Annotated in this window: 52 protein-coding genes (2 of these 52 cut by a window edge); 25 read left to right on the top strand and 27 right to left on the bottom strand. The window is 69.5% G+C overall.

Annotated elements, in window-relative coordinates; all coding sequences use genetic code 11:
• The 3 genes from ASG80_RS19295 to ASG80_RS19290 form a co-directional block, all read left to right on the top strand.
• Positions 1 to 629, top strand: partial view of a hemerythrin domain-containing protein gene (locus ASG80_RS19295; RefSeq protein WP_056733901.1) — the 3' portion only. Its footprint begins 109 nt before the window's first position; the window shows 629 of its 738 coding nt (coding positions 110–738); its start codon lies off the left edge, out of view; it ends in the stop codon at positions 627 to 629.
• 61 nt (positions 630 to 690) lie between these two features.
• Complete coding sequence (locus tag ASG80_RS23750; RefSeq protein ID WP_156401963.1) at positions 691 to 867, top strand: hypothetical protein; 177 nt, start codon at positions 691 to 693, stop codon at positions 865 to 867.
• Positions 868 to 903: 36 nt separating this feature from the next.
• Entirely contained in the window at positions 904 to 1356 is a 453-nt protein-coding gene (locus ASG80_RS19290) for an isoprenylcysteine carboxylmethyltransferase family protein (RefSeq protein WP_056733751.1), read from the top strand.
• Here the strand turns inward: ASG80_RS19290 and ASG80_RS19285 are convergent.
• The gene (locus ASG80_RS19285; RefSeq protein WP_200952630.1) at positions 1353 to 1799 is read right to left on the bottom strand and encodes a nitroreductase family deazaflavin-dependent oxidoreductase; all 447 of its coding nucleotides are present in this window, start codon (positions 1797 to 1799) and stop codon (positions 1353 to 1355) included. The genes ASG80_RS19290 and ASG80_RS19285 overlap by 4 nt on opposite strands.
• Positions 1796 to 3211 (bottom strand): hypothetical protein, encoded by a 1416-nt coding sequence (locus ASG80_RS19280; RefSeq protein ID WP_056733749.1) that lies wholly within the window; start codon positions 3209 to 3211, stop codon positions 1796 to 1798. Before ASG80_RS19280 ends, ASG80_RS19285 begins: the two co-directional genes overlap by 4 nt.
• A gap of 134 nt (positions 3212 to 3345) precedes the next feature.
• Here ASG80_RS19280 and ASG80_RS19275 point away from each other — a divergent pair, with 134 nt between their 5' ends.
• Positions 3346 to 3819 carry a GyrI-like domain-containing protein gene (locus ASG80_RS19275; RefSeq protein WP_056733747.1) on the top strand — a complete coding sequence of 158 codons (474 nt, stop codon included), beginning with the start codon at positions 3346 to 3348 and terminating at the stop codon, positions 3817 to 3819.
• Between the two features lie 62 nt (positions 3820 to 3881).
• On the opposite strand, the gene ASG80_RS19270 is transcribed toward ASG80_RS19275, so the two are convergent.
• Complete coding sequence (locus ASG80_RS19270; RefSeq protein ID WP_056733745.1) at positions 3882 to 4376, bottom strand: SRPBCC domain-containing protein; 495 nt, start codon at positions 4374 to 4376, stop codon at positions 3882 to 3884.
• 103 nt (positions 4377 to 4479) lie between these two features.
• Here ASG80_RS19270 and ASG80_RS19265 point away from each other — a divergent pair, with 103 nt between their 5' ends.
• Complete coding sequence (locus tag ASG80_RS19265) at positions 4480 to 4953, top strand: helix-turn-helix domain-containing protein (protein WP_082590704.1); 474 nt, start codon at positions 4480 to 4482, stop codon at positions 4951 to 4953.
• A gap of 33 nt (positions 4954 to 4986) precedes the next feature.
• Here ASG80_RS19265 and ASG80_RS19260 read toward each other — a convergent pair whose 3' ends face one another.
• The 3 genes from ASG80_RS19260 to ASG80_RS19250 all read right to left on the bottom strand — a co-directional run bounded on the left by ASG80_RS19260 (position 4987) and on the right by ASG80_RS19250 (position 9647).
• A complete protein-coding gene (locus ASG80_RS19260) occupies positions 4987 to 5424 on the bottom strand; it encodes a nitroreductase/quinone reductase family protein (protein ID WP_056733899.1) in 438 nt (145 codons plus the stop codon).
• A 163-nt stretch (positions 5425 to 5587) separates the two neighbouring features.
• Positions 5588 to 6421, bottom strand: a complete 834-nt coding sequence (locus ASG80_RS19255; protein WP_082590703.1) for an MOSC domain-containing protein — start codon at positions 6419 to 6421, stop codon at positions 5588 to 5590.
• Positions 6422 to 6719: 298 nt separating this feature from the next.
• On the bottom strand, positions 6720 to 9647 hold the full coding sequence (locus ASG80_RS19250; RefSeq protein ID WP_156401962.1) for a hypothetical protein: 2928 nt from the start codon (positions 9645 to 9647) through the stop codon (positions 6720 to 6722).
• A gap of 347 nt (positions 9648 to 9994) precedes the next feature.
• On the opposite strand from ASG80_RS19250, the gene ASG80_RS19245 reads away from it, so the two are divergent.
• From ASG80_RS19245 to ASG80_RS19225, 5 genes are all read left to right on the top strand, one after another.
• Positions 9995 to 11320 (top strand): ABC transporter substrate-binding protein, encoded by a 1326-nt coding sequence (locus ASG80_RS19245; protein WP_056733741.1) that lies wholly within the window; start codon positions 9995 to 9997, stop codon positions 11318 to 11320.
• Positions 11321 to 11522: 202 nt separating this feature from the next.
• Positions 11523 to 12377, top strand: a complete 855-nt coding sequence (locus ASG80_RS19240; RefSeq protein ID WP_056733897.1) for a carbohydrate ABC transporter permease — start codon at positions 11523 to 11525, stop codon at positions 12375 to 12377.
• Complete coding sequence (locus tag ASG80_RS19235) at positions 12374 to 13210, top strand: carbohydrate ABC transporter permease (RefSeq protein ID WP_056733739.1); 837 nt, start codon at positions 12374 to 12376, stop codon at positions 13208 to 13210. Before ASG80_RS19240 ends, ASG80_RS19235 begins: the two co-directional genes overlap by 4 nt.
• A gap of 60 nt (positions 13211 to 13270) precedes the next feature.
• Positions 13271 to 14392, top strand: a complete 1122-nt coding sequence (locus tag ASG80_RS19230; protein WP_056733737.1) for a glycoside hydrolase family 172 protein — start codon at positions 13271 to 13273, stop codon at positions 14390 to 14392.
• Positions 14393 to 14466: 74 nt separating this feature from the next.
• Positions 14467 to 15522 carry a LacI family DNA-binding transcriptional regulator gene (locus ASG80_RS19225; RefSeq protein WP_056733734.1) on the top strand — a complete coding sequence of 352 codons (1056 nt, stop codon included), beginning with the start codon at positions 14467 to 14469 and terminating at the stop codon, positions 15520 to 15522.
• A 51-nt stretch (positions 15523 to 15573) separates the two neighbouring features.
• On the opposite strand, the gene ASG80_RS19220 is transcribed toward ASG80_RS19225, so the two are convergent.
• The 4 genes from ASG80_RS19220 to ASG80_RS19205 form a co-directional block, all read right to left on the bottom strand.
• Positions 15574 to 16488 (bottom strand): carbohydrate ABC transporter permease, encoded by a 915-nt coding sequence (locus ASG80_RS19220; protein WP_056733731.1) that lies wholly within the window; start codon positions 16486 to 16488, stop codon positions 15574 to 15576.
• Positions 16485 to 17357 (bottom strand): carbohydrate ABC transporter permease, encoded by an 873-nt coding sequence (locus ASG80_RS19215; protein WP_056733729.1) that lies wholly within the window; start codon positions 17355 to 17357, stop codon positions 16485 to 16487. Before ASG80_RS19215 ends, ASG80_RS19220 begins: the two co-directional genes overlap by 4 nt.
• Positions 17358 to 17447: 90 nt before the next feature.
• Complete coding sequence (locus ASG80_RS19210; protein WP_200952629.1) at positions 17448 to 18764, bottom strand: ABC transporter substrate-binding protein; 1317 nt, start codon at positions 18762 to 18764, stop codon at positions 17448 to 17450.
• A 174-nt stretch (positions 18765 to 18938) separates the two neighbouring features.
• A complete protein-coding gene (locus tag ASG80_RS19205) occupies positions 18939 to 19970 on the bottom strand; it encodes a LacI family DNA-binding transcriptional regulator (RefSeq protein ID WP_056733896.1) in 1032 nt (343 codons plus the stop codon).
• Between the two features lie 219 nt (positions 19971 to 20189).
• Here ASG80_RS19205 and ASG80_RS19200 point away from each other — a divergent pair, with 219 nt between their 5' ends.
• Genes ASG80_RS19200 through ASG80_RS19185 form a run of 4 tightly spaced genes read left to right on the top strand, consistent with a single transcriptional unit; the run spans position 20190 to position 26988 of the window.
• On the top strand, positions 20190 to 21548 hold the full coding sequence (locus ASG80_RS19200; RefSeq protein ID WP_056733725.1) for a glycoside hydrolase family 172 protein: 1359 nt from the start codon (positions 20190 to 20192) through the stop codon (positions 21546 to 21548).
• Positions 21545 to 22789: a glycoside hydrolase family 32 protein gene (locus ASG80_RS19195; protein WP_200952628.1), complete on the top strand. Its 1245-nt coding sequence runs from the start codon at positions 21545 to 21547 to the stop codon at positions 22787 to 22789. The genes ASG80_RS19200 and ASG80_RS19195 overlap by 4 nt, the downstream gene beginning before the upstream one ends.
• Positions 22773 to 23786 (top strand): carbohydrate kinase, encoded by a 1014-nt coding sequence (locus ASG80_RS19190; protein ID WP_056733722.1) that lies wholly within the window; start codon positions 22773 to 22775, stop codon positions 23784 to 23786. Before ASG80_RS19195 ends, ASG80_RS19190 begins: the two co-directional genes overlap by 17 nt.
• 31 nt (positions 23787 to 23817) lie before the next feature.
• Positions 23818 to 26988 (top strand): DEAD/DEAH box helicase, encoded by a 3171-nt coding sequence (locus ASG80_RS19185; protein ID WP_056733720.1) that lies wholly within the window; start codon positions 23818 to 23820, stop codon positions 26986 to 26988.
• A 375-nt stretch (positions 26989 to 27363) separates the two neighbouring features.
• On the opposite strand, the gene ASG80_RS19180 is transcribed toward ASG80_RS19185, so the two are convergent.
• From ASG80_RS19180 to ASG80_RS19135, 10 genes are all read right to left on the bottom strand, one after another.
• A complete protein-coding gene (locus ASG80_RS19180) occupies positions 27364 to 28320 on the bottom strand; it encodes an NAD-dependent epimerase/dehydratase family protein (protein ID WP_056733718.1) in 957 nt (318 codons plus the stop codon).
• 71 nt (positions 28321 to 28391) lie between these two features.
• Positions 28392 to 29729: a nitrate/nitrite transporter gene (locus tag ASG80_RS19175; protein WP_056733715.1), complete on the bottom strand. Its 1338-nt coding sequence runs from the start codon at positions 29727 to 29729 to the stop codon at positions 28392 to 28394.
• Between the two features lie 73 nt (positions 29730 to 29802).
• On the bottom strand, positions 29803 to 31098 hold the full coding sequence (locus ASG80_RS19170; RefSeq protein ID WP_056733713.1) for a four-carbon acid sugar kinase family protein: 1296 nt from the start codon (positions 31096 to 31098) through the stop codon (positions 29803 to 29805).
• Between the two features lie 41 nt (positions 31099 to 31139).
• Positions 31140 to 32441, bottom strand: coding sequence for an MFS transporter (locus ASG80_RS19165; RefSeq protein WP_056733711.1), 1302 nt, complete (start codon positions 32439 to 32441; stop codon positions 31140 to 31142).
• Between the two features lie 78 nt (positions 32442 to 32519).
• Entirely contained in the window at positions 32520 to 33413 is an 894-nt protein-coding gene (locus ASG80_RS19160; RefSeq protein ID WP_056733709.1) for an NAD(P)-dependent oxidoreductase, read from the bottom strand.
• A gap of 165 nt (positions 33414 to 33578) precedes the next feature.
• Positions 33579 to 34286, bottom strand: a complete 708-nt coding sequence (locus tag ASG80_RS19155) for a FadR/GntR family transcriptional regulator (protein ID WP_056733707.1) — start codon at positions 34284 to 34286, stop codon at positions 33579 to 33581.
• 135 nt (positions 34287 to 34421) lie between these two features.
• Positions 34422 to 34688: a hypothetical protein gene (locus ASG80_RS19150; RefSeq protein WP_056733704.1), complete on the bottom strand. Its 267-nt coding sequence runs from the start codon at positions 34686 to 34688 to the stop codon at positions 34422 to 34424.
• Between the two features lie 685 nt (positions 34689 to 35373).
• Positions 35374 to 37434 carry an ABC transporter ATP-binding protein gene (locus tag ASG80_RS19145; RefSeq protein WP_156401976.1) on the bottom strand — a complete coding sequence of 687 codons (2061 nt, stop codon included), beginning with the start codon at positions 37432 to 37434 and terminating at the stop codon, positions 35374 to 35376.
• 68 nt (positions 37435 to 37502) lie between these two features.
• A complete protein-coding gene (locus ASG80_RS19140) occupies positions 37503 to 39236 on the bottom strand; it encodes an ABC transporter ATP-binding protein (protein WP_056733700.1) in 1734 nt (577 codons plus the stop codon).
• Positions 39237 to 39450: 214 nt separating this feature from the next.
• Positions 39451 to 40137 carry a DUF998 domain-containing protein gene (locus tag ASG80_RS19135; protein ID WP_056733699.1) on the bottom strand — a complete coding sequence of 229 codons (687 nt, stop codon included), beginning with the start codon at positions 40135 to 40137 and terminating at the stop codon, positions 39451 to 39453.
• Positions 40138 to 40257: 120 nt separating this feature from the next.
• On the opposite strand from ASG80_RS19135, the gene ASG80_RS19130 reads away from it, so the two are divergent.
• Positions 40258 to 40911, top strand: a complete 654-nt coding sequence (locus ASG80_RS19130) for a TetR/AcrR family transcriptional regulator (protein ID WP_156401961.1) — start codon at positions 40258 to 40260, stop codon at positions 40909 to 40911.
• A 58-nt stretch (positions 40912 to 40969) separates the two neighbouring features.
• Here the strand turns inward: ASG80_RS19130 and ASG80_RS19125 are convergent, their stop codons facing one another.
• Positions 40970 to 42490 (bottom strand): S8 family serine peptidase, encoded by a 1521-nt coding sequence (locus ASG80_RS19125; RefSeq protein ID WP_056733695.1) that lies wholly within the window; start codon positions 42488 to 42490, stop codon positions 40970 to 40972.
• A gap of 306 nt (positions 42491 to 42796) precedes the next feature.
• On the opposite strand from ASG80_RS19125, the gene ASG80_RS19120 reads away from it, so the two are divergent.
• Entirely contained in the window at positions 42797 to 43279 is a 483-nt protein-coding gene (locus ASG80_RS19120) for a hypothetical protein (protein WP_156401960.1), read from the top strand.
• 33 nt (positions 43280 to 43312) lie between these two features.
• Here ASG80_RS19120 and ASG80_RS19115 read toward each other — a convergent pair whose 3' ends face one another.
• Both ASG80_RS19115 and ASG80_RS19110 read right to left on the bottom strand, forming a co-directional pair.
• Positions 43313 to 43903, bottom strand: coding sequence for a nuclear transport factor 2 family protein (locus ASG80_RS19115; protein ID WP_056733691.1), 591 nt, complete (start codon positions 43901 to 43903; stop codon positions 43313 to 43315).
• Positions 43900 to 44421: a helix-turn-helix domain-containing protein gene (locus tag ASG80_RS19110; protein ID WP_056733689.1), complete on the bottom strand. Its 522-nt coding sequence runs from the start codon at positions 44419 to 44421 to the stop codon at positions 43900 to 43902. Before ASG80_RS19110 ends, ASG80_RS19115 begins: the two co-directional genes overlap by 4 nt.
• An 81-nt stretch (positions 44422 to 44502) precedes the next feature.
• On the opposite strand from ASG80_RS19110, the gene ASG80_RS19105 reads away from it, so the two are divergent.
• Positions 44503 to 46260, top strand: coding sequence for an acyl-CoA dehydrogenase family protein (locus tag ASG80_RS19105; RefSeq protein ID WP_056733687.1), 1758 nt, complete (start codon positions 44503 to 44505; stop codon positions 46258 to 46260).
• 97 nt (positions 46261 to 46357) lie between these two features.
• Here ASG80_RS19105 and ASG80_RS19100 read toward each other — a convergent pair whose 3' ends face one another.
• The 3 genes from ASG80_RS19100 to glsA form a co-directional block, all read right to left on the bottom strand.
• Positions 46358 to 46936 (bottom strand): dihydrofolate reductase family protein, encoded by a 579-nt coding sequence (locus tag ASG80_RS19100; RefSeq protein WP_056733685.1) that lies wholly within the window; start codon positions 46934 to 46936, stop codon positions 46358 to 46360.
• 271 nt (positions 46937 to 47207) lie between these two features.
• Positions 47208 to 47663, bottom strand: coding sequence for an NUDIX domain-containing protein (locus ASG80_RS19095; RefSeq protein WP_056733683.1), 456 nt, complete (start codon positions 47661 to 47663; stop codon positions 47208 to 47210).
• Positions 47664 to 47723: 60 nt separating this feature from the next.
• Positions 47724 to 48986: a glutaminase A gene (gene glsA, locus ASG80_RS19090; protein WP_056733681.1), complete on the bottom strand. Its 1263-nt coding sequence runs from the start codon at positions 48984 to 48986 to the stop codon at positions 47724 to 47726.
• Positions 48987 to 49112: 126 nt separating this feature from the next.
• Here glsA and ASG80_RS19085 point away from each other — a divergent pair, with 126 nt between their 5' ends.
• The 6 genes from ASG80_RS19085 to ASG80_RS19060 all read left to right on the top strand — a co-directional run bounded on the left by ASG80_RS19085 (position 49113) and on the right by ASG80_RS19060 (position 54744).
• A complete protein-coding gene (locus tag ASG80_RS19085) occupies positions 49113 to 49343 on the top strand; it encodes a hypothetical protein (RefSeq protein WP_156401959.1) in 231 nt (76 codons plus the stop codon).
• Between the two features lie 61 nt (positions 49344 to 49404).
• Positions 49405 to 49989, top strand: coding sequence for a hypothetical protein (locus ASG80_RS19080; protein WP_156401958.1), 585 nt, complete (start codon positions 49405 to 49407; stop codon positions 49987 to 49989).
• Between the two features lie 197 nt (positions 49990 to 50186).
• A complete protein-coding gene (locus ASG80_RS19075) occupies positions 50187 to 50792 on the top strand; it encodes a hypothetical protein (protein WP_156401957.1) in 606 nt (201 codons plus the stop codon).
• 39 nt (positions 50793 to 50831) lie between these two features.
• Positions 50832 to 50981 carry a hypothetical protein gene (locus ASG80_RS19070; protein ID WP_200952627.1) on the top strand — a complete coding sequence of 50 codons (150 nt, stop codon included), beginning with the start codon at positions 50832 to 50834 and terminating at the stop codon, positions 50979 to 50981.
• A gap of 30 nt (positions 50982 to 51011) precedes the next feature.
• On the top strand, positions 51012 to 51449 hold the full coding sequence (locus ASG80_RS19065) for a YbhB/YbcL family Raf kinase inhibitor-like protein (RefSeq protein WP_056733671.1): 438 nt from the start codon (positions 51012 to 51014) through the stop codon (positions 51447 to 51449).
• 172 nt (positions 51450 to 51621) lie between these two features.
• Positions 51622 to 54744: a M14 family metallopeptidase gene (locus tag ASG80_RS19060; RefSeq protein WP_156401956.1), complete on the top strand. Its 3123-nt coding sequence runs from the start codon at positions 51622 to 51624 to the stop codon at positions 54742 to 54744.
• Between the two features lie 59 nt (positions 54745 to 54803).
• On the opposite strand, the gene ASG80_RS19055 is transcribed toward ASG80_RS19060, so the two are convergent.
• Positions 54804 to 55943: a YbdK family carboxylate-amine ligase gene (locus ASG80_RS19055; RefSeq protein WP_162256656.1), complete on the bottom strand. Its 1140-nt coding sequence runs from the start codon at positions 55941 to 55943 to the stop codon at positions 54804 to 54806.
• A 168-nt stretch (positions 55944 to 56111) separates the two neighbouring features.
• Between ASG80_RS19055 and ASG80_RS19050 the strand changes: the two genes are divergently transcribed.
• Together ASG80_RS19050 and ASG80_RS19045 are read left to right on the top strand one after the other, a co-directional pair.
• Positions 56112 to 56486: a YciI family protein gene (locus ASG80_RS19050; RefSeq protein ID WP_056733665.1), complete on the top strand. Its 375-nt coding sequence runs from the start codon at positions 56112 to 56114 to the stop codon at positions 56484 to 56486.
• A gap of 10 nt (positions 56487 to 56496) precedes the next feature.
• A protein-coding gene (locus tag ASG80_RS19045; protein ID WP_056733663.1) for an RNA polymerase sigma factor crosses the window boundary here: on the top strand, positions 56497 to 57341 show its 5' portion. It continues 394 nt past the right edge of the window; the window shows 845 of its 1239 coding nt (coding positions 1–845); it begins with the start codon at positions 56497 to 56499; the stop codon falls past the right edge of the window.

Raw genomic sequence — 57341 nt, 5'->3', positions numbered from 1 at the left:
TGGCCGAGATCCACCGGCTGTTCAAGGCCGGGTTCGGCGAGGGCCGCGCGCTCATCGACGGGGTCGCCGAGGGCGACGTCGCGCACGCCGAGGTCGTCGGCGACCACCTCGACATGCTCTCGGTCGGGCTGCACGCCCACCACGAGGGCGAGGACACCATGCTCTGGGGCCCGCTCGAGCAGCGCGCGCCGTCGTGCGCCGCACATGTCGAGCGCATGAAGGCGCAGCATGCCGAGCTGCTCGTGCATCTCACGGCGCTCGATGCGGCACTGCCCGCCTGGCGGGGGAGCGGCAGGGCAGCGGATGCCGCGGGCGTCACGGCTGCGCTCGACGGCATCAACGCCGCGCTCGCCGCGCACCTGCCTGACGAGGAGACGAACATCGTGCCGGTCATGGAGACGGTGATCACCCAGAAGGAGGTCGACGCGCTCTCCGAGCACGGACGCAGGGCCACGCCGAAGGGAAAGATGTTCGTCCAGCTCGGCGCGATCCTCGCCGCACAGCCCGACGGTGGGCAGGAGTGGGAGCGCAAGCGCCTGCCGCCTCCGGTGCGGCTCATCTGGCGCTGGGTCGGCAAGCGGAAGTACGAGGCGAATCGGAAGGCCCTCGTCGGGAGCCGGCAGGCATAGCCTCGCCGGTGCCGTCGCACTCGCCGAGCATCACCTTGCCGAGCTCGGCATCGTCGAGTGGATGCCCACGGGCGGAGCGGCACGGCTCGCCCGCCTCCGGGTCGAGACGGCGCTGAAGCTCCCCGACTGCTGCGTGCTCGACGCCGCGATGAGCAACGGCGCGGCGATGGCGACCTTCGACGAGCGACTGGCGAGTGCAGGCGCGTCGCTCGGCGTGACGTTGATCGAACTCGCCTGATTCGGGGGAGGATGGTCCCAGGGAGGCGAGCGGGCGATGAGGGATCGCGCGAACTGGCTGGTGTGGGCGCAGTTCCTGCTGCTCGCGCTCATGCTGCTGCCCGGGGAACCGCTCTGGAGCGAGACCTGGATCACGGTGATCGCGATCCTGCTCGCGGTCGACGGCGCTGTGCTCGCCACCGCCGGCGCCGTGGCGCTCGGGCGGGACCTCGTGGTGTGGGTTGCACCGAAGGACGGCGCGGCGCTCCGCACGAGCGGCGTCTTCCGCCTCACGCGCAACCCGACCTACCTGGGCCTCATCGTCACCACGGCCGGGTGGGTGCTGTGGCGGGCGCGCCTCGAGCTCATCGTCGTGTGGGTGCTGTTCGTGATCGTGCTCGTCGTCAAGGCGCACATCGAGCAGCACCGACTCCTCGACGCGTTCGGCGACGAGTACCGAGAGTACGCCGAGCAGACTCCGCTGCTGCTGTTCGGCCGCGGCATCCGCTAGACCGGCGCTGCGGCCGGCCCGGCGGCGCGGCCCGGCGCCGGCCCCGGCGCGCTCGCCGCAATGTGGAGCAGCCGGAACTCGCTGCGTCGAAGCGTCCTCAGGAAGACCCTGATGGGGAGTGAGAACGCGCGCAGCCCGGCTTCGGTCGGGTACGGCTCGACGCCGTCGATCTCGTATTCGTGCACGCCTCGCACGACGACGCCGTGTCCGGCCGCGCGAAGGTTGCGGTACCAGCTCACCCCCGTCCCGTAGATGAGCACGGCGACGAAGCCCTCGGGTGCCCGACCGTGCAGGATCGGCGTCTCGAACGTCTTGCCGCTCTTTCGTCCCACGTGTCGCACGAGCGCGAGCGGTCCGTACCCGCTGCGCGCGATGCGCAGGGTGAGTCGGTTGGCCGTGTGGTTGATCGTCCAGAAGTAGGCCCTCCTGATGCGCCCGGTCATATCGACTCGGCCAGGCCCTTCGCTGCCTCGTCCGATGCTCGCAGCGGCCCTGACTCGAGCAGGCTCATGATCGCGTGCAGCGGGATCGCCGCCCACGTCGGACGATTGCGTGTCTCGTAGATCGCCTCGTACACGGCCTTGTCGAGCTCGAACGCGGCGAGCAGGTCGCGGTAGGGGCTCAGGTCGACGCCGGATGACGCGACGTAGCCATCGAGGAATGCCTGCCGTGCGGCATCCGCCCACGCCACCGCCGCGACGGCGCGCTCGGGCAGGGCGAGCGCCGTGGACCCCGCGACGTAGTCGAACGAGCGGAGCATGCCGGCGACGTCGCGCGCGGGCAGGTCGGGGCGGCGGCGGTCGTGCATGGGGCGCAGCGGCTCGCCCTCGAAGTCGAGCAGCACCCAGCCGCGCCGGGGCACGAGCAGGACCTGCCCGAGGTGCAGGTCCCCGTGGATGCGCTGCAGCTCCGGCCACGCGCCCGCCTGCGCCCGGGCGTAGAACGCGTCGATCGCTGCGCGGTGCACGCCGAGCTCGGGCACCTCGGTCACGGCGATGCTGAGGCGGCGGCTCCAGGCGGCGGTGATGCGGTCGATGAGCTCCTCCGACGGACGCTCGCGGGGGAAGAGGTCGCCGAGCGAGAGGTGCACCTCGGCCACCGCGGAGCCGAGCGCGCGGGCCTCGTCGGTGAAGGGCGTGGCCGTCGCCGCCGCGGTGAGCGCCACGCGCCACGCGTCCTCGACGCCCGGCAGGAACTCCTGCGCAAACGCGAGGTGGCCCCGCGCGCGCCCCGTGGGCTGGCCGACGTCGTCCCACTCGCCCTCGACGGCGCCCACGCTCGCCGGCACATGGGGTGATCCGGATGCCGCGAGTGCGGTCTGCAGGGTGACATCGGGGTTGTCGCCGTGGTGCAGCTGCCGGAACACCTTGCAGATGATCGGCGCCGACTCCGCCGGGCGGTAGATGATCGACGTATTCGACTGCTCCCCGCCGAGCACCGTCGCCGGCGCGCTCGCCGGCGGGAGGGTGCGCTCGGGCCCCGAGAATCGGCCCGAGGCATCCGCGCCCTCGGTGACCGCACGCGCCTCGCCCACGATCATCCCGAGCAGCGCGTCGGTGTAGGCGCGGTCGTGCGGCCCGTCGTAGAGGAAGCCGTCGTCGGGCAGTCGCCCGATCAGGTGGTCGGATGCCGCGGGCGAATGCAGTCGGTCGGCCCGCTCGACGACCGGCACCTGGTAGAGGATCGGCGGGTCGGACGCGTCGTCCATCACGAGGAGCGTGCGAACCCGGGCGCCCTCGTCGACGGTCGACAGCTCGAACGCGCCGATGAGCCGGAGCGAGGGCGCGTGCCCCTTGCCGCCGAACCACCGCTGCAGCGGCATCCACTCGGCGATCGCCGCGACAGCGCTGTCCATGCCTGAACCGTACGACGGGCGCGCGCGGATGTCGAGCCGCGACGCGGCCGGAGGAGTGAAGGGACCATAGGCCCTGCGGCACACCGGGCCCGGCGCCACACTCTGTACGACACGACCGCCGAAGGAGGGACGCGATGGCGTACGAGGTTCGCATCACGCAGGTTCCACGGCAGGACCTCGCGGTCGTCCGCACTCAGACCACGTTCAGTGGGATCCCGACCGTGATGGGCGCGTCGTTCGAGAAGGTCGCGGCCTACCTCGGCCCGCTCGGCCTGCTCGGTCCGGGCCCGGCGGTCGGCCGATACACCGACATGGACATGACGACCGGAAGCGTCACGGTCCACGTCGGCTTCGTCGTGGCGCGGCCGGTCGACGGCGACGGCACCGTCGTGCCCGACGAGACGCCCGCCGGCGAGGTGGCGACGATCACGCACATGGGGTCGTACGAGAAGGTGTCGGAGGCCTACGACGCAGTCGCGGCGGCCGTTGCCATGCGGGGCCGCCAGCTCGACGAGACCACGATGTGGGAGGAGTACTGGAGCCCGCCGGGCACACCCGACGACGAGACGAAGACCGTGGTCTTCTGTCCGCTGAAGCCCGCCGGATGAAACCACCCGCACCCGAATGACGCGTGGCGGATGACGGGTGACGGATCCGAGCGGGGGCCGGCTCAGCGGTAGATCGCGACGAGCTTGTCGAGGGACTCCTCGAGGCCCTGCTTCGAGAGCGCGAGCTGCTCGGCGTCGGTGTAGCCGAGTTCGGTGACGGTCAGGCGCGTCGCGTCGTCGGCGATCGGCTCGAACGTGATGACATGGCGCACGTCGCGCGGGATGCCCGCGGCGCCGATCGCCGCGGGGTCGATCGTGGTGCCGTGCTCGTCGGCGATGTTGTGCACGAACTCGAGGCGGCGCGGTGCGTCGACGAGCGTGTACGCCCACGTGCTGTAGAGCGCCGGGAAGCCCCAGTCGGGCGCGCTCATGCACACGAGCGAAGCGCCGCCGACGCGCACGTCGAGATCGGCGACCGTGCACGTGAAGCCGTTCGGGCCCCACCAGCGAAGCACGTGGTCGGGTTCGGTCCAGGACTTCCAGGCCGACTCGATGGGAGCCGGGATGTCGCGGCTCACGACGAGATCGTGCGTCTGGGGACTGGTGGTGTCGGTCATGGTCGCTCCCTCGCTCGATGCCGTCGGAGCGGCATCCGTCTCGCTTCGATGATCGAAGCGTAAATCACTATGATGATCAAAGTCAATGACCTAGACTGGGCTCGTGAAGAGAGCTGACGGTCGTTCGACCTGCCCGACGAACTTCACCGTGGAGACCTTCGGTGACAGTTGGTCGCTGCTGATCATGCGCGACCTGCTCACGCTCGGCAAGCACACCTTCGGCGAGTTCCTGCGCTCCGAGGAGCGCATCGGCCCGAGCGTGCTCGCCGACCGCCTCGCCAGGCTCGAGCGCGGCGGCATCATCGTGCGCACCCCCAGCGAGACGGATGCCCGCAAGGTCACGTACTCGGCGACGGAACGCGGCATCGCCGCCATCCCGTTGCTGTACGAGGCGGCGCGGTGGGGCATGGGCGGCGTCCGGATGGATACGGACGACCCCTGGGAGGCGGTCATGGCGATGGACCGCGACGAGGTGCTCGCCGCGTGGCATCGGGCCGTGCGCGAGGGCGGGTCGCTCTTCGGCGGCGAGGAGAGCGCGTTCGCGCGCCTGCGCGCCAGGGAGCGTGTGGTCCGATAGCGGCGGCCGCATCGCGGCGGAGGTCGAGGCGTGCTACGTCGCCGCCTCCGAAGAAGGGCCCATCGGTGACGCCGGCCGACCCGGCGCCTCGTGCAGCAGTCGGAACTCGTGCCGGTGCAGCATCCGCAGCACGAATGCCCTCGCGCCGCCGTATGCACGGATCCCGGCTTCCGCCGGCAGGGGGTCCATGCGGTCGATCGCATAGTCGCGTCCGCGCCAGACCACCTCGCACTGCCCGGCGGCGACGATATTGCGGTACCAATTCACGTCGGTGCCGTAGGTGAGCTCGGCGACGAAGCCGTCGGGCACCCGCGCGAGGATGATCGGCGTCTCGAACGTCTTGCCGCTCTTGCGCCCGACGTGCCGCACGAGCGCGAAGGGCCCGCGGCCACTGCGCGCGAGCCGCAGCGCGAGGCGGTTGAGCGTGTTCTTGAGCGTCCACAGGTACGCGCGCTTCACGCGGCCGGTCATGGCTGAACGGTACGACCGGCCGGTGCGGATGTCGAGGAGCGACGCCGAACGGAGGGAGCGCACGTCGTTCGCGCTCTCGCCGGCGTGGACCCTGGCGCGCAGAGGCGGGAGTCGCAGCATGGGCGCGCCGGTGCCGAAGTGCCGAAGTGCCGAAGTGCCACGCTCAGCTCGGGCGCACTGTGTCGCCGACGGCGATGACCGCCGACGGCGTGGCGCCCGTCGCCGCCTCGGGCTCGGGCACGAGCAGGATGCCGAACCAGGTGTTGCCGTCCCAGCGGCGGTGCTTGGCGAGCGTGCGGATGGGCTCCTTGCCGCGCGCGAGCGTCACTGGGTCGATCGTCGTCATCACGCAGCGGTCGCAGATGCCGCTCACTCGGAACCGCACATCGCCGAGCGCCACGAACGGCCAGCCGTCCTCCGCGAACGGCTCGTCGGCGTCGCCGTCGATCACGACGTTCGGGCGGAAGCGCAGCATGTCGAGCGGGGGAGTCGCGTCGTCGGTCCAACGGTCGAGCTGCGCGAGTGAGGCCTCGCTCGTGAGCAGCAGCGGCGCGGCGTCGGCGAGTGACATCCGATCGCCGGGCTGGCCTCCATTTGCCGGGTTGACGGGGCGCGCGCGTGGGTCCGGTTGCCAGACGAGCCGCACCGGCCGGCCGACGCGTGCGCTGAGCCACTCGTCGGCCTCCCACCCGGCGGGCAGCGCAATGCCCTGACGCGTATGGCCGACCGGGATCGGCGTTGCCTCCGTCGGGGCATCCACCCGCAGCGGCTCSCCGCCGCCGTCTCGGGCGCCGAGCAGGAGCCCGCCGTCGGCGAGCACCTCGGCGGTCAGGGCGAGCAGCCCGTTGGCCTCGCGCGCCGTGACCGGCTCACCGTCTGGGCCGACGACTGCCCAGCGGCGATCGTCCGCGAGACCCCAGGGCAGCACCGACGCCGAGCCGACGTCGACGCCGGCGAACGACTTGACGGGATACACCCGGAGGCGGGTCACCTGCATGCGAGAACGGTACCCGACGTGGCTGCCGCGCCGATGAGACCCAACCGCGCCGATCAGACCCAGCCGCGCCGCACGGCCTCCGCCCCGAGTTGCAATGCGCACCGTGCAACGTCGGGTGGCCGAGCTCATGCGCAGAAGGGCTCGCCGCGCGGCGCACTCGGCGGGCGGCCCTGAGGGTCGGCTCCTGACCACAGTGACCGCGGCGTCGGCCCGATCCTCGGATCGGCCGGCGCCGCGGCGGCGCGGGTCGTCGACGACCCGAATGTGGGACGCTCGGGAGGTATCCGCGTACCGCAACTCATCGAGCGCGACCGGCACTACCTCGAATGAGTTTGCGACTGACGGCGGTCAGCTTCCGGAAAGGCCGTTTGCCCTCCATCATCTCGATCAGCTCATCGCGGGCCGCCTGATACTGGAGCGTCGACAGGTAGTCGTTGTGTCGAGCCACCTTCCAGAGGTAGTCGCGGGGCGAACGCTCGGTCGCTCCACGATCGATGGGGTTCCCGTTGACGCCGTTCTTCTCATTGCTCCAATACCCGGTGATTGGAAACCCGAGGAAGTCGGTCCGCCGCCAGAGGCTCCTCCACCGGGGCGCGACGAGATGGTCGACGTCCCCGAAGTCTCCGCCAAGGAGCTTGACCACGGTGAGCGGGTCCCCGGCGGGCTGCAGGGCCGACGTCGGGCGTAGGCGGTCTCCGATCACCTGTCGTTTCCACGGGTCCGCGGCGAGCAGTGCGGGTGCCGTCGTGCCACGAACTCCCAGTACACGGGGGCCGAACACCTCGGGGAAGTACCGGCTGAAGTACGCACGGAGTTGCGCGCCGTGCGTAAGCAGGGAAACCCTGTTGAGAGTGTCGTCGTTCGTGTCGTTGTGCAACCAGAACACCGCACCAACAGCGATGGTGGCGCCCATTGAGTGGGCAGAGAGGATCACCCTCGCATCCTCGCCCCCCTCTTTGATCCAACGTTTGACGCGTTTGCTCACCTCCGGGACGGCGCGCTCGGCGTAGCAGGGCGGAGTGAATGGATGCCCGACCCTCGGGAAGAAGCAGATGATGTCCCATACGAGCCCGAGCGGCCGTTCGGTGGAGGTCACCGCATTCGTTACGACCCAGGCGATGGCCGCGATCGCGAGCAGACCGAGTGCCCATCCAGAGATGCTCGAGAGCGTGCTCCAGACCGCGAGTGGCTCAACTCCCGCGGACGGCGCATCGCCGGGGACGAACACTTTTCCGTCGATCATTTCGCCGAAATAGGGGATCGCGAGCGGGACCAAGGCGATTGCAGTGAGTATTGCAAGCATCAGCATCATCGGCTCGCCCCGGTGGGCAAGGCTGGCGACGCGGCGGGCGTCGGCGACTGCGCGCAACCGCCCGCTCGGCTTCACTTCGTTGGCCGGGTAATCGTCGGTGAGCACGGTCGTCCCGCCAAGGTACTCGTCGTCGGCCTTTCGCTCCGGCGTCGTGCCCTCGGGAACGGTCAGCCCGGGGAGGCTGAATGCCGGATACCGTCGCAGAGCCGCGATCGTCGCGAGCACCGCTACGAGAATGAGTGCCACAAGCATGATCACGAGCATTCCGGCGAAGCGCTCGTAGAAGGCCGGCGGGTCGATCGATGCAGCAGCCGCTGGCTCGATGGTTCTCCGCCCGTTCGCCACTTCAGGAGCGTCGTTGTCTGCGGTGAGCCACGAGTGCGCGCCGAGCACCAGCAGGCTCGTGATGACGAGCGAGGAGAACAGGGCCAACAACAGAGCCACCGCCGCGCCGTTTCCATGCCAGCCGGACAGGCGCCTTGCCTCTCTGACCTCGGCATTCCGAAATGGCACGTACGCGACGATCAGGGCGCCGATGACGAGTGCAACCGCTGTCCAGGAGAGAGCGGGGCGCAGCCAAGGCGCCTCGCCCAAGACGTTCTTGGCGCCGAGTTCAGACCAGACGACGCTGAGGAACGCAAGCGGCAACAGGACCCACATCACCACGTGACGCCACCGGTATCCCCACGCGAGACTCGCAACCGCGATCACCGCTCCCAACGCGGCAATAACGGTAGGGGTCACGATGAGCCCTCTGAACTCCGCGTCGCCCGGGTACTGGCCTGCTCCCTCCACGTCGTCCCGTGCGACGAGAACCGCCCAACCCAACCAGAACGCATACGCGAGGGCCGAGAGCACCAGTAGGACCGTCGACCAGCCCCGCTTCGAACTGTTGGACCAGATCTTGTCGCTCAACCCGATCAGGGCGGTGATCGCGAAGGCACTGAGGAGCAGTGCTCCGCCGATCGCCGTCATAACCGCTGGGATCGGATGCTCCGCGAACGTCGTGCCGAACCGGAGGAGCAGGTCGATCGGACTCGAGTTCGGATTGGCGTCCAGCAGCGTGTCGGCAGCCAGGAGGAACACAATAAGCGCGATCGCGCCCGCGAAGTGCGTGCGCTCGGAGGTCTGAACGATCCGCGCACGGTGCCAGAAATCGGCCGTCGCGAGCAGGGGTGGTCGTGGCGGAGCCGCCGCACTTGCGCCCTTCGCGCCTTCACCTGCGGCCGGCTCTTGCTTCGGATCGTCGAACGACCGCTGCGGATTGAAGTTTCCGCGGGCGGTTCTGCCGATGAGGTAGATGAGTAGGATGATCGCGATCGGCACGACGCTGAGCACGGCCGCCCGAGAGGTGGGACTCAACCCAGTGAGGAAGTCGAGCCATCCTGGCAAGGCCGCACATGTTGTGAAGACTTTTTTCCCAGGTGGCTCTTCGCGGACACACTGGAGGCCTATCAGATATACGGACACGGTAAGGAATCCGACGACATAGAAGAGCGTCTGGAGCAGCGCGAACATTCGGACGGCGATCGCGCCGTTTCCGCCAGCCCACCAATTGGGAGCCTCGTCGGTGCCCTTGATGTCACGTCGTGCCCAGTAGGCGAGATTGCAGAGCCCGAACGGGAGCACGAAGAGCCAACCGACGTGCACGATCGCACGACCGATGAGGGCAATCGCCGACCCGCCGGACCGGGCCTGGTTTCCCCACGAGTAGGCCTCGGCGACGATCTCGACGTGCTCTGGTGACGTGTCGGGTGCCCCGGGCGTCGGCTTGATCTGCCAGAACGAACCCTCCTCGTCGCCGTCCTTGCGCTCCACCCGCTCCTGGGTGGTGCACAGCATATCGGCGGGTGGGGCGTTGGCGATGCCGTGGATCCGCAGTTCGAGCACTCGTAACCGGGCCATGGCATCCACTCCCCAAGCGGTGACGCCCCGATCCTAGTGCCCGAGGAATGCTCAAGAGCAGCCCCCGTTAGAGGGAGAGCATTCTCCGCATCGCACTCGAGAGGCCACGAATCTCGGAATGCGCCGTACTCCGGTTCTCACTGGAGGTGGCCTTCCGATGTGAGCATCGGCCGTGCACTCCGTTCGGCACCACCCCACTCGGCACCGCTCTTGCCAAAACGAGCCGCCGCGATTTTGGCACCGTCATCTTCTTGACTCGACCGACAACGTTGTCATAGCTTGAGCCAAGACGTTTTGCCAAAACGTCTTGGCACCCGCAAGATCCTGCACCAGACAACCTGAAACGGAGTGAAGTAATGAAGCTTCGCACACGCACCCGGTCCCCCCGCCGGGGCGCACGCGTGGGGATCGCTGCCGCGACCGCCCTCGCCACCGTCGCCGCCCTCGCGGCGTGCGGCGTCGGCGGCACCGGCGGGGCATCCGCCGACGCCGACACCCTCACGGTCGTCGTCGAGGGCGGCGGCAAGGCCGAACTGCAGCCCATCGCCGACCTCTACAAGGAGGAGACCGGCACCGCCGTCACCCTCGTCGAGCTGCCGTACGCCGGTCTCTACGACCGCATCTCCGCCGAGCTCGGAAGCGGCAGTCCCACGTTCGACGTCGCCGCGCTCGACGCGATCTGGCTGAGCGCCTTCGCCGACGGCGTCGCCCCGCTCGACGACCTCTACACCGACGAGGTGAAGGAGGACCTCTTCGGCGGGCTCGTCGCCGAGGCGCAGGTCAACGGCGCCTACGTCGGCATGCCGGTGTGGACCAACTCCGAGATCCTCTTCTACCGCACCGACCTCTTCGAGGACCCGGCCAACCAGGCCGACTTCGAGGCGAAGTACGGCTACCCGCTCGCCCCGCCCACCGACTGGGAACAGTACCGCGACGTGGCCGAGTTCTTCACGCGCGACACCGACGGCGACGGCCAGGTCGACCTCTATGGCACCGATGTCAAGGGCGCCGTCGAGACGGAGTGGCTGGCCACCGTGTCACAGGCGGGCGAGGAGCACATGGTGCTCGACGCCGAGTCGGGCGAGGTGACGATCGCCGACGAGGACCACAAGGCGGCGCTCGACTTCTACACGAGCCTCCTGCCGTTCGCGCCGACCGGCGCCGCGCAGCTCGACTGGGCGGGCGCGCAGAACCTCTTCTACCAGGGCAACCTCGCCATGATGCGGTTCTGGGGCCACGCCTACCGCGGTACCCCCGACGACTCGGTCGTGAAGGACTCGATCGGCGTCGCCCCGATGATCGCAGGGCCCGGCGGCGTCGCGGGCGTGCCCGGAGCGTGGTACCTCTCGGTGCCGCGGGCCGGTGCCAAGCAGGAGCAGGCGAAGGACTTCGTGCAGTTCGCCTACGAGCACAACGACCTGTCGGCCGACACGTCGCTCGGACTCGTCGCTCGCAAGTCGGCCTTCGAGGCGAAGAGCGCCGAGGCCGGCTACGAGAACTACCCGGCACTGCTCGACACCCTGAACGCACCCCAGACGCTCCCCCGCCCGGCCACGCCGGAGTGGCAGGAGATCGTCGACTCGGTGCTCACGCCGATGCTGCAGAAAGCCGTCGAGCCGGGCGCGGACAACGCCGCCCTGCTCGAGGACGCCAAGTCGCAGATCGAAGCCATCCTCGAGTAGGCAGCCAGCCCTCAGTACACCCACAGGCAAGGACGCACCCGTGGCAAGCATCACTCAGCAGTCCCCGCTCGGGGCGGTCGAGAAGACCGCCCCGGCCGGGCCGGCCCGACCCGCCGAAGGGCCGCCCGCGGCCCCCGGTCGTGGTCGTGGCCGCAACCGTACGCGCCGGCACCTCAGCGACAAGGGCTTCGCGCTCGCGCTCATGGCACCGGCCGGCCTCTTCCTCGCGGCCTTCGTGCTGTGGCCGCTCATCCGCTTCATCGCCGACAGCTTCTACGAGATCTCGCCGATCGCGGGCGGCCCGCGCACCTTCGTGGGCTTCGCGAACTACGCGACTGCCTTCGCGTCGGAGGCGTTCCAGAACGCGTCGGTGCGCACGGTCGTCTACACGCTCATCGTCGTGACGCTGGAGTTCACGCTCGGGCTCGCGGTCGCCCTGCTCTTCACCGCCCTGGGCCGTCGATCGAGCGTGTTCCGCACGATCTTCATGTACCCGCTCATGATCGCGCCGATCGTTGCGGGCCTGCTCTGGCGATTCCTCCTCATCGACAACTTCGGCATCGTCAACGAATTGCTCTACCGCTGGGGCATCCTCTCGAGCCCCGACCAGATCCACTGGCTCAGTGACCCCGACATCGCGCTCTTCTCGGTCGCGCTCCCGGATGTCTGGCTCACCACGTCGTTCATCACGCTCGTGCTCTTCGCGGGCCTGCAGAACATCCCGGGCGACGTGATCGAGGCGGCGCGCATCGACGGCGCGAGCTACCCGCGGCTGCTCTTCAGCGTGATCATCCCGCTGCTGCGACCGGTCATCGCGGTCGCCCTCATCGTGCGCGGCATCGACGCCGCACGCGCCTTCGACATCATCCTCATCCAGACGGATGGCGGACCGCAGGGGAGCACCACCACCTTGAGCCTCTTGATCTACCGCACCATGACCCGCTTCGGCGAGCCCGGCCTCGCGAGCGCGATGGGCACCGTCTACCTCATCGCGATGCTCGCCGTGGCGATCACGGCCATCGCGCTCATCTGGCGACCGGGGAGCCAGGCGCGATGAACGGACTCGAGACCCGCGGCAAGACCCGCATCGTGCTCTGGGCGCTGCTCGCGGCCGCACTCATCCTCTACGGATTCCCCTTCGTCTACCTGCTGCTCACGTCGTTCAAGCCGCCGCTCGAAGCGATCTCGGTGCCGCCGACGGTGCTGCCGACGCAGTGGACGCTGGAGAACTACGTCTCGGCGCTCAGTCGCGAGGGCGTGCCCGCGGCGCTCGTGAACAGCGTCATCACCGCCATCATCAGCACCGCGCTCTCACTCATGCTCGCGGTGCCCGCCGCCTACGCCATCACGCGGTTCCGCACCCCGAGCGGCCGGGTCTTCATCGTCGCCGCGCTCGTCACGCGCATGGTGCCGACCATCGCGGTGGGCGTGCCGCTCGTGGAGATCATGCGGAACCTCGGGCTCACCGACACGTCGTTCGGCCTCGCGATCGCACACACGACCATCTCGCTGCCGTTGTCGATCTGGCTCATGGCGAGCTTCTTCGAGGCCGTACCCGACGAGCTCGACGAGGCCGCGAAGGTCGACGGATGCTCCAGGCTGCAGGCCCTGTGGCGCGTCGTGATCCCCGTGGTCACCGGCGGCGTGGCCGTCACCGCGATCTTCGCGTTCCTCGCTTCGTGGAACGAGTTCCTCTTCGCGCTTCTGCTCACAAGCATCCGTGCGCAGACCACGCCGATCGTCATCGCGAACTTCCAGAGTCAGTTCGGCCTGGACTGGGGCGGGATGACGGCGCTCGCCGCGGTCTACTCGATCCCCGTGATCCTGCTCACCCTCCTCCTCCAGCGACACATCGTAGCCGGGCTCACGCTCGGCGCGGTCAAGGGCTGACCCGCGGCATCCGCCGACCTCGGGGCATCCGCACCACCACCAGTAGAAACGGAACACGCAATGGAATTCTGGCAACCGAACAGCCCGCTCGGCGGCCTCGCGCATGTCAAGAACGGACGCTCGCGCCGCGAGTCGAGCTGGGACCAGACCGGCGGCAACCGCGACTTCAAGGTCGTGCCCGCCGGCGAGACGTTCGTCATCGCCGACATCGAGGGCTCGGGTCGCATCGAGCACATCTGGCTCACCACTCGCTGCTACTCGGAGAAGTACCTCCGCAAGCTCGTGATCGAGATGTTCTGGGACGGCGAGGAGAACCCGAGCGTGCGTGCCCCGCTCGGCGACTTCTTCGGCGTCGGCCACGCGGTGGCGAAGCACTACATCTCACTGCCGCTGAACGCCGTGTTCGGCCCGCGCCGTGGCCCGAAGGGTCCGTTCGCGGCGGCCATGAACTGCTACTTCCCGATGCCGTTCGGCTCGCGGGCGAAGATCCAGATCCGCAACGAGAGCGACCAGCCGATCCAGAACCTCTTCTACTACGTCGACTACGAGCTCACCGAGGAGCCGATCCCCGACGACGTCGGCCGGTTCCACGCGTACTACCGGCAGGAGAAGCCGACGACGGCCGTGCGGCACGAGACCGACGAGGAGAACCCGGCGCCGTGGGACCTGCCCGGCGCCAACCTCACGGGCGACGAGAACTACGTGGTCCTCGACGCGGAGGGCACCGGGCACTACGTCGGCTGCGTGCTCAGCATCGACAACTTCGACGCCTCGAACCAGGTCTTCACGTGGCCCGGCGAAGGTGACGACATGTTCTTCATCGACGGAGAGGTGTGGCCGCCGTCGCTGCACGGCACCGGCACCGAGGACTACTTCGGCGCGGCGTGGGGATTCCCCAGCGGCGAGTACGCCGGCCCCTACCACGGCATCACGCTGGGGGCGAGCCCGCAGGAGCACTTCGGCCTGTGGAGCATGTTCCGCTGGCACATCGAGGACCCGGTGCGCTTCCAGACGTCGCTCCGCGTCTCGATCGAGCACGGCCACGCGAACGACCAGGGGAATGACTACTCGAGCGTCGCCTACTGGTATCAGACCGGCGCACACAAGCCGCACCCCGAGCTGCCGCCCGTCGAGGAGCGCCTGCCGCGCCGCTGGCCCGAGCACGGCCTCTGGGACGAGTGAGCGGCATCCGGAGCGCACGAACCCTCTGCGAGGTGGTACGAAGGTGAGACAGTGACGTGAAACCTGGGAGACGGATGCCACGCGAGCATGTCGGGATACGCGACGTCGCCGCTGCCGCCGGCGTCTCCGTGACGACCGTCTCGCACGTGCTGAACGACACGCCGCACACCCGGACGAGCGAACTCACGAAGGCGCGGGTGCGCGCCGCCGCCGAGGCGCTCGGCTACCAGCCGAACCGCCTCGCGCGCGGATTGCGCACCCGCGCCTCGGGCATGATCGGCCTGCTCACCGAGGAGATCGCGACGACCCCGCACGCCGGTCGCATCATCCTCGGTGCCCAGGAGGAGGCGAGCCGGCACAACCTCACGCTCGCCATCATCAACTCGCGGTTGAACCAGGATGCCGACATCGAGTCCGCCCAGGTTCAGGCCTTCATCGACCGGCAGGCCGACGGAATCATCTACGCCACCGTCTACCACGACGAGGTCGTGCCGCCCGACGAACTGCTCTCGGTTCCGGCCGTGCTCGTCGGCGCGCGCGACCGGCTCGGCGAGATCCCATCGGTGATGCCCGATGAACGAGCCGGCGCGACATCCGTCGTCGACCTGCTCGTGCGCACCGGGCACCGCCGGATCGCGTTCGCGGCGAGCTCGGTCGACGTGCCGGCCACCCGCGGCCGTCTGCAGGGCTACCGCGACGGCATGGCCGCGGCCGGCCTCGACCCCGACGCCTTCGTCGTCGAGGCGGTGTCCGAGGCGATCGGCGGGTACGAGGCCACGATGGGACTGCTCGACCACGGCGCCGACCCGGCGACACGGCCGACGGCGGTGTTCTGCTACAACGACCGCATGGCGATGGGTGCCTACCGCGCGGCCGCCGAGCTGGGGTTGTCGATCCCGCAGGATGTCTCCGTCGTCGGCTTCGACGATCAGGACCCGATCGCCGCGAGCCTGTACCCGGCGCTCACGACCGTGGCGCTGCCGCACTACGAACTGGGGGCGTGGGCGGTCGAGACGCTCACGTCGCTCATGGAAGGTCGCGACGAGCTCCGGCTGCTCGGCGCCCACCCCACGCTGCTCGCCTGCCCGATCGTGGAGCGCGCGTCGGTCGCGCCGCCCGCGCGCGCCTGAGCCCGCGCCGCCCGCCCTCGACTGAGCGGCCGACGGGCGTGGGTCGGATCGTCAACCCTTGACGGCGCCCACCGTCATGCCTGCGATGACGTGGCGCTGGAAGATCGCGTAGATGACCAGCTGAGGCAGCAGCACGAGGGTCGCGGCGGCCATCATCCCGCCGTAGTCGACGGTGTACTGCCCCTGGAAACGGGAGACGGCCAGCGAGACGGTGACCATGTCGGGATCGTTGATGAGGATCGAGGCGAAGGGGAACTCGTTGAAGACGTACACGATGTTGAAGATGACGATGGTCGCGATCACCGGCCGCATGAGCGGCAGCACGACCGAGGTGCACAGCCGCCACAGGCCGGCTCCGTCGATGATCGCCGCCTCCTCGATCTCGCCCGGGAACTCGCGCAGGAAGCCGGTGAGCAGCAGGGTGTTGAACGGGATCGAAACGGCCACGTACGGCAGGATCAGCGCCGCGTAGGTGCCGAAGATCCCGAGCGCGAGGTCGAGCCGGTAGACCGGGAAGAGCAGGATGTACACGGGTACGGCCAGCCCCGCGAGGAGGTAGAACCGCAGCGACGACTGCGTGCCACGCCTGCGGAAGATCATGCGCGTCAGCGCGAACGCCGCCATGAACGAGATCGCGGTGCCGACGGTCACCGACACGAGCGCGATGAGGATCGTGTTGCCGTACATCTGCAGGAGGGGGAGCGCGGTCCCGGCCCGAACGTAGTTGTCGATCGTGAGCTGGTCGAACGAGAAGGGATTCGACAGGATGTTGCCGCTCGGCTGGAACGACAGCAGGACGATCCAGAGGATCGGCAGCACGATGAGGAACGTCACGAGGTAGGCGGCCGCACCTGCGAAGAGGGCGACGGAACGGCCGCGTCGACGACGCGGCGGTTGCGCGGGCGGCTCGGCCAAGGCGAACTCGGACGCCGGCTCGATCGCCGCGTCGATCAGGTGTGCGCTCATGCCGGCTGCTTCCTTCCACGTGCGAGGGCGAGGTATCCGACGGAGACGACCGCGCCCAGGATGGTGATGATGACCGCGAGCGCCATGCCATAGCCGTACTGCTGGTTCGTGAAGGTGACGAAGTACATGTAGCTCACGAGGGTCTCCGAGCGGTGCACCGGTCCTCCGCCGGTGAGCATGTAGACGAGTTCGAAGATCTTGAACACGTTGGTGATCATGAGGATGGTCACGATGGCGAACGTCTCCCGCATCATGGGCACGGTGATGTGCCGCAGCTGCTGCCATCCGGTCGCCCCGTCGAGGGCGCTCGCCTCCATCACGTCTGCGGGCAGCAGTTGCAGTCCTGCGTAGAAGATCGTCATGGCGAAGCCGATGCTGCTCCAGATGAAGACCAGCGCCACCGAGTAGGGCGTCAGGGTGTCGCCGCCGATCCACTGCACGGGGGCGAAGCCGAAGAACCCCAGCACCCGGTTGAGCAGGCCGATCTTCGGGTCGAGGATGAAGACCCAGATCAGGCCGACGAGGATCGGCGCGATGATCGCCGGCCCGAACACGAGCGCACGCATCGCACCCCCGCCCGTGACCCGGCGCCGCAGGAGCAGCGCGAGGGCGAACGACGCGGGGATGAGGACCACGAGGCTCACCACCAGGATGACGATCGTGTTCTGCAACGACTGCCAGAAGAACGGGTCCGCCGCGAGCGCGACGTAGTTGTCGAGGCCGATCCACTCGGGAGCGCCGAACCCCTGGAACTTCGTGAAGCTGAAGCCCAGCGAGTACAGCACCGGGTAGATGACGAAGGCGGTGAAGACGATCAGCGCCGGCGCCACCATGAGGAGGATCTTCCAGCGGGAACTCACCCAGATCATGGATGCAACTCTCGTTCGGGGGAACCGCTGCGGTTCCCGGTCGAGTGGGACGCGGCCGGCCGCGCGATCGCCCGGCCGGCCCCGCCTCGCTCACTGCTCGGCGTCGAGCGCCTTCTGCACCAGCTCGAGCGCCTGCTCGGGCGTGAGCTGATTCTGGATCACCCCGTAGATGCTGTCGTACATCGCGTTCGCGACGGGAGTGGGAACCAGCAGGTCGGGCTGCGACTGCGGGCTGGTCACGCCCTCGGCCGTCGACGCGTCGAGCGCGGCCTTGAGGGCGCTCTGCGCCTGGGCGTCGACGACGGGCTCGTACGTCGTGACCGGCGGCTGGCCGTTGTCGACGATGATCTGCTGGGCTTCGTCGCTGTAGTAGAAGCTCAGGAACTTCTTCACCGCCTCGAGCTTCTGCTCGTCGGCGGCCACCGTGGCGCTCACGGCGAAGGGGGCGGATGCCACGTTCATGACGATGTGCTGCTCGCCGACGCCGTCGTCGAACTGCGGGCCGATCCAGAACCCGGTGTCGGCCGCGATCTGGGAGTCCTGGATCGCGCTGGATGCCCAGACGCCCGCGTCGAGCATCGCCGCATTGCCGCTCGTGAACTGGTCGACGGCCTGCTGGTAGGTCTGCGTCGACACGTTCGACGAGAACGCGCCCGCGTCGCGGAGCTCGGCGATGTGCTCGTACAGCCGGAGGAAGTCGTCGTTGACGTACTGCTCGGAGCCGTCGAGGATCCCGTCGACCTTCTCCTCGTAGCCGAAGCGGTCGAGGTCGACCAGGAAGCTCCACACGCTGAACGACGACTGGTTCGCGCCGTTCGAGATCGTGGTGATGCCCTTGGCGCTGAGCGTCTCGGCCACGTTGACCAGGTCGTCGAAGGTGACCGGGACGTCGAGCCCGTTGTCGGCGAGGATCTTCTCGTTGACCCAGAGGCCGGTGAGGAGCCCTTGGTAGGGGACGCCGTAGATCACGTCGCCGGCCGAGAAGTTCGCGACCGTGCTCTCGGGGAACGAGTCGGTGAGCTCCAGCTCGTCGAGCACCGGGGCGAGGTCGAGGAGCTTGCCGGCCTGCTGCATCTCCTCGGCGGTGGACTTGTACACCCAGAAGACGTCGGGCAGCGTGTCGCTCTGCGCGGCGATCGACAGCTTCTGGAGATGCTCAGATACGGCCTCGCCGCTGACGGTGACGCTGATGTCGGGGTTGGCCTCCTCGAACGCCTCGACGATGGCCCAGGTGGCCGGATCGGCGGACTCGACGTCGGGGTTCTGCATGGACAGCGTGATCTCGGTGGTGCCGTCGTCGGCGTTGCCGGCGGATCCGCAGCCGGCGAGGGCTGCGATGGTCGCGGTCGCGGCGAGGACGCCGAGGGCGAGCCTGCCGAGCGGGCGGCGATGAGGGGACGGGAACACGTTCATCTCCTTTGATGCGGGGGAATGCGGCGGATGCCGGGTGCTTGGTGGTTGGCCGGCGGCTCCGTGGGTGCGGGCCGGCCGGCCGATTTCGAGTGAAACATCGAAACGTTTGCGGGAAACGTTTGTCTGACGGTAGATCCACTCGCGGCGGCTGTCAAGTGGATCGAGCCTTCACGTCAACGAGGCCGGGACGGGCTCCGCGTCGCGCCGGTAGTGCTCGGTCGAGTCGCGGAGCTCGATCGTCTGGCGGAGTCGCACGGTGCGCGGGCTCGAGTCGGGCGACTCGATGCGCTCGATGAGGAGCCGGACGGCCGCCGTGCCCATGTCGAACGCAGGCTGACGCACGGTCGTGATCCGCGGCTCGAACACGTCTGGGTGGTTGTAGCCGTCGAAGGTCGCGAAGGCCACGTCGCGGGGAGTCGAGCGGCCGGCGTCGGCGATGGCCTGGAGCGACGCCGTGGCGAGCGGCGTGCTGCCGCCGATGACGACCGTGAGGTCGCGATCGGCAAGAGCGGATGCCGCCTCGGTCCGCAGCGCGCCGAAGTCCGTGCCCGTGAGGATCACCTGGTCCTCCTCGCGGAGGCCTGCGTCGCGTATGCCGTCGAGGATCCCGTCGAGGCGCTCGCGCAGGGTCGGAACCCGGGTATCGCCCGCCACGATGAGGGACCTGCGGTGTCCGGCGGCGGTGAGATGCGCCACGAGACGGCGCGCCGTGTCGCGGTTGTCGGCGCCGACCTGGTCGAACGGCAGGTCGGCGTAGAGGCGGTCGAGCAGGATCACGGGTGCCTTCTCTCCGGCCAGGGAATCCACGAGTCCGGCGGTGGAGGCGGCCGAACGCGCCAGGATGAGCCCGTCGACGCGACGGTCGAGGAGGGTGCGGACCGCGCGCTGCTCGCGGTCCGCGTCCTCGGCGGAGTTCGCGAGGAGCAGCGTGAGCCCCTGCTCGGCGGCGGCGTGCTCGACGCCGTGCGCCATCTCGGCGAAGGCGGGCTCTCCCGCGTCGGAGACGACCAGGCCGATGCTGTCGGTGCGAGATCGCCGCATCGCCCTCGCGAGCGCGTCCTGCCGGTATCCCGTCTTCTCGATGGCGTCCGTCACGCGTCGCCGGGTGTCGGGCTCGACGTTCCGTGTGCCGTTCAGCACGTGCGACACCGTCGAGATCGACACGTTCGCGATCTTCGCGACATCCACCATGGTCGCCATCGACATTCTCCGATCTCGCCCGATCGGTTGGATCGAGCTTGCGCAAATCTACCCTACGGCCGCTCCTACCCGGAAGTACCCCGGAAATCCGGACCTGAGCGAGTGTTTGCACGATGGGTGAATCGGGGTTACCGTAGCGTGCGACACGCAAACGTTTCGATGTCGTGTCGAGACATCCGTGCCGTGCCGGCGACCGGGCGGCGCGACCGAGGAAGGACGATGGTGACCGATCCCACCCAGCCGAGCGGCATGCTCGGCGACCTGACCCGCGCCCGACGGGCCCGCACCGCCCGCGCGTCGAGCTTCGACCAGACGGGGCGCAATCGCGACAACTGGATCATCATGCCGGGCGAGGAACGGACGCTCGCCGACATCGAGGGTCCGGGCTTCATCACCCACATCTGGATGACGCAGTCCTGCCGCGTGCAGCCCGGACCGGGACAAATCGACCCGGAAGTGGTGGGTGTGCCGATGCTCGAGATCCACAATGCCCTCGGCGTGAGCTGGGAGGTCGTCGACCCCGACTACTACCGCAAGGTCGTGCTCAAGATGTACTGGGACGACCAGGACACCCCGAGTGTCATCGCGCCGCTCGGCGACTTCTTCGGGCTCATGAACTCGCTGTCGGGCAGCTACGAGGCGCTGCCGCTGTCGGTCTCGGCGAAGGAGGCCGAGGTGCACACGTTCGGCGGCAGTGCCGCCTTCAACAGCTACTTCCGGATGCCATTCGGCACACGCGCTCGCATCACGGTGGAGAACCAGAACGACATCCCGTATCTCCAGTACTTCTACATCGACTACGAGCTCGTGGCGGAGCCGCTGCCGGAGGACACCGTGTACTTCCACGCCCACTGGCGCCGTGCGCTGCCGAATGCCGGCTGGGGGCCAGACCTGCAGTCCAACAGCATCGAGACGACGGTCGCCAACCTCGACGGCGCCGACAACTACGTCGTCCTCGAGACCGAGGGTCGCGGGCACTACGTGGGCTGCACGCTCGCGGTGCGTCACTTCCAGGGCTCGTGGTGGGGAGAGGGCGACGACATGATCTTCATCGACGACGACACCTGGCCGCCGAGCCTGCACGGCACCGGCATGGAGGACTACTTCGGACATGCCTGGGGCATGCAGCACAACGCCTACCTCTTCAACGGCACCATCGTGCATGAGGAGGACGTGCCCGGGTTCCATCACAGCTACCGCTTCCACCTGGCCGACCCGATCCGGTTCGAGAAGCGCATCAGGGTGACCTTCGAGCACGGCCACGGCAACCACCTCTCCGACGAGTGGTCGTCGACGGCGTACTGGTACCAGACGCTGCCCTCTCCCGAGCTCACGATCCCCGACGTCGAGCAGCGGCTGCCACTGCGCCCGCTCGACCGCGTGATCGAGGTGCCGTTGCCCGCGCTCACAAAGGAGCAACGAGCGGCACGGGATGCGGCGGCCGAACGCATGCGCACGTTCACCGAGCGCCGCGACCGGATGCGCGCCGAGCGTCGCACGCAGATCGACGAGTGGGAGCGCGGCAATGCCGAGATCGCCCGCGACATCCGTGCCCGCTTCGACGCGACGGAGGCATGACCATGCGACCGTCGTTCCACTTCACGGCAGAGCGCGGCTGGATCAACGACCCGCACGGCATCACCGCGCGCGACGGCGAGTACCACGTCTTCTTCCAGTACGTGCCCGAGCGCACGACGTGGGCGCCGAACTGCCACTGGGGTCACGCGACCGGAGCCGACCTCTTCTCGCTCACCGAGCTGCCGGTCGCCATCGCACCCGGCGAGGGCGACGACGGCATCTGGACGGGCTCGCTGGTGGCCGACAACGGTCGCGCGCGCATCTTCTACACGGCGACGACGCAGCCCGACATCGGCATCGGCCGGGTCCGCGTGGCCACGCCCGACGACGAGGGCTGGATCGCCTGGTCCAAGGGTGCGGTCGTCGCCGAGGCGCCCGCCGAACTGGACATCATCGCCTATCGCGATCCGTTCGTGGTGAAGGAGCCCGACGGCTGGCGGATGTTCCTCGGCGCCGGGCTCGCCGACGGCACCGCCACCGCCCTGTCGTACGTATCGACCGATCTCGAGCGGTGGGCGTACGAGGGGATCGCGCTGCAGCGGTCCACGAACGAGTCCGACCCGGTATGGATGGGTGCCCTCTGGGAGTGCCCGCAGATCATCGAGGTCGACGGTCGGCACGTCATGGTCTCCTCCGTGTGGGACGACGACGTGCTGCACTACGCCGGCTACGCGATCGGGCGGTACGCGGGCGGTGTCTTCACCGCGGAGTCCTGGGGCCGGCTCACCTACGGGTCGAGCTACTACGCCCCGTCCTTCTTCCGCGACGCCCAGGGCCGGCCGTGCCTCAGCTTCTGGATGCGCGGGATCGCCGACGTCGAGGCCGGATGGGCGAGTGCGCACAGCGTTCCGCATGTGCTCACGCTCGACGGCGACAGGCTCGTCGCCACGCCTCACCCCGACCTCGACGCCTACCGCGGGAGGGTCGTCGACGACGCGCGGCTCCCCGGGCTCGCGGGTGATCTCAGGTGGTCGCCCGCCGACCGCGACGAGCTGCGGATCTCCTCCGGCGACGAGCTCGCCGCGACGCTCCGCGTCGCTGACGGTGAACTCGTGGTGAAGGTCGGCGGCGACGAGTGGTCGATGCCGGCCTCCGGCGACATCCGAGTGCTGCTCGACGGACCCGTGCTCGAGGTGTCGGTGCCGACCGGCGTGCTCGGAGCCGCGATCGCTCCGGCGGGGGATCGCCTCACCGCGACGAGCGTCGAGGGGGGCCTCGAGGCATATGAGCTCGCTCGCTGATCACCGTCGCGCGACGGCCGACGAGTCGGCGGATGCCGCCGGCTCCCCCCGCGAGGTCGACGTGCTCGTCATCGGGGAATCGCTCGTCGACATCGTGCACCGCGACGGCGGTGTCGTCGAACGACCGGGCGGGAGTCCCGCCAACGTCGCGCTCGGGCTCGGCCGGCTCGGCGTGGACGTCGCACTGCTGACCGAGCTCGGTCGAGACGCGCACGGCGATCGGGTCGCCGCGCACCTCGTGGGGTCGGGGGTCCGGCTGCTCCCCGAGTCGTTCTCGACCAGGCCGACGTCGACGGCCTCCGCATCCATCGGACCCGACGGTTCCGCGACCTATCTGTTCGACCTGCACTGGCGACCAACGGCGATCCCGCCTCGGTTGCGCCCGCGGATCGTGCACGCCGGATCCGTCGCCCTCTTCCTCGAGCCCGGCGCCGATGCCGTTCGCGACGCGATCGAGGCAGCCGCTCGCGAGCGCGCACTCGTCTCCCTCGACCCCAACGTGCGGCCCGCACTGCTCCCGCCGCGGGCCGCCGCCGTTGCCCGCTTCGAGGAGCTCGTGCGGTTCGCCGACGTCGTGAAGCTCAGCGATGAGGATGCCGCGTGGCTGTACCCCGACGAGCCGGCGTCCGACGTGCTCGACAGGCTGCTCGACCACGGCGTGCGCCTCGCCGTCGTGACGCGCGGCGGCGAGGGTGCCGTGCTCGCCACCCGGGCGCACCGCGTCGCCGTGCCCACCCGTCCCGTGGACGTGCGCGACACGATCGGTGCGGGCGACTCGTTCACCGCGGCGCTCCTCGCTGGGCTCCTGCCCGAGGGGGCGATCCCGGCCGATGCCGAGGCGGTGCGCCGGCTGGGCAGGCGCGCGGCACAGGCCGCCGCGATCACCGTCGGGCGCGTGGGAGCCGACCTGCCGACGGCCGCCGAACTCGACGGAGCACTGCGGGCGCACATCGTCAGCACGTGCACGACCGCGTGCATGGGCACCGTCGCGTACTGAGCGTGTCGCACCACCGTGCGAGCATGGATGCATGCCCGCCGATCGATCCTCCCGCGCGGGCGGCGGAGGCGCGGCGGGCGACTGGCGACGCGCGTTGGCGCCGTTCACGCCCGGTGCCGGCTCCGATACATCCGACGAGCGGGTCGAGACACGAGCGGATGCCGCGCCGCAGCGTCCGCTCGCCCTGCAGTTCGAGCTCCGTCGCCGCGTGCCGCGCCGCCCAGGTGAGTGGCAGGGTCCGCGCGACGAACCGGCCCGTCGCGCGGCATCCGTCGACCGGCTCGCAGTGCGACCGGTCACCAGCGGCGCTCGTGGCGGGTGGGTCAAGGGCGGGCTCACCTGGCAGAACATCGCCTACCAGGCGAGCGCGGGCGGGTTCGACGCCGCGCAGTCGCGCTGGTTCGGGCAGTTCGCGCTGCTGAAGGGCAGCTCACCGGGCGTCTATCAGGCGTACGGCTCGGAGTGGATCACCCTCGACGAGTTCGAGAGCCCCCTGCTGTGGGCGCTGCTCGCCGAGGCCGGACGGCTCGGCATCGCGCTCGTCGGGTCGACGGCCGCTCGCGACGTGGTCGTGTGCGACGCGGCATCCGTCGTGCTCGATGCCACGCTCGCCCCGAGCGGCGCCCTCGCGCTCGCGCCCGTGCTGGCCTTCGGCGAGGTCGGCGGCGGCATCGGCGGCGACGCGCGACCGGCCGACCACGTGCGCCCGATCGCGTCCCACGGCCTCTATCGCTTCGATTTCGACGCCGGCGCGATCGAGCTCGCGCCCCTCGCCGCGCCGCTCCGACCCGCCGAGCGCGCCGCCCTCGAGCAGCCGCGCACGGTGCACGTGCCCGCCGCCGACGTGCCAGAGTTCCTGCGCGGCCACTTCCACGGCCTCGCCCGGTCGATCACCGTCACGAGCCGCGACGGCAGCTTCGAGCCGCAGCCCGCGCCACTCGCCACCCTCGTGCTCGAGGCGCGGTTCGAGCCGCACGACGTGCTGCGCCTCGCCTGGCTCTGGGAGTACGCCGACGGGCGGACGAGCCCCGTCGAGGCATCCGCGGCCGATGCCGCCGTCGGTGACCCCGAGCTCGACGACGACCTGCTCGCGCGCGTCATGGACGAGCTCGGCTGGGTGCCGTTCGAGGCGGTCATCCTGCGCGGCATCGACGCGGCCGAGTTCACGGCCGAGCGGATGCCGCGGCTCGAGCACCTCACCGAGCACGGCCGGCTGCGCATCGACGTCACCGGCGAGCGTCCCGACTACCGCGAGATCGCCGAGCCGCCGCAGGTGAGGGTCACGACGGTGGAGTCGCCGCGCACCGACTGGTTCGACCTCGGCGTCGTCGTCACCGTCGGCGGCAAGTCGGTGCCGTTCATGCCGCTCTTCAGGGCGCTCGCGAAGCGCCAGAAGCGCCTCCTGCTCGTCGACAAGACGTACCTCTCGTTGAACCAGCCGATCTTCGAGCCGTTGCGCGACCTCATCGAGGAGGCGGGCACGCTCGCCGAATGGGAGACCGGCCTTCGCATCCACCGCAGCCAGTCGAGCCTCTGGTCCGACTTCGAGGATCTCGCGGATGCCTCCGAGCCCGCGCTCGCCTGGCGCGCCACGGTCGCCGGGCTCGAGCGGGGCGAGGTCGAGGAGCTGCCGCCGCCCGCTGGGCTCGCCGTGCCGCTGCGTCCGTACCAGCTCGCGGGGTTCCGGTGGCTCGCGTTCCTGCACGCCCACCGGCTCGGCGGGATCCTCGCCGACGACATGGGACTCGGCAAGACGGCACAGGCGCTCGCGTTGATCGCGCATGCGCGCGAGCTGCCGGTCGAGGCCCTCGAAACCCGATCTCGAGACGCGGACGGCTCCGCCGGCCGCTCCTCGACCAGCGGCCCCTCCTCGACCAGCACCGGGCCGTTCCTCGTGGTCGCGCCCACGTCGGTCGCCTCGAACTGGGTGAGCGAGGCCGCGCGGTTCACCCCGGGCCTGCGCGTGGCGACGGTCACGGCGACGGAGGCCCGCCGCCCCGGCCGCATTGCGGATGCCGCGGCCGGCGCCGACCTCGTCGTCACCACGTACGCCGTCCTCCGCCTCGAGGCCGCGGCGTTCGCGGCACTCGAGTGGGGCGGGCTCGTGCTCGACGAGGCCCAGTTCGTGAAGAACGCGGCCACGAAGGTGCATCAGGCGGCCCGTGGCATCCGTGCGCCGTTCCGGCTCGCCGTCACGGGCACCCCCGTCGAGAACGACCTCTCCGAGCTGTGGGCACTGCTCGGCATCGTCGCACCCGGCTTGTTCCCGTCGCGGCGGGCGTTCGACGAACGCTACCGCCGTCCGATCGAGGACGACCGCAACACCGACCGGCTCGACCGCCTGCGCCGGCGCATCCGCCCGCTGATGCTGCGCCGCACCAAGGAGCTCGTCGCGCCCGAGCTGCCGCCGAAGCAGGAGCAGGTGCTGCAGGTCGAGCTGCATCCGCGGCACCGGCGCCTCTACGACACCGTGCTGCAGCGTGAGCGGCAGAAGCTGCTCGGCTTGCTCGACGACCTCGACCGCCAGCGCTTCATCGTGTACCGGTCGTTGACCCTACTGCGGATGCTCGCACTCGATGCGACGCTCATCGACGAGGAGCGCTACGCAGGCATCGCGTCGGCGAAGCTCGACGCGCTGTTCGAGCAACTCGACGACGTGCTGGCCGAGGGGCATCGCGCGCTCGTGTTCAGCCAGTTCACGTCGTTCCTCGGGCGGGCGGCGGCCAGGCTGGATGCCGCGGGCGTGCCCTACGCGTACCTCGATGGGTCGACACCGGTTCGCCGCCGCGACGAGGAGATCGCGAGGTTCCGGGGCGGCGAGGCATCCGTGTTCCTCATCAGCCTGAAGGCCGGCGGATTCGGCCTCAACCTGACCGAGGCCGACTACGTGTTCCTGCTCGATCCGTGGTGGAACCCGGCGAGCGAGGCGCAGGCCGTCGACCGCGCGCACCGGATCGGCCAGGCGAAGCGGGTGATGGTCTACCGGCTCGTCGCGTCCGGGACCATCGAGGAGAAGGTCATGGCGCTGAAGGCGAAGAAGGGCGAGCTGGTCGCGTCGATCCTCGATGCCGGAGCGGATGCAACGGGGTTGGATGCCGCTGAGTCGGATGCGGGCCCGGATGCCACGAGACCCGCCGGTGCCGACCTGCGCGCCGCCGAGGTGCTCACCTCCGACGACCTGCGTGAGCTGCTCGAGGGCTGAGTCAACAAACACCGCTCATCGCCGTGTCGGATCGTGCGGGAATGAGTTGATCTTCGACGATTGCGGTGCCGGAGTGCCGGAGTGGCGGAGTGGCGGAGTGCCGGAGTGCCGGAGTGGCGGAGTGGCGGAGTGGCGGAGTGGCGGAGTGCCGGAGTGCCGGAGTGGCGGAGTGCCGGAGTGCCGGAGTGCCGGAGTGCCGGAGTGCCGGAGTGCCGGAGTGGCGGAGTGGCGGAGTGGCGGAGTGGCGGAGTGGCGGAGTGGCGGAGTGGCGGAGTGGCGGAGTGGCGGAGTGCCGGAGTGCCGGAGCATCGCGAGCTGGAGACAGACTTGCGGGCTCCGGCTCCGGCCCCCGCCCGGCCGCCCGGGCTGCGTGCGTCAGGCCCGAGCTCGGCGCGCCCGTTCGGACCAGGCCTGGGCCGTGGCATCCATGAGCGGCTCCCACGGAGTGGGTTCGATCCCGAAGGTCGTCGTCGTGTCGGACGCGTCGACCACGAAGGGGCGCTCGAACTGGTACAGCACGCCGGTGACCTCACGCAGGAGCGGAATCGCGACCCCGCCGGCGGCGAGGACCCAGCGTGGCACCTGACGCAATCGCGGCGCACCGGTGCCGACACGCTCGCCGAGTTGACGCAGCACCTCGCGGACGCTCACGGGCGGGTTCGACGGCACGAGCCACGGGCTGCCCCAAGCGCGATCGTCCTCGCCCGCGACCTCGAGCGTGCGCGCGATGTCGTCGATGGCCGTCCACGAGTGCGGCTGGTCGGGATCGCCGAACACCGAGGTCGGCCGGCCCGCGAGGGTCGCCTGGGCGTACATCGGGAGCAGGCCGCTGGACGTCGGCGCGGTCGGTCCGATGTAGTCGGAGGCGCGCACCTCGGTCGCCCGCACCCGACCGGCTTGGTGCGCCGCGAGGGCGTCCTGCCACATCCGTGCTCGCAGTACGCCCTTGTGGTCGGATGGCGCGAGGGGCAGCTCGCGGGTCATCGGGACGTCGACGGGCCCGTACCCGTAGAGGTTGCCGAGGGTCACGAGGACCGCGCCCGACGTCTCCGCTGCGAACAGGATGGCGGCGGCGAGCGGCGGCCACGCCCGCTCCCACGTCGAATACGTGCCGGGATTCGCGCAGTTGTAGAGCACGGAGGCGCCATCGGCGGCGCGAGCGAGGGCCTCGCCATCCGTGGCGTCGATCGCGAGCCGCTCGATCGACGGATGCTCGGGACCGCGGCCCGATCGTGTCACCGTGCGCACGGCGTGGCCCGCGTCGGCGAGCCTGCCGGCGAGCGCCGTGCCGATTGGGCCCGCACCGACGATGACGTGGAGGTTCGGACTCATGCGATCAGTCTCCTCATGCCAGGTGGCCGTGCGGTGAACGGTCGTCGGGTCCGGCGCTCCGCATCCACCGCTCAGCGCGCCCAGCGGTCGCGGCGGCGCGAGCGCGGCTCGTCGAGGCCGATGTGCACGCGGGTGCGCTTGCGCTCCCACACGATGCATGCCGCGCCGAGCGCCCAGAGCGGCACCTGCGTGAGGAAGGCGATGCGGAACGCGTCGAGGCTGTAGGTGTCGGGCGTGCCGGCACCCTGCGCGTCCATCGCGATGCCGATGAAGAGGATCGCGAGCAGCGCCGCGAGGAAGCCGCCGACGTTCACGATGCCGGTGGCGGTGCTGAGCCGGTGGCTCGGATTGAACGTGCGGGCGTGGTCGAAGCCGATCATCGATGCGGGGCCGCCGGTGCTCAGGGCGAACGCGAGCACGAACAGGAGCCAGAGCGGCGCCTGCCCGGGCCACGCGATGACCACGAGCCACACGAACGCCTGGATGCCGATCACGGGCAGCACGAGCATGCGCGAGCGGCGCATCGGATGCCGGCTGGAGAGCGCGCCGATCACCGGCCCCGCGACCATGCCGAACACCACGTAGACGGTGAAGATGAGCGACGCCATCGCGGGGGTGAGCCCCTCGCCGACCGTGAGGAACGGGAAGCCCCACAGCAGGATGAAGGCGGTGCCCGAGAACGGCGTCGTGAAGTGCGACCAGAACGCGAGCCGCGTCGCCGGGTGCGCCCACGATTCGCGGAAGCCCTCCCGCAGGTCGGCGGCTGACGTCACGGCGTGGATCGCACCGGTCGCCGTGTCGACCGAGACATCCGCGTCCCGATCGGGCGGGTGATTCCGGATCACCGCGAACGTGAGCACCGTGAACAGCACGCCGAGGCCCGCGAGGCTGCCGAACGCGACGCTCCACTTCGTGGCGTGCAGGATCGCGGCCATCGGCAGGATCGCGAGGAGCTGCCCCGTCTGGCCCACGATGCCCGTGAGCTGCACGAGGAACGGCGCCTGCCGCTCGGGGAACCACACCGCCACCACGCGCAGCACGCTCGGGAAGATCGCCGCATCGCCGGCGCCCACGAGCATGCGCGCGAAGATCGCAGTGCCGACGTCGGGCGCGAACGCCATCACGAGCTGCCCGATCGCCATGAGGAACATGCCGACCGTGATGATGGGCCGCGCACCGAAGCGGTCGAGCAGCAGGCCCACCGGGATCTGCATCGCGCCGTACACGGCGAGCTGTACTACCGCGAAGAGCGACAGCACCGCGGCATCCGCGTCGAACCGCACCGCCGCATCCACGCCGACCGCCGAGAGCGACGTGCGGTTGGTGACCGACACGACATAGGCGGCGACGCCGACACCCCACACCAGCCACAGGCGCCAGGGGCGCACGGGCGGCAGGGCAGTCGTCACGGGACCTTCACGGGGGTTCGGGTGTCGGCGGCATCCGGTGCGAGCCGCCGCCGTTCCAGCCTAGCGAGGCGGCTCAGCGCTCAGAAGCCGAGAGCTCAGGATGCCGGGCGGGGAATCCCGGCCGCACGCCGACGGCGGCGAGCACGTCGACGAGCGTGGACGGGTCGCCCACGTTGCCGGGCACGACGACGTAGAGCTTCTGCTCGTGCTCGGGCGTCTCGATGCGCCACGCGGACACGCCGGGCAGCACCTGCCCCAGCACGGTCGCGGTGCGTGCGCCGAGGCCGACGCGCGCGATCTCGGCCGACGTGATGCCGCCCTTCGAGACCACCACGTCGACGGCGCCGCGAAGGCGCCCGGTCGCGGTCGTGAGGGCGGTCATCACGCGCTCGCCGTGGTCGAGCGTGTTGTGGGCACCGTCGCGATGTCGGTCGGAGGCTACGATCGAGAGTCCGTGCGCTGCGGCCGCCACCTCTGCAGCAGCCGCGACCCGCTCTCCCTCGGCGAACGGGTCGTGGAGCGCCCGGCCGGTGTCGACGACGCACGCCTCGCCGAACGCGCGCTCGACCAGCTCCAACTGGCGGGTCGCCCCGATCGTGTGCGAGCCGCACACGAGCAGCGTCGGCGACGGCTCGGTGCTCAGGGGCGTCGGCAGCAGGCCGGTGCTCGCGACGCCGGCGAGCTCGGCCGCGAGCGGCGACGCCGAGCGCACGACGACGCGGACGCCGGACTCCCAGGCGACGAGCACCGCGGCGGCGATCGCACGGATGTCGTCGTCGTGCTCGGCGTCGGGCACGACGACCGTGCCGGGAGCCGCATCCGCGAGCGCCGTCTGCAACGCGGTCGGCGTCGAGCGGATGTCGCGGAGCGGCACATGCACGGCCGCGCGCTCGCTCTTCTCCGAGACGTACTCGGTGAGCACCGCCGTACCGAACGGGAACACCGGGTCGTCGGCGTACTCGCTCTCGTGGGCGGGGATCACGCGGTCGCCGATCCGCACATAATGCGTGCCGTCGACGGTCGTGCGCCCTCCACCGGGGAACGCGGGCACGAACAGGATCACGGCGTCGTCGCCGGCGAAGACCGACGTCTCGGGGAACACGTGGCCCCGCAGGGTCGAGTCGCCGCGGAGCACGACGTGCACGGCTTCGCCGAGGGCGGCGGCTGCGGCATCCCGCTCGTCGCGGATCCGCTCGAGCAACGCCACGGCGTCGGCTTCGTACATCGCCCGCGTGTTCGTGAGCAGGTAGACGCTGTCCGCGCGGCGGAGGGTCTCGGTGAGCGTGGCCGTGTCCCACTCGAGCAGCACCTCGACGCCCGTGACCGACTGCGTGCCGGTGGGATCGTCGTCGAGCACGATGAGCTTCATCGAAGTTCCTCCAACGCCTGTATGGTGACGGATGCCGCGGCTCAGCCGAGCCGGCCCGTCTTGATGGGTGCGGTCTCGCGGGTGATGAACGCCGCAGTCGTGGAGATGATGCCGAGCGTCATGAGGATCAGGGCCGGGCCGACCCAGCCGATCCATCCGTACGCCGCGGTCGCCGCGAAGGGCAGGAGACCGGCGACGATCGAGGCGCCGTTGTAGCCGAGCGAGATGCCCGATGTGCGCACGTTGCGATCGAACTGCTCGGAGAACCAGGACGGCTCGACGGCGAAGATCGGGTCATGGCTGAACAGGAGGCTGATCGCCACGGCCACGATCACCATGACCACCGCGCCCGTGTTGATGAGCAGGAACATCGGGAAGGCGAACAGGATCGTGAACACCGAGCCGATGAGGAACACGCGCTTGCGGCCGATGCGGTCGCTCAGGGCGCCATAGAGCAGGTGGCTCACGAGGCCGAACGCCGAGCCGATGATCGTGCCGTACAGCACGTACTGGGTTTCGGTGATGCCCGCGAGCACGACGTAGGAGAGCACGAAGCTCGTAGTGACGTAGTATCCGCCGGTCTCCGCGAGGCGCAGGGCGATGATGCGCAGGACGGAGCGCCAGTCGCGCTTCAGCACCTCTGCGGCGGGGCGCTTGCGGATCTCACCGGCCGCCTTCATCTTCTCGAAGTCGGGGGACTCGGTGATGCCGAGGCGGATCCAGAGTCCGATCGCGACCATGACGACGGAGAGCAGGAACGGCACGCGCCAGACCCAGTCGCCCTCGAAGATCGCGGCCGAGAGGAGGAAGGTGCCGTTGGCGAGCAGCAGCCCGGCCGGGATGCCCACCTGCGGGATGCTGCCGAAGAAGCCGCGCCGGGCGGCGGGCGCGTGCTCGACCGCCATGAGCACCGCGCCACCCCATTCGGCGCCGTAGCCGATGCCCTGCACGGCGCGGAGCACGATCAGCAGGATCGGAGCGAGGATGCCCACCGTGGCATACGTCGGGAGCACGCCGATGAGGAACGTCGCGACGCCCATGATCGAGAGCGCGGCGATGAGGACGGTCTTGCGGCCCAGCCGGTCGCCGTAGTGGCCGGCGAGGTACCCGCCGAGCGGTCGGAACAGGAAGCCGATGGCGAGGGTGGCGAACGACGCCAGGATGCCGATGAACGCGGTGTCGGCGGCGAAGAACGCGGTGCCGAAATATGCTGCCGCGGCGGTGCCGTAGATGAAGAAGTCGTAGCTCTCCACCGCAGTACCGATCATCGATGCGATCGAGACCTTGATCGGATTGTCGCGCTTCACCGTGATCTCGGTCGGGCGCTCGGCCGTGCTGGTCATGTGTGTTCCTCCTTGAACGGATGCTGCAGGGTCGGGTGTTGCGGAGTTGTGGTGCTGCGGGGTTGTGGTTCTGCGGCGTCAGTGGGTCAGCGCGGGCGCGTGCGTGTAGGTCTCGATCACGCGGGAGTCGTCTCGCGTGCCGAGTCCCGCGTCGGCGGCGGCGAGGTAGCGGGCGCGAGCGGCGTCGAGCACTGGCGTCTGCGCGCCGGCGTCGCGGGCGGCGTCGGCGACGAGTCCGGAGTCCTTGACGAAGATGTTGATCTGGCTCGTGACCTCGACGTCGGTGTCGCCGAGCATTCGAGGGCCGCGGTCGGAGAGCATCCAGGATGCCGCGGCGCCCGACTCCACGAGGGGGAGCACCTGTGCGGGCTCCAGGCCGAGCGACTCGGCCAGGGCGAGCGCCTCGGCGGCGGCGACGATGTGCACGGCGCAGAGGTGCTGGTTCACCACCTTGATGGCCTGGCCGTCGCCGACGGCGTCGCCGACGACCTTGACGGCGCCGAGCGGCGAGAGCACCGTCGCGGCGCGTGCCCTGTCGGCGGCCTCGCCGGAGAGGAAGATCGTGAGCTCGCCGGTGCGCGCGCGGGCGACGCCGCCGGTCACGGGGGCGTCGACGACACGGCCACCCGCCTGCTGCAGCCGTCCGCCGTGTTCGATGACCGCGGCGGGGCCGACGGTGCTCATGATCACCCAGGTCTGCCCTGCGACCGAACCGTGCTCGAGGGCCGTGGTGACGAGCTCGGCGAGCTGGTCGGGTGTGGCCACCATCACGATGACGACCTCGGCGGCCGCAACGTCGGCGATCGACGCGACCGCGCGGATGCCGGCGGCAGCGGCTCGCTCGTGTGCGGCGGGGAAGGGATCGACACCGGTGACGTCGGAGCCGGCCTCGACCAGGCGGACCGCCATCGGAAGGCCGATGGCTCCGATGCCGACGAAGGCGATGTGATCGGTCGCGATGTGATCGGTCATGGCGTCGAAGCTCCTTTGGTTCAGCATTGGTTCTACCAATCGCGTGCGTCGATCATAGGCACACCGCCGAACGCATGTCAAGAATTGGTTCAACCAATATGCCGCGGGTCTGGAAACGGCATCCCGAAGGCCCCGTGGACACGGGTGGTGCACGTCGGGTGCGAGTCAGCGCACGGGTTCGACGCGGAGCTGCAGCCAGTACTCGAAGTGCTCGCGCATGGCCGCGCGCGCGGCATCCGGATCGCGCTTCTCGAGCGCCGCCACGACGTCGTAATGCACGCGGTCGGTGCGGCGCATGCCGTCTTCGTCGATCGGCTCGACGCGCACCGCCTGCAGGCGCCGATAGCGGATGGTCTCCCGCAGCACGTGGCTGAATCCCTCGTGCATGAGACGGAAGATCGGGTTGGCGACGATGCCGTTGAGACGGGAATGGAACCGCACGTCCGCCTCGAACGCGGCCTCGTGATCGTCGGCTTTCGTGGCCGCGATCATTTCGTCGACATCGGCGCGCAGCTCCTCGACCTGCTCGTCCGTCACGACGCGAGCGGCCTCCTCGGCGATCGACTCCTCGAGTAGCACGCGAGCGTCGGCGAACTGCTGGTCGTTCAGGTAGCCGAGTTGCCGGGCGATCGTGAAGTAACTGCGCACGAAGTCATCGCCCGGGGTGTCGATGTAGGTGCCGCGTCCTTGGGTCCTTCGCAGGAATCCGAGCAGTTCGAGCACCGACAGCTGCTCGCGCAGCGCCCCACGGCTCATCTTCAGCGCCTCGCCGAGCTCGCGCTCGGGTGGCAGCCGCCGCGCAGTGGTGCCGGGCTCGGGCGTCGCGAGACGCAGGAGCTCGCCGACGATCGTCTCGAGCGATGCCGTCGCCATGCCGCCTCCGTGTCGTCTCCGTGTCGTCGTGGTGTGGTCTTGGTGTGATCTTCGTGCGGTCCTGGTGTCGTGGAAAGGTCGAACCATTCCTGCGTCCATGCTAACGGGGCGCCGGTGCAGGTGGCGCGGGTGGTGTCAGTCCATGCGGGCGAAGAGTTCCTCACGCTCAGCGCGGGTGAGGCCGGTGCGGGGGTCCACCACGAATGGATCGTCAGCGGAATCGATCCGGTGCTGGGTTCGATCAAGTGCCCGGTCGAGCTCCTCGCGATTGGCCTCGACATAGGCGCCGATCGCGGATGCGACGACATCCTTCTTGAACCGCTGCTGAAGGCGCGCGGTATCTGCGATCAGTCGATCGGTCTCGATATCGACGCGAACCAGTCGTGTGGCCTTGGCTGCCATGACATCGACGGTATCGATGCGTGCGCTGGAGGAGACCCTCGACGGAGGCCCGCGACCGACATGCGCCGATGTCCTGCGTTGTGGAGGACTGGTCGCACCGGAACGCTCGTGCGCCCCTCGCGTTCGCCGCGAATGCCCGGACGAAGCCGTCGTCGTTCGAGTGGGGGCAGAGGAGTATCTCTCCGCAGAATCGATCGACAAATCGACAAATCGACAAATCGACAAATCGACAAATCGACAAATCGACAAATCGACAAATCGACAAATCGACAAATCGACTTGTCGACAAATCGACTTGTCGACAAATCGACTTGTCGACAAGCCAACGAGTGGGTTTGTCGACAAGTCGCCGAAGTAAACGGATCAACCGATCCTGCAGCGGGCAACTGCTGCAGGACGCCAAGCACTGGCGAGGGGGAGGGCGAGGGCGAAGGCAAGGGCAAGAGCGAGTTTGAGAGGGGAAGCAAGGCGAAGGTGGGCGGGAGCGCGTCGGAGAGTCAGGCGGGGGCGCAGGCGGGGCGAGGGCGAGGTCCACGAGACACGCGAACCGTCGCGTGAAGGGGTGTGCTGAGAGCGACAGCGCAGCACGGGCGAGGTGGTCGGCCGGCCCACGTGCGACCCCCGGATGCGAGTGAGCGGATGCCCCCGGTGGGGCATCCGCTCATTCGGTGCGACGCAGCCGGCCCTACAGCTCGGCAGTCTCCGCTTCGGCCACGATCTTGGCCTCGATGGACTCCTCGAGGCGGTTCGGCGCGGAGACCTCGCCGTGCGCCATCGTGAGCTCCGCGTCGAGGTCGGTCGCCGCCTGCTCGAACTGCGAGTTGTAGAGGCGCCAGTACGCACCCTGCCGCTTGATGAGCTCGTCGTGCGAACCCTGCTCAACGATGTCGCCGTGCTCCATCACGAGGATGAGGTCGGCGTCGCGGATCGTGGAGAGGCGATGCGCGATCACGAACGACGTGCGCCCCTCGCGGAGGGCCGCCATCGCGTGCTGGAGGAGCAGCTCGGTGCGGGTGTCGACCGAGGACGTCGCCTCGTCGAGGATCAGCACCGACGGCTGCGCCACGAACGCGCGGGCGATCGTGATGAGCTGCTTCTCGCCGGCCGACACGTTCGACGCGTCCTCGTCGAGCACCGTGTCGTAGCCGTCGGGCAGCGAGTGCACGAACCGGTCGACGTACGTCGCCCGGGCGGCCTCGAGGATCTCCTCGTCGGTCGCCGACTCGCGTCCGTAGCGGATGTTCTCGCGGATGGTTCCGGCGAACAGCCATGGGTCCTGCAGCACCATGCCGGTGCGCGCCCGCACGTCGTGCCGCGTGAGCTCCGCGATGTCCTGGCCGTTCAGCAGGATGCGTCCGCCGTCGAGCTCGTAGAACCGCATGATGAGGTTCACGAGCGTCGTCTTGCCGGCACCCGTCGGACCGACGATCGCGACCGTCTGGCCCGGCTCCACCCGGAACGACAGGTCGCGGATGAGCGGCCGCTCGGGCGTGTACGCGAACGACACGTTCTCGAACATGATGGTGCCGTCTCCGTCCACCGGCTCCGGGGCGTCCGCCGGGTCGTGGTCCTGCTCGTCGGCGTCGATCAGCTCGAACACGCGTTCCGCCGACGCGGTGCCCGACTGCACGACCGCGGCCATGCCGCCGAGCTGGGCGAGGGGCTGCGTGAACTGCTGCGAGTACTGGATGAACGCCTGCACGTCACCGAGGCGCAGCTGGCCGCTCGCGACCATCAGGCCGCCGAGCACGGCGATGCCGACGTAGGTGAGATTCCCGATGAACATCATGCCGGGCATGATCATGCCCGAGAGGAACTGCGCCTTGAACGATGCGTCGTAGAGCTCCTCGTTCTCGGCCCGGAACTTCTCGCTCGCGTCGTGCTCACGACCGAAGACCTTGACGAGCGCGTGGCCCGAGAACGACTCCTCGACGCGGGCGTTGAGGCGTCCGACCTTCTTCCACTGCACACCGAACGCCGCCTGCGACTTCGGGCCGATGACGCCGAAGATCACGGCCATGAGCGGGAGCGAGACGAGCGTCACGAGCGCGAGCTGCCACGAGATCGAGAACATCATGATGATCACGCCGACGACCGTGAGCACGCTCGTGAGCGCGCTCGAGAGCGACTGCTGCATCGTCTGGGTGATGTTGTCGATGTCGTTCGTCACGCGCGAGATGAGCTCGCCGCGCTGCATCCGGTCGAAGTAACTGAGCGGCAGGCGGTGCACCTTCGCCTGGACGTCCTCGCGCAGGCGCCACATCGCGCGCACCATGATGACGTTGATCACGTAACCCTGAATCCATGACAGCACGGATGCCACGATGTAGAGCATCAGCACGATGATCACGACCTGGCTGAGTCGCACGAAGTCGATGCCCTCGCCTGGGGTGAGCGTCGCGGCGCCGATGATGTTGGCGAGGTCGTCCTGGCCCGAGGCGCGGAGCTGCTCGACGACCTGCTCCTGCGTCACGCCCGCCGGCAATTGCAGCGAGATGTATCCCTCGAAGATGATGTTCGTCGCCTCGGCGAGCACCTTCGGTGCGATCACCGTGAGCACGACGCCGATCGCGCCGAGGAGCGAGGCGAACGCGAACGACCACTTCCAGGGCGCGAGCAGGCCGAGCATGCGACGGAAGCTCGCGCCGAAATCCTGCGCCTTGCCGGGCTTGACGCTGTCCCAGTCGCCGGAGTTGATCCGGGCCTGCTCGGCGAGCTCGAGTTCGAGGAGCTCCTCCTCGGTCATGGGCTTCGGCTCGGCGCCACGGCCTCGACCACGACCGCGGCCCGCATCCCGGTTCTTGGTGTCGCTGCTCATGCCTGGGCCCCCACTCCGAGCTGGGATTCGACGATCTCGCGGTAGGTGCTGGATGTCTCGAGCAGCTCTTCGTGCGTGCCGAGCCCGACGATGCCGCCGTCGTCGAGCACGATGATGCGATCGGCATCCGTGATCGTGGACACGCGCTGCGCGACGACGATCTTCGTCACCTCGGGCAGCTCACGCCAGAGCGCCTGTCTCAAACGCGCATCGGTCGTGAGGTCGAGCGCCGAGAACGAGTCGTCGAAGACGAGGATGTCGGGCTGGTGCACGATCGCCCGGGCGATCGCGAGTCGCTGTCGCTGGCCGCCCGACACGTTGGTGCCGCCCTGCGCGATGCGGGCGTTCAGCCCGCCCTCCATGTCGGCGACGAAGTCACGGCCCTGCGCGACCTCGAGCGCGTGCCAGAGCTCGGCGTCCGTGGCCTCCTCGCGACCGAACCGCAGGTTGGAGGCCACCGTGCCGGCGAAGAGGAACGGGCGCTGCGGCACGAGGCCGATCGTCTTCCAGAGCCGATCGAGGTCGGCCTCCCTCACGTCGACGCCGTTCACGCGCAGGCTGCCGCCTGTGGCGTCGAAGAGGCGTGGGATGAGTGAGACGAGCGTCGTCTTGCCCGCCCCGGTGGAACCGACGATGGCCACCGTCTCGCCGCGCCCGGCGCGGAACGAGATGCCCTCGAGCACCGGGTGCTCGGCTCCGGGATAGGCGAACGCGACGTCGTCGAACTCGACCGTTCCGACCTCGGGGAACTCCGCGATCGGCGTCGCGGGTCGCGCGAGCGTGGACTCGCTAGCGAGCACCTCGCCGATGCGCTCGGCCGAGACGGCGGCGCGCGGGATCATGATCGTCATGAAAGCGGCCATGAGCACGCCGCCGAGGATGATGCCCACGTACTGCATGAAGGCGAAGAGGGTGCCGATCTCCACGGAGCCATCGTCGACCTCGAATGCGCCGAACCAGATCACACCGACCACGGTGACGTTGAGCACCAGCATGAACAGCGGGAACAGCGTGATGAAGAGCGTGCCCACGCGTCGACCGACGTCCATGATGTCGGTGTTCGCACCACGGAACCGCTGCTCCTCGATGCGCTCGCGCACGAACGCCCGCACGACGCGGATACCCGTGAGCTGCTCGCGCAGGATGCGGTTCACGGCGTCGAGTCGCTTCTGGTACGACCGGAACAGCGGCACCATGCGGGTGATGACGATGCCGGCGACCACGAGGATGGTGATCACCGACGTCCAGATCAGCCAGCTGAGCCCGACGTCCTCCTGCAGCGCGAAATAAATGCCGCCGATCGCGAGCAGCGGCGCGCTCACGAGCATCGTGGCGCCCGTCATCGCGAGCATCTGCACCTGCTGCACGTCGTTGGTGTTGCGGGTGATGAGCGAGCCGGGGCCGAACTGCGACACCTCGCGCTCGGAGAAGGCGCTGACCTTGTCGTACACGTCGTTGCGGATGTCCCGGCCGAGCTTCATCGCGGCCTTCGCGGCGAAGTAGGTGGCGATGATGGCCGCCGTGATCTGGGCGAGCGAGATCGCGAGCATGAACATGCCCGTCGACCAGATGAACGCGGTGTCGCCCTTCGCCACGCCGTCGTCGATGATGTCGGCGTTGAGGCGGGGCAGGTAGAGGCTCGCGAGCGCCGAGAGCAGCTGGAACACCAGCACCCCCAGCAGCAGCCACCGATACGGCCTCAGGTAGCGGATGAGGAGTTTTCCGAGCATGTCATCTCCGGACGTGCAGTGAAGGGTGTGGAGTCGACGGATGCCTCGGTCAGACGCGTTCGTGCGTGCAGATCGGCGGCCCGGCGTTGGGCGTGCGGAATCGAATCCCCGATGCGAATCCCGCGCAGCATTCGACCCTTCCACGAGGTCGGCGAGGGGTCAAGTCGATCGGATGCCGCCGCGCCGCGGTGTTCACGCAGGGCGAAATCCCAGATCAGCGGTCGGGGCTCGGCGCCATCCGGTAGGCGACGAGCGACGCGATCGCGAGCCACGCCCAGCCGGCGACGACCGCCAGCCAGAGCAGCCCGATGCCAGCGGGGACCATCGCGAGCGCCGCTCCGCCGACGAAGCCGAGCACGATCACGGCGGCGGCGACGAACGACGTGACCGCGGCCCCGCGACGCCCCTCCCGCCGGAACCAGGTGCCGACGATCACGGCCGCGACGGCGAGGCTCACGAAGCCGACCGCGCCCGCCATGAGGTGGAGCAGCCCGCTCGTCGACGCGGTCGTGGCATCCGTGCCGCCGGGCGGGAATCCGCCCATCGGGTCGGGCGGGAAGATGGCCGCAATGAACAGGCTCACTCCGTAGAGGCCGAGGAACACGCCGGCCCAGACGTTGCGCCGGCGCGGGAGCAGGCGTGCGAAGCCGACGGCCGCCGCGAGCACCATGAGCCCGCTGAGTGCGAGGTTCAGCGCCTGGATCCAGCCGAGCGGCCCGAGCATGAGCGCGCTCAGCGCATGGCGGGAGAGGTCGAAGCCCGGCACGAACAGCGCCTGCGCGAGGCCGACGATCAGGTAGAACGGGCCGGCCACGACGCCCCAGCCGAGGAGCGCCTTCGTGACCGCGCGGCCGCGGTCGAAGGTCGTGGTGGACGAGGAAGCGGGAACTGCATCGGACATCGTGCTCACCTTCCGTTGGTGTCATGTCGTGTCGATTCGGGGCTATTGCCCCCATTGGTGTAGTATTGCACCGAGCAGGGCAAAAGTAAACGGATGAGTGCAAGAGAGTGGAGATCAGCAATGACCGTGCAGGCCACGTCGTCCGACCGGGCCGACTACGAGGACCCACGCATCACCCGCTCGCGTGCGCTCATCATGGCTGCGGCCGCGCGCGTGTTCATCGAGCACGGCTATCCCGGCACGAGCGTCGACGACATCGCGGTCGAGGCCGGCGTCTCCAAGCGCACCGTCTACAACGTGTTCGACGACAAGGAGCAGTTGTTCCGGGCGATCATCGGCGAAGCCATCGCCACCGCCGAGCGGTTCTCCAACGAGCTCGTCGCCACCACGGCAGAGGCCCCGGATGCCGCGGCCGCCCTCACCGCGCTCGCGCGCGAGCTGGCGGCATCCGTGCTGGGCGGTCGCGTGGTGCCGCTGCGTCGGCTGCTCATCGGCGAGGCCAGGCGGTTCCCCGAGTTCGCGACCGAGTACTACGACCGCGCGCCCGGCAGGGTCATGACGGCGGTGGCGGGGGCGCTCCGCGCATTCGACCAGCGCGGGCAGCTCCGGGTCGACGATGCCGAGCTCGCGGCCGAGCACTTCGCGTTCCTCACGATCGGGGCGTCGCTCGACCGGGCGCTCTTCGAAGCGGGCACGGATGCCGCGAGCGCCGACGCGGCGATCGAACGCGCCGAGCGGGGGGCCGCCGCGTTCCTCCGCGCCTACGCCCCCTGACGCGCGGATGCCGCGGCCGGAGATCCGACCGCGGCATCCGGTGCCTCACAGGGTGACGTCAGCCGCCGATCGCGGCGAGCGCGTTCACCTGACCGTGGCCGTTGAACCCGTTGTAGCCGATGCCGCCCTGGCACACCTGCGGTGCGCCGTTGTCGAGCGCCGGGAAGTCGGCGTACACCGACATGTCGGTCGGGCACGCGATCGGGTCGGCCGTGTTCTGGATGATGGATGCGACCTTGCCCGGGCTCGTGACACCGGTGCTCACCACGAGCGCCGCGATGCCTGCGACGTGCGGCGACGCCATCGACGTGCCCTGGATCCAGCAGTACTGGGCGCCGCCGCTCGTGAACAGGATGCCGCCGACGCACGGCAGGCTTGCCGGCCACGTCGAGAGGATCCGGCCTGCGCCCGGGTCCGCCGTGATCTGGAAGCGGCGGTCGCCGCCCGGTGCGACGACGTCGGCGGTGCCCACGCCGTAGCTCGAGTAGTACGACTTGAACTCCTGGTCGCCGTTCGCGGTGACGCCGATGACGCCCGGCACCTCGACCGGCACGACGGCGCAGGCGTTCGAGATCTCGCGGGTGACCGGCGTGGTGTCGTCGGGGCTCGTGACATCGCCCGTGGTGTGGGCGAGGTCGTCGCGCTGGTTGCCCTCGGCGGCCACGACGACCGTGCCGCTCTGCTGAGCGAACTTGATCGCGCGCCGCTCGGCCTCCCAGATGGCCCGCTGCTCGGGATCGTTCTTGCAGTTGAAGAGCCACGGGTCGGCGAAGTAGCTGTTGTTCGTCACCTGGATGCCGTGCTCGGCCGCCCACACGAACGCGCAGACGACGGCCTCAGGGTAGAAGAGTCCGTCGATGGTGCTCGTCTTGATGCCCGCGATCTTCACGTTCGGCGCGACGCCGACGATGCCGAGGTCGTTCTTCGCCGCGGCGATCGTGCCCGCGGTGTGGGTGCCGTGGCCGTGGTCGTCCATCCATGCCGCCGGGTCCTGGTTGGGCACGCCGCCGACGCAGGAGACGCTGCGGCTGAAGTCGACGTTCGCGGCGAGGTCGGGGTGCGACCAGTCGAGGCCGGTGTCGATGTCGCCGACGATCACCGAGGTGCTGCCGCCGTTGATCGCGCGCGCTTCGGGGGCGGAGATCTGGTCCATGTCCCACTGCCAGCCGCCGAGCGGGTCGTCGCCGGGCGCCGGCGTGCCGGGCTCGATCGGCTCTGCGGCATCCGCCGACGCCTCGTCGTCATCGAGTGCGACGCCGAGCCCGGCGGTCGAGGCGGCGCCCTGCACCGAGGCATCCGCGGCCTCCACCGCGTCAGCGAAGCCGACGCGATCGCTCGCCACGACCGCGACGCCGATCTGCGGGTAGGTCTGCACCACCGTGCCGCCCGCGGCCTGGACGGCCGAGAGCGATGACTTCGAGACCGCGTTCGCCTTGTACAGCACGAGGTAGGTCTCGGTCGCGCCGGTCGCGGTCGCCGCCTGCACCGGCGCCGCGACGGCCGGCGCTGCCGTGAGACAGAGCCCCGCGGCGAGGGCGAGAACGCCGATCGGCGCGGTGAGTCGGATGAGTCTTCGCACGGTGATGCTCCTTCTGTCGGCGGCATCACGCGATCGCGGGACACCGCATCGTGACCCTTGGATTCCCTCGGCGACTGCCGGGGGACGCCACGGACGCCCGGTCGTGCCGGGCGTCCATGTCGGCTCCGAGCGTACAGAGCCGCGCCAACCGTGGGCAAGGATCGACCACGACGGGATGTCACGGTCGTCCGGGGTCGGGACGATCGGCTCGCAGGTGCCCCTGTGGAGGGACACAATGGTTCGCGGAGGTCGCCGATGATCAGCAGGAAGCCGGGAATCACGGGCTCCACGCTGACCCGCGGCCTGGTGATCGCCACCATCGTCGTCGCAGGGCTCGCCAGCCCGATCGACCGCGTCGTGGTCGGCATCCCGGCCTGGCAGTACCTGGGCGCGGACGCCTGGGCGGCCTACAGCCGTCATGCCGACCTCGGCGCCGGCCTGATCGTGTACCCGGTGGCGGGAATCGGCCTCGCGCTCCTTGCCATCGCCGCGGCGATCAGCAGCAGTGTCGACCGCCGCACGCCCCGGGCGGCACGTTTGCCGATCTACCTGGCCGCCCTGGGTGCGATCGGAGTGATGGCCACCACGGCCATCGCCGCCCCGATCATGCTCAGTGTTCCGAACCTCGATGATCCGGCCGCGGTCAGCGACGCGTTCAACCGGTTCACGCTCTGGGGTCTGCAGATTCGCGGCGCGTTCTGGGCGATCGTCTTTCTGGCCGGCGTCTGGGCGCTTGCCGTTCTCCCGCGAAATCCCAGATCCCAGCTCCAGGAGGTCGCCGATGACTGACGCGCACGAGGTCCTGAACCAGGTTCCGTGACGTCACGGCGCCGCGAGCGGCAGGAAGCGCCGGTCCCCGGAGGCGGCCACGCTGTCGAGCATCGCACCCGCGGCGCCGAGCAGGGGTGCGCGCAACGGATGCCCCTGCCGCCGTGCCACGCGCGGCCCGAGAGCGCGGAGCAGTGCGGTCAGGGCCGGCAGCGGGCGCATGGCGATCGTGATCTCTGCGATGGTGTTCGCCTCGCCGAGCCGAAGGCGCTGCAGCTCGGTCACGTCCACCCGGTCGGCGATGCGCGCGGTCGCCGAGAGCATGACCGTGCGACCGTCGGCCGCGCGCAGTTCGTCGACGAAGCGGATGTCGCGCATCACGGCGAACACGTCGTCGAGCAACTCGAACAGCTGCGAGCGGCCCTCGAAGCGGAAGCGATCGGTGAGCGGTGAGACGAGCACGACATCGGGCGCGAGGCATCCCACAGCAGCGGCGGCGTCACCCGCTTCGGCCGCGGACCGCCACTGCGCGACCGTCTGATCGACGCTCATCGGGGTGGCCGGGTCGGCTCCGGGTGCCGGGCCGATTCCGTGTGCCGGGCCGGCTCCGACCACGCCTCCGTACCACGACTCCGTCTCATTCATGCGCGCACCTCCTCGTCGTGTGGTTCCTCGGCCCCGAGCACTCGCCCGATGAGCATCGTGCCCCGGGCGATCCGGCCTCCGGGGCCCGGCCGCGGCGTGACCTCGCCCGCCAGCACCTCGCCGCCGCACGAGGCGCAGGTCACGTGGGCCTCGAGGTGTGCACCGCAGACGTCGTGCTCGAAGAGGATCGGCGGGACGCCGTCGCTGCGCCACCGGTCTCCCCAGGCCGTGAGTGCGATCAGCAGGGGCACGAGCTCCGTGCCCGCCTCCGTCAACCGGTAGTGATGACGCACTGGCCTGCTCGAGTACGGCACCTTGCAGAGCACTCCGCCCGCCACGAGCGTCTCGAGCCGGTCGGCGAGGAGTCCGCGGGAGATGCCGAGGTCGGCGGCGAGGTCGTCGAATCGGTCGAGGCCGAGGTAGACGTCGCGGATGATGAGCGGCGACCACCAGTCACCGATGACTTCGAGCGATCGCGCGATCGAGCAGTGCATGTCGGCGAACGACGTCTGGCGCATGGCATCAATGTAGTGAGTTCGACGATTGAACGCACTCGGGGGACGGACGTATGGCACGACAATGAGACGTGGAGGTCGACGATGATCAGCACGCACGAGGTTGTGAATCAGGTGCCGCCCCGCGAGGGCGTCGATGAGTATGCGGCGAACGTGCCGCTCGTCGAGGCCGTGGCGCGGTGGGGGCGCGGTGGCGCCGACATCGGCGCGGGCGGCGTCGGTTCGCGCGGCGTCGGCCGCGCCGGGGCGGTGGAGCGCGGCGGTGCCGCGGCATCCGTGCTCCACAGCATCGGCATGCTCGTGGGGTCTGCCGCGTTCCAGCGCGATGCCGAGCGGGCGAACACGCACCCGCCGGTACTGCACGCCCACGACCGGTGGGGCAACCGCATCGACGAGGTCGAGTACGACGACGCGTACCACCGCATCATCGGTGCCGCAGTCGGCGCGGGCGCGCACACGTCGGCCTGGGCGAACCCGGGTCCGGGCGCGAACGTCGACCGCGCCGCGGCGTTCACCCTCTTCGCGCAGGTCGAGCCCGGGCATGCATGCCCGGTGTCGATGACGCATGCCGCGATGCCGACGCTCGCGCTCGCGGCATCCGGTCTCCAAGACGAGTGGATGCCGCGGCTGCTGTCCCGCGAGTACGCGCCGGAGCTGGGCGGGTCGGGTCTCGAGACGCCGCCTGCGGCGGCTCCTCGACCCGCGGAACCCAAGAGCTCGGCGCTCATGGGCATGGCGATGACGGAGAAGCAGGGCGGATCCGACGTCCGGGCGAACACCACCCGCGCCGAGCCGACCGGCGGCGACGACGCCTGGGGGGGCGAGTTCCGGCTGACCGGGCACAAGTGGTTCTGCAGCGCGCCGATGAGCGACGCGTTCCTCGTGCTCGCGCAGGCGCCCGCCGGCCTCACGTGCTTCTTCGTTCCGCGCGTGCTGCCCGACGGGTCGCGGAACGTGTTCCGCATCCAGCGCCTGAAGGACAAGCTCGGCAACCGTTCGAATGCGTCGAGCGAGATCGAGTTCGACGGCACGAGCGCGTGGCTCGCCGGCGAGGAGGGCCGCGGCGTCGCCGCGATCGTGCAGATGGTCACGCACACCCGCCTCGACTGCGTCATCGGATCGGCCGCCGGCATGCGGCAGTCCGTCGCGGAGGCGGCGTGGCACGTGCGGCACCGCAGCGCGTTCGGCTCGCTCCTCGTCGACCAGCCCGCGATGACGGCGGTCGTGGCCGACCTCGCGCTCGAGTCGGAGGCCGCGACCGTCACGGCCATGCGGCTCGCCCGCGCCTACGACCACGATGCGGATGCTTCAGAGCAGGCGTTCCGACGTCTCGCCACCGCCGTGTCGAAGTACTGGGTGTGCAAGCGCGGGCCGGGCCACGCGTACGAGGCGCTCGAATGCCTCGGCGGCAACGGGTACACGGAGGCGTTCCCGCTCGCCCGCCGCTACCGCGAGCAGCCGCTGCTCGCGATCTGGGAGGGCTCGGGCAACGTGATCGCCCTTGACGTGCTGCGAGTGCTCGCCCGGGAGCCCGAGGCGTTCGACGCCTTCTTCGACGTCGTCGGGTCGGCGGTGGGTGAGCACGCGGCGCTCGATCTGGAGATCGCCGAGGCGCAGGCGGTGGTGCTCGAGGTGTCGGCGGATGCCACGGGCGCCGCGTGGCGGGCAAGGGAGCTCACCGAGCGGCTCGCCCTCGTGCTGCAGGCGTCCCTGCTCGTCCAGTACGCGCCGACGCCCGTGGCCGACGCGTTCGTGCGGACTCGGGTCGAGGGCGACAGCGGACTGCTCTACGGCGCGTTGCCCCCGGGCATCGACACGACGGCGATCCTCGCGCGGGCGTAGCTCGCGGGTTGAGGAGCGGCGGAGCCGCGTCTCGAAACCCGCCCGCGCGACTGAGTTCGAGACACCGCCTCCGGCGGCGCTTGGACGCGGCATCCGCTCAGACCGGGCGGTAGTGCGCCACGGTGACACCCTTCGGCGTGGTGATGCTGCGGGTGAGCTCGAGTTGCTGGTGCGTGTCGCCGAACATGCGGATGCCGCTGCCGAGCACCACCGGATGCACGATGAGCACGTACGCGTCGACGAGGCCGGCTGCCGCGAGCGAACGCACGAGCTCGCCGCTGCCGAGGATCGTAAGGTCGGGTCCGTCGGTCTGCTTGAGCTCGGCCACGGTGTCGGATGCCTCGCCGGCGAGCAGGGTCGAGTGCTGCCAGTCGAGATGCGTGTCCGGATGCCGCGACGTCACGAACTTCTCGACGCGGTTCATGTACTCGGTGTAGGGATTCCCGTCGGTCTGGTGCGGCCAGAAGGCCTCCATGTGGCGGTAGGTGCGGTGCCCGAAGAGGAGCGCGCCGCCAGAGTCCATGCCGACGCCCATCTCGGCGGCGAGCGCCTCGTCGTTGCCGGCGAGCGCCCAGCCGCCGTACGGGAAGCCACCGCGGGTGTCCTCGTCGGGCGACATCGGCGCCTGCATCACGCCGTCGAGCGAGACGTTGTTGTTCACGGTGATCGTGCGCATGCGCCCATCCTGCGCCGATGCGGTCGCAACCGCGAGTGTCTTCCTCGGCGATAATCGGTGCCGGAGTGCCGGAGTGCCGGAGTGCCGGAGTGCCGGAGTGCCGGAGTGCCGGAGTGCCGGAGTGCCGGAGTGSAGTGCCGGAGTGCCGGAGTGCCGGAGTGCCGGAGTGCCGGAGTGCCGGAGTGCCGGAGTGCCGGAGTGCCGGAGTGCCGGAGTGCCGGAGTGCCGRAGTGACGGCGCCGCATCACGGACGAAGTCGTTGGCGAGCCGCTCAGCGGACGAGGCGCACGAGGGCGTCGAGCGCCGGCCGCTGCCCCTTCACGAGGCGTTCGCGCGCGTCGTCGGGCGTGAACCATCCGGCCCCGTCGAGTTCGGGGAACGACTGGAGCCGACCCGACCTGGGCGGCCACTCGATCTCGAAGGTGTTGCTCACGACGTCGTCGGGGTCGAAGTCGGACTCGCCCGCGAAGACCGTGACGACCTTCCCCGACGAGTACCGGAACGCGCCGAGCTCCCGGTACTCGACGTCAGGCGCGGGACGGCCGATCTCCTCGGCGAACTCCCGCAGCGCCGCGGCGAGCGGCCCCTCGTCGGTGAACGTGCCCTTCGGGATCGACCAGGCCGCGGCATCCTTGCCACGCCAGAACGGCCCGCCCATGTGGCCGAGGAACACCTCGAGCCGCGGCTGCCGCCGGAAGAGCAGGATGCCCGCACTGGTCTCCGCCATGGGGACACGCTACCCGCCGCGCCCCGACCGACGGCCATCAGAAGGGAGCAGGCATCCGTATCAGTCGTCGTCCAGCACGCCCTCGGCGTCGCGGATGACGATCCTCGGTCGCCCGCCGGGACCGATCCCGGCGATGCCGGGGAGCCCGCGGAAGAGCGCGCGGGCTGCGGTGCCGACGCGGGTGACGTTCGAGAAGTCGAGCACGAGGCATCCGTCGTCGCTCACCATCGAGGCCAGCCGTGTCAGCACCTCCTCGGCGCCCGTGAAGAAGATCTCCCCGCGGAGCACCGCGATCGTATCGCCGCCTCCGTCGATGCGGTCCTCGCGCGTGAGTTCGCCGATGGGCGAGTGCGGGGCCCCGCGGTGCTGCAGCATGTGCAGGCCGTAGCGCTCCGACAGCGTCTGCAGCACCACGATGCCCCGCACGCTGTTGCCGCGCTCGTCGAGCCTCGGGCTGAACGTGCCGATGCCGAACTGCCCGGGCTGCACCGCGACGATGCCGCCGCCCACGCCGCTCTTCGCGGGCAGGCCGATGTGCACGAGCCATTCGCCCGACTCGTCGTACATGCCGCAGCTCGTCATGACCGCGGTCGCCCACCGTGCGGCATCCTCGCTGATCACGCGCTCGCCGCTGACCGGATTGAGCCCGCCCGCCGCGAGGGTCGCGCCCATGATCGCGAGGTCTCGGGCGGACACGGTGAGCGAGCACTGTCGGAAGTAGGCGCCCGTCGCCACTTCGGCGGTCGAACCGAGTGTGCCCGCCGACTGCGTCAGATAGGCGAGGGCGCGGTTGCGGTCGCCGGTCGCGTGCTCGGACTCGAACACGGACTCGTCGAGGTCGAGTTCCCGGGCGGCGAACGCATTCAGCCCGGTGTTGATGTTCGAGAACTTCTCCTCGGCCGTGTCGCCGGCGATGAGGGAGCTGGTGACGATGGCGCCGGCGTTGATCATCGGGTTCAGCGGGCGACCGGATGTCGCCTCGAGGCTGATCGCGTTGAACGGCTCGCCGCTCGGCTCGAGCCCGACGTGCCGCGTGACCTCGGCGAGGCCCGACTGGTCCAGCGCGAGCGCGAACACGAACGGCTTCGACACCGACTGGATCGTGAACGTCGTGTCACTGTCGCCCGCCTCGTGCACCGTGCCGTGAACACTGACGAGCGTCGCGCCCAGCGCCTCGGGGTCGGCGTGCGTGAGCTCGGGGATGTACGAGGCGAGCGCGCCGTCGGTGTGCGGCCGCGCGACGTCGAGGACCGATCGCAGGACCACCCGCACGGGATCGCGCAGGTCGGGCAGGTTCGGCTCGTACAGCTCGTCCTCGGCCATGGCGCCAGCCTAAGGGTGACGTCGGCCCGCCGCGACCCTCGTCCGGGGAGCGGCCGATGCCCGTCGATCGGCCGCTCGGGCGTGTATGTCCGAGGGATGCCGGCGAGCGAGCGTACCGTGAGCGCCATGACGAACCAGGTGCAGATCACGGTCGAACAAGATGTACTCGACGAGCCGTGCCCGCGCTGCGGGTCCACCGCGGTGCGCGTGGTCGTCCACTCGACATGGGTCGAGGTCACGGCCGATTCCGCGTTGACGGATGCCGCGGGCGGCGCCATCCCCGTCGACGACCCGCTCTTCGACTGCCGCGAGTGCGGTTTCGAGTGGGGCGAGCTCGTGCGCGACCTCATGAGCTGAGGGCGCTGCCGGCTGTGGATAACAGCCCGCTCGCTGCCGGTGGTCGCTTAGGCTCGTCGCCGTGCCCGAGTCGAGAAGCCGCCGTCGCGCGTACCGCCGCATGGCTTCGGCCGCCGCGGGCGCTGGGATCGCGGTGCTCCTCTTGAGCGGATGCGTCGGCTCCCCCGTGCCGACGGCGACTCCGACCGCATCGGAGACGGCCGAGCCGATCTTCGCATCCGACGAGGAGGCGCTGGCCGCGGCCGAGGCGGCCTACCGCGAGTACAGCGCGGCACTGAACTCGATTGCACGCGAAGACAATCGCAATCCAGAGCGCATCACAGCGGTGGTATCTGGTACCTACGCCGAGCAAGTCGAAGCGCTGTTCAACGACCTCACGCAACGGGGTTTATCCATCGAGGGTGAATCGACCGTGGATTCATTCCGGTTGATCGAGGCCGTCGAGGTCGACCGTCGCGCGGAAGTGACGATCCTCCTTTGCTCTGATGTAGGTCTAAGCAAGATCGTGGATGCCGCTGGGAATGACGTCACTCCGCCAGATCGTCCTGACCGGTCTGCGCTCCTGGCCGTGATCGTTTCAGCCGAGAACGATCCGACCGACCTCGTCGTCCAGAAGGAAGAACCGTGGTCGGGCGAGTACTGCTGACGATTGCCCTTGCGCTTGGAAGCAGTGGCCCTGCGCTCGGCGAGACCGGAAACGACGGCGACTCGAACGGGGGGCTACTCGGAACGATCGTCTCAGACTCTGGCGGTGGCCGCGTTGATCTTGAGGCGACCTACGGGCACGAGAGCGACGGTCAGGTCATCGATCGGTCAGTAGGTGATAACGACGCGAGTGGCTCGGTGCCGCCCATCGTGGAGACCGAACCAACACCACCCCCACCCGAGACCTGCAGCCCCGCCAACGTCAACCTCTGCGCGGGCGACCCGTCCGCCCCGCCCGAGGATCCAGCCGCCGCGCCCGTAGTCGTGACGCTCCGCGACATCGTGTCCTTCCGTCCCGCCACACCGGGCCACGAGATGGAGCCCGGCGGCTGGGCGATCGTCGGGCTTCCGGCGAACTTCGTGGCCGCGGCATCCGTCGAGGTGGTCTCGGGCACGCTGCTCGGGCAACCAGCCGATGTGCGGTTCACGCCGGTCGGGTACCGATGGACCCACAGCGACGGCGCCGTCGTCGATTCCGGCACGCCGGGGGCGACGTGGGCGGTGCTCGGGCAGCGCGAGTTCACCGCGACGCCGACGAGCCACGTATACGGAGCGCCCGGCGAGTACACCGTGGACCTCGCGGTGGTGCTGAGCGCGGAGTACCGCTTCGCCGGCTCCGCGTGGCGCTCGATCGCCGGCACGCTCACGGTCGCGAGTGAACCGCAGCGCGTCCTGGTGGGCGAGTTCGACACGGTCCTCACCCAGGGCGACTGCAACGCCAACCCGTCCGGACCCGGCTGCTGACGGTTGCGGCCCACAACAGAGGCCGCGAGCATGGATGGCATGAGCGAACTGTGGGAGTCAGCGGCCGCGCATACCGCTTCGCTCGAACTCGAGAGCGTTCGAGCTGTGATTGCGGAGGGGATGCAGCTGCTCAGCGGCGATATGCACGGGTACCGCTTCGATGTCGTGAGCTCGCCCTTCCACTCCTGAGCGGGGGAAGGCCGAACGAGAGGACCGGACATGAGACTCAGCTCCACGGACTTCGACGACGGCGGGCGGCTCGACATGCGACACGGGAAGAAGTTCGACAACGTGTCACCGCACCTCGCGTGGTCCGACTTGCCGAGCGGAACCGAATTGCTCGCATTGACCATGATCGACATCGATCCGGTCGCGCGCGGCTTTGTGCACTGGTTCGTCGACGGCATCCCGCCGGTCGACGGAGAATTCGGAACAGGAGCCGGGGGAGAGGTACCGGTGGGGCGCGAACGCACCACCTACGCCGGGCCGTTCCCGCCATCCGGCACACACGAGTACGTCATCACCCTCTATGCGCTCGACTCGTCTGCGCCATCAGTCTCGGCGACGACGTCGGCGACCGACTTCCCCGACCTCGTCCGCGGTCACGTGCTCGACACTGCCTCGCTCACCGGCAGGTTCACCAAACCGAGTTCCTGAACCTCGCAGCGCGCCGAGACGGCACAGGTCAAGCGCACCCTTGACAGGTGCAACGGTTCGCGGGAGTCTAACCCCTAGGGTCCGCAGTGAGCACCAGAGACGTGGCGAACATCGGGCACGCGCGACGACGACGTCATACCCTTCTGGCCGGAGACGGGCCGAAGGAGTCGTCATGGCTGGAATACGTTCCATTCCCACTCGGATGGTCTTCGGTATCGCCGCGCTCGCCGTGGTGTTCGCGACGCTGGGTCCCGTCGGCGCGAACGCGGTGGACGATGATGGCGCCCTGGACATGTACACGGTGGACGTGAGCGGAGCGGAGGCGGCCGAGATCGTCGCTGGCGGCTTCGACGTCGCCGACAGCAGGAACACCGAGACGGGCGTGAGCCTCGACATCGTACTCACCGACGACGAGGCGAAGGGCCTCCGTCAGCGCGGTCTCGATGTCAAGGTCAAGAAGAACAAGGACGGCAAGTCCGCTCGGGAGCTTGCTGCCGAGCAGGCGGCGGCCGGTTTCACCGTCTGGCGGTCATGGGACGAGCAGGGCGGCATCCGTGATGAGCTGTACCGCCTCGCGGCGGAGAATCCGCAGCTGGTCAAGCTCGAAGTGCTCGGGCAGACCCACCAGGGTCGCGAGATCATCGCGCTGAAGCTGACCCAGGGCGCGAGCGGCATCGCGGACGGCACCCGGCCGGCGGTGCTCTACAGCTCGACACAGCATGCCCGGGAGTGGATCTCCACCGAGGTGAACCGGCGGCTGGTGAACCACTTCATCGACGGCTGGCGGGCCAACGACCAGGAGATCAGGGACCTCCTCATGAACAACGAGCTGTGGTTCGTCGTCGTAGCCAACCCCGACGGTTACCAGTACACGTTCGACACCGAGCGGCTGTGGCGGAAGAACCTGCGCGACAACGACAACGACGGCCAGATCACGCGGGCCGACGGCGTCGATCCCAACCGCAACTTCCCCGAGCACTTCGCATACGACGAGGAGGGTTCGTCGTCGCAGATCAGCAGCGACACCTATCGTGGCCCCGCGGCCGGATCCGAGCCGGAGACCCAGGCGATGATGTCGCTGTTCGACCGGGCCGACTTCTCGTTCCAGGTCAACTACCACTCCTACGGGCAGTGGCTGCTGTACTCGGAGGGCTGGCAGATCGGCACACCCAGTGCGGACGACCCCATCTACTTCGCCTTGTCCGGCAACCGCGACAACCCGGCCATTTCCGACTTCGAGCCGGGCCTGTCGTCCGACGTGCTGTACGTGACCAACGGTGAGACCACCGACTTCGCGCATTCCCAGCGCGGAACGCTGGCCTGGACGCCGGAGCTCGGCGAAGGCGATCCGGCCGGGGGGTTCGTGTTCCCCGACGACGAGGCGCAGGTGCAGGCCGAGTTCGAGCGCGCCCTGCCCTTTGCGCTCGACGTGGCCAAGTCTGCGGCCAATCCAGCGGAGCCGGTGTCGCACCTGGGCCTGACGACCAAGCCCTTCTACCTGAAGAGCGACGACACCTACAAGGAGGGGCTGCCCCTGGCGAACTTCACCTTCGAGTACTCCTACGGCGACCCGCAGGAGGTGCGCGTCACCGCGCGGCGCAGCCTGGGCGACGTGACGCTGATGTACTCGATCAACGGCGACCCCGCGATCGACGCGCCGACCGAGGAGTGGACGGGCGGTGACCGCTACGGAGGCAAGACCGGCGTCCACTACCGGATCATGAGCGGACTCGTCACGGGGACAGATCCGGGCGATAGCGTCGAGGTCTGGTTCGAAGGCGGCGGAGAGACCAGCGAGTCGTTCACCTACCAGGCCGTCGAGGAATCCGACGACGACGTGCTGATCCTTGCTGCAGAGGACTACACGGGCGCCTCGCCGGTACAGGCCGGCGGACCGAACTACCTCAGCTTCTACGAGGACGCGCTGAACGCCAACGGCACGGGATTCGACGTCTACGACGTCGACGCGCGCGGGCGGACTGCACCGGACAGCCTGGGTGTGCTGTCGCACTACGACGGCGTCATCTGGTACACCGGCGACGACCTCGTCACCCGCGAACCCGGCTGGGGCGGCGGCAACGCCTCCCGCTTGGCGTTGGACGAAGCCCTCGAGGTTCGTGACTTCCTCAACGAGGGCGGCCGGGTGCTCTACACCGGGAAGGACGCCGGCACCCAGTACACGCCGAACATCAGCACCCAGTTGTACGACCCGACGGCTGCGAATGCGGAGTGCCGCGCCGACCCGGCAGTCGTGATCCGGTGCCGGCCTCTCAGGGGGTCGGGCGACCTCACCAACGACGTCATGCAGTACTGGCTCGGTGCGTACCTCTTCGTCGACGATGCCGGTACTGTCCACAACAACAAGGGAAAGGTCCTCGGCCTCCTCGACGTCCTCGGCGTCGACACGCCGTTCACCGGGTTGGACTGGGGGTTCAACGGCCCGCACAGTGCCAAGAACCAGGACCACAGCAACTCGTTCATCACGACGAGCGGCATCCTCGACCCGGCCGTGTACCCGCAGTTCGAGAGCTGGGTCGCGGGCAGGTGGGATCGTGAGGGCGGCCCGTTCGAGCCGCACACCGGCGATGGGTATGTCTACTCGCAGATCGGCGACGTGTCGTACAAGCGCCTGACCCGCACGATCGACGTGCCGGCCGGCGGTGCCACGATGTCCTTCTGGACGTCGTACGACACCGAGGCCGAATGGGATCACGTGGCTGTCGAGGCCCGCACGGCAGGACAGGAGGATTGGACGACCCTGCCCGATGCCAACAACAACACGACCCAGAGCACCGGGGAGAGCTGCCCGGCCGGTTGGCGTGAGCTGCACCCGCACCTGGACCACTACCAGACGTTCGTCGACGACACGACCTGCAACCCGACCGGCACCACCGGCGAGTGGTGGGCCGCGTCCGGGAACTCGGGCGGCTGGCAGCAGTGGTCGGTCGACCTGTCGGCGTACGCCGGCGGTCAGGTCGAGGTGTCAATCGCCTACGTCAGTGACTGGGCCAGTCAGGGACTGGGCGTGTTCGTCGACGACATCGAGGTGTCGACGGGTGCGGGCACGACCTCGTTCGAGGGCAACGACACCGGCGGCTGGGAAACCACCGGACCGCCCGCCGGCAGTGCGCCGAACCCGAACAACTTCATCATCACGACGGCGGCGGGTTTCCCCGAGGCTGCCGTGGTGGCCACGCCCAGTTCGCTCATGACCGGCTTCGGTTTCGAGGGAATCACGGATGCCGCCACCCGAGCCGCGTGGATGGACCGGGCATTGGATCACCTGCTCGACTGAGCTGAAGCCCCCAACCTCCCGACGGCGGACACCGTGGGGCGGCCGGTCGACCGGCCGCCCTACGGCTTCGACGTGGTCGGCTCGCCGTTGCGTCCCTGATCGGCGACGATCGTCTCGTCGAACAGGCGGCGCACCCCCGCCATCCCTTCGAGCTTGAACGCGTCGCGCTGCCGCTCCGCGCCCGTGCCGTCGCGCAGCAGGCGTCCCGACACCTCCTTCACGAGCTCGAGGTCGCCGGCCTCGTGCAGCTCGCCCTCCAGCATCCGCACGAAGCCCGTGAGTGTCTCGTCGGCGGGCGCGAGTCCACCCGACAGCGGGTCGAAGACGCGCTCGCGCATGCCGAAGTGCGCGGAGTGCAGGAGCGCCGCCGAGAGCAGCTCCGACGGCACGTCGGCCGAGTCGTTCGCCGCGGCATCCGTCGCATCGGGCCTCGCGAGCGCGTGCGACACGATCGCACGGCACAGCGACGCCACGAGCAGCGCGGTGTCGAACTCGAGCTGGGCGTCGCCCATGCGGAACTCGATGGTGGGCAGGTGCGCCGAGAGCCGGATGTCCCACATGATCACGCCGAGGTCGACGGTGCCGCCGATGCCGAGCAGGCGACGGACGCGGCGGTCGTAATCGGCGGCGTCGAGGAACGACGGCGGGCTGCCCGACGTCGTCCACCGGCGCAGCAGCACCGTGCGCCAACTGTCGTACCCCGTGTCGTAGCCGCGCCACAGCGGCGAGTTCGACGAGATCGCCGTGAGCAGCGGAAGCCACGGGCGCGCCGCGTTCAGGGCGATGACCCCGTGCTCCCTACTGGGGATGCCGACGTGGATGTGCAGGCCGCTCAGCTGGTGATCGGCGATCACGCCGTCCATGTCATGCACGATCCGCTCGTAGCGCTCTATCGGGCTGATCGACGGGAACGCGGCGGCGTCGGGCGGCGTTCCGATACTCCCGACGACGACCCCGAGCTCGGCGGCGCGGTCGGCGACGAACCGGCGGAAGCCCAGCAGCGCCCGGCCAGCATCATCCATCCGCTCGAAGACCGCGGAGGCGTGCTCCACCTGCGACGCGAGGAACTCCGGGTGCGCCACCGGATGCCACTCCGGCGTCTTCTTGAGGCGCTCGAGGACGACGTCGGCGACATCCGCCGGACGCAGCGTCCCCGGATCGAGGAACTGGAATTCTTCTTCGATGCCGAACGTCGTCACGTGCGACCCCTCCATCGCCGGCCGGATGCCCCACTCGAACTCTCGCGACGCGATTGCGACCTGTCAACCCTGTGTCGAGAAACGTCGCACAGCCTCGACATACTGATGGGAGCGCGGTCCGGCCTCCCGAACGAACGATCATCCGTACGATCGAAGGAGCGAATTCCGATGAAGTACCTCATCCAGATCTACAGCAACCCCGAGTCCCGCGCCATGTGGGAGAGCTTCAGCGCCGAACAGCAGGCAGAGGGCTACGCCTACTACCAGGGCATCAACGATGAGCTCTCGTCGAGCGGTGAGCTCGTCGCGAGCGAGGCGCTCGCCGACGTGTCCCTCGCCAAGCGCGTGACGCACACCGAAGACCGCACCACCGCCAGCGACGGCCCGTTCGCCGAGACGAAGGAGCTGCTCGCCGGCTTCTACCTCGTCGACGTCGACAACGAGACTCGCGCCGTGGAGATCGCGGGACGCTTCCCCGAGGCCGAGTTCGGGCTCATCGAGGTGCGCCCCGTGCTCGACATGGCCGCCCGAGGCGACGTCTGAGCAGCCGATCGTGAGCGATGCCGTCCGGGCACTGCGAGACGCCGCACCGTCGGCGCTCGCGGTGCTCGTGCGGCGCTACGGCGACTTCGAGGCGTGCGAGGACGCCGTGCAGGAGGCCCTGATCGCGGCATCCGCCCAATGGCCGCACGACGGGGTGCCCGACAGTCCGCGCGCCTGGCTCGTGCAGGTCGCGTCGCGGCGCTACGTTGACCAGGTGCGGTCGGATGTCGCACGCCGCCGCCGCGAGTCGCTGGCCGCCGAGCTCGAACCGCCGCCCGCACCGGTGCCGGCGGTCGATGACACGCTGACGCTCTTCCTGCTCTGCTGCCACCCCGCCCTCACGCGCCCGGCGCAGGTCGCGCTCACGCTGCGGGCGGTCGGCGGGCTCACGACCGCCGAGATCGCCCGCGCGCTGCTCATGCCCGAGGCCACGGTCGCCCAGCGCATCTCGCGGGCGAAGGCGCGCATCCGGGCGAGCGGCGAGGGGTTCCGGATGCCGCACGCCGACGAGCTCGCGTCCCGCCTCGCCGCGCTCCGCAGCGTGCTCTACCTGATCTTCACCGAGGGGCACACCGCCAGCTCGGGCGATCGGCTCGCCCGCGTCGACCTCTCGGCGGAGGCGATCCGCCTCGCTCGGCAGTTGCACGACGCCGCACCGGATGCCTCGGGCGAGACCACCGGCCTGCTCGCGCTCATGCTCCTCACCGACGCGCGGCGGGCGGCACGTACCGACGCGGCGGGCGCGCTCGTGCCCCTCGACGAGCAGGACCGCTCGCACTGGGACCCCGCGATGATCGACGAGGGCGTCGCGCTGGTCACCGATGTGCTCGATCGCGCGCCGATCGGGCCATACCA

The organism is Agromyces sp. Soil535 (assembly GCF_001428255.1).
Classification (GTDB): Bacteria; Actinomycetota; Actinomycetes; order Actinomycetales; family Microbacteriaceae; genus Agromyces.
The sequence above is the reverse complement of the archived record's forward strand: the minus strand, read 5'-3'. Positions and strand labels throughout refer to the sequence as shown.

Coding starts and splice junctions, on each gene's coding strand:
- ASG80_RS23750 (WP_156401963.1), top strand. CDS start 691: ATGCCCACGGGCGGAGCGGCACGGCTCGCCCGCCTCCGGGTCGAGACG.
- ASG80_RS19290 (WP_056733751.1), top strand. CDS start 904: ATGAGGGATCGCGCGAACTGGCTGGTGTGGGCGCAGTTCCTGCTGCTC.
- ASG80_RS19285 (WP_200952630.1), bottom strand. CDS start 1,799: ATGACCGGGCGCATCAGGAGGGCCTACTTCTGGACGATCAACCACACG.
- ASG80_RS19280 (WP_056733749.1), bottom strand. CDS start 3,211: ATGGACAGCGCTGTCGCGGCGATCGCCGAGTGGATGCCGCTGCAGCGG.
- ASG80_RS19275 (WP_056733747.1), top strand. CDS start 3,346: ATGGCGTACGAGGTTCGCATCACGCAGGTTCCACGGCAGGACCTCGCG.
- ASG80_RS19270 (WP_056733745.1), bottom strand. CDS start 4,376: ATGACCGACACCACCAGTCCCCAGACGCACGATCTCGTCGTGAGCCGC.
- ASG80_RS19260 (WP_056733899.1), bottom strand. CDS start 5,424: ATGACCGGCCGCGTGAAGCGCGCGTACCTGTGGACGCTCAAGAACACG.
- ASG80_RS19245 (WP_056733741.1), top strand. CDS start 9,995: ATGAAGCTTCGCACACGCACCCGGTCCCCCCGCCGGGGCGCACGCGTG.
- ASG80_RS19240 (WP_056733897.1), top strand. CDS start 11,523: ATGGCACCGGCCGGCCTCTTCCTCGCGGCCTTCGTGCTGTGGCCGCTC.
- ASG80_RS19235 (WP_056733739.1), top strand. CDS start 12,374: ATGAACGGACTCGAGACCCGCGGCAAGACCCGCATCGTGCTCTGGGCG.
- ASG80_RS19230 (WP_056733737.1), top strand. CDS start 13,271: ATGGAATTCTGGCAACCGAACAGCCCGCTCGGCGGCCTCGCGCATGTC.
- ASG80_RS19225 (WP_056733734.1), top strand. CDS start 14,467: ATGCCACGCGAGCATGTCGGGATACGCGACGTCGCCGCTGCCGCCGGC.
- ASG80_RS19220 (WP_056733731.1), bottom strand. CDS start 16,488: ATGAGCGCACACCTGATCGACGCGGCGATCGAGCCGGCGTCCGAGTTC.
- ASG80_RS19215 (WP_056733729.1), bottom strand. CDS start 17,357: ATGATCTGGGTGAGTTCCCGCTGGAAGATCCTCCTCATGGTGGCGCCG.
- ASG80_RS19205 (WP_056733896.1), bottom strand. CDS start 19,970: ATGGCGACCATGGTGGATGTCGCGAAGATCGCGAACGTGTCGATCTCG.
- ASG80_RS19200 (WP_056733725.1), top strand. CDS start 20,190: ATGGTGACCGATCCCACCCAGCCGAGCGGCATGCTCGGCGACCTGACC.
- ASG80_RS19195 (WP_200952628.1), top strand. CDS start 21,545: ATGACCATGCGACCGTCGTTCCACTTCACGGCAGAGCGCGGCTGGATC.
- ASG80_RS19190 (WP_056733722.1), top strand. CDS start 22,773: ATGAGCTCGCTCGCTGATCACCGTCGCGCGACGGCCGACGAGTCGGCG.
- ASG80_RS19185 (WP_056733720.1), top strand. CDS start 23,818: ATGCCCGCCGATCGATCCTCCCGCGCGGGCGGCGGAGGCGCGGCGGGC.
- ASG80_RS19180 (WP_056733718.1), bottom strand. CDS start 28,320: ATGAGTCCGAACCTCCACGTCATCGTCGGTGCGGGCCCAATCGGCACG.
- ASG80_RS19170 (WP_056733713.1), bottom strand. CDS start 31,098: ATGAAGCTCATCGTGCTCGACGACGATCCCACCGGCACGCAGTCGGTC.
- ASG80_RS19165 (WP_056733711.1), bottom strand. CDS start 32,441: ATGACCAGCACGGCCGAGCGCCCGACCGAGATCACGGTGAAGCGCGAC.
- ASG80_RS19160 (WP_056733709.1), bottom strand. CDS start 33,413: ATGACCGATCACATCGCGACCGATCACATCGCCTTCGTCGGCATCGGA.
- ASG80_RS19155 (WP_056733707.1), bottom strand. CDS start 34,286: ATGGCGACGGCATCGCTCGAGACGATCGTCGGCGAGCTCCTGCGTCTC.
- ASG80_RS19150 (WP_056733704.1), bottom strand. CDS start 34,688: ATGGCAGCCAAGGCCACACGACTGGTTCGCGTCGATATCGAGACCGAT.
- ASG80_RS19145 (WP_156401976.1), bottom strand. CDS start 37,434: ATGACCGAGGAGGAGCTCCTCGAACTCGAGCTCGCCGAGCAGGCCCGG.
- ASG80_RS19140 (WP_056733700.1), bottom strand. CDS start 39,236: ATGCTCGGAAAACTCCTCATCCGCTACCTGAGGCCGTATCGGTGGCTG.
- ASG80_RS19135 (WP_056733699.1), bottom strand. CDS start 40,137: ATGTCCGATGCAGTTCCCGCTTCCTCGTCCACCACGACCTTCGACCGC.
- ASG80_RS19130 (WP_156401961.1), top strand. CDS start 40,258: ATGACCGTGCAGGCCACGTCGTCCGACCGGGCCGACTACGAGGACCCA.
- ASG80_RS19115 (WP_056733691.1), bottom strand. CDS start 43,903: ATGAATGAGACGGAGTCGTGGTACGGAGGCGTGGTCGGAGCCGGCCCG.
- ASG80_RS19110 (WP_056733689.1), bottom strand. CDS start 44,421: ATGCGCCAGACGTCGTTCGCCGACATGCACTGCTCGATCGCGCGATCG.
- ASG80_RS19105 (WP_056733687.1), top strand. CDS start 44,503: ATGATCAGCACGCACGAGGTTGTGAATCAGGTGCCGCCCCGCGAGGGC.
- ASG80_RS19100 (WP_056733685.1), bottom strand. CDS start 46,936: ATGCGCACGATCACCGTGAACAACAACGTCTCGCTCGACGGCGTGATG.
- ASG80_RS19095 (WP_056733683.1), bottom strand. CDS start 47,663: ATGGCGGAGACCAGTGCGGGCATCCTGCTCTTCCGGCGGCAGCCGCGG.
- glsA (WP_056733681.1), bottom strand. CDS start 48,986: ATGGCCGAGGACGAGCTGTACGAGCCGAACCTGCCCGACCTGCGCGAT.
- ASG80_RS19085 (WP_156401959.1), top strand. CDS start 49,113: ATGACGAACCAGGTGCAGATCACGGTCGAACAAGATGTACTCGACGAG.
- ASG80_RS19070 (WP_200952627.1), top strand. CDS start 50,832: ATGAGCGAACTGTGGGAGTCAGCGGCCGCGCATACCGCTTCGCTCGAA.
- ASG80_RS19065 (WP_056733671.1), top strand. CDS start 51,012: ATGAGACTCAGCTCCACGGACTTCGACGACGGCGGGCGGCTCGACATG.
- ASG80_RS19060 (WP_156401956.1), top strand. CDS start 51,622: ATGGCTGGAATACGTTCCATTCCCACTCGGATGGTCTTCGGTATCGCC.
- ASG80_RS19050 (WP_056733665.1), top strand. CDS start 56,112: ATGAAGTACCTCATCCAGATCTACAGCAACCCCGAGTCCCGCGCCATG.